General features: G+C 47.1%; 49 protein-coding genes and 2 tRNA genes. 36 read left to right on the forward strand and 15 right to left on the reverse strand.

Annotated elements, in window-relative coordinates; genetic code table 11:
• The 6 genes from HKN88_03845 to HKN88_03870 all read left to right on the forward strand — a co-directional run.
• The coding region (locus HKN88_03845; protein ID NNC97186.1) for an ATP-binding cassette domain-containing protein at window positions 1–350 on the forward strand (350 nt) is incomplete at its 5' end.
• A 189-nt stretch (window positions 351–539) separates the two neighbouring features.
• Window positions 540–995: a hypothetical protein gene (locus HKN88_03850; protein ID NNC97187.1), complete on the forward strand. Its 456-nt coding sequence runs from the start codon at window positions 540–542 to the stop codon at window positions 993–995.
• A 28-nt stretch (window positions 996–1,023) separates the two neighbouring features.
• The gene (locus HKN88_03855; GenBank protein NNC97188.1) at window positions 1,024–1,389 is read left to right on the forward strand and encodes a DUF2200 domain-containing protein; all 366 of its coding nucleotides are present in this window, start codon (window positions 1,024–1,026) and stop codon (window positions 1,387–1,389) included.
• Between the two features lie 138 nt (window positions 1,390–1,527).
• Window positions 1,528–1,872, forward strand: coding sequence for a hypothetical protein (locus HKN88_03860; GenBank protein ID NNC97189.1), 345 nt, complete (start codon window positions 1,528–1,530; stop codon window positions 1,870–1,872).
• 178 nt (window positions 1,873–2,050) lie between these two features.
• Window positions 2,051–2,698 carry a thiopurine S-methyltransferase gene (gene tmpT / locus HKN88_03865; GenBank protein NNC97190.1) on the forward strand — a complete coding sequence of 216 codons (648 nt, stop codon included), beginning with the start codon at window positions 2,051–2,053 and terminating at the stop codon, window positions 2,696–2,698.
• Window positions 2,699–2,820: 122 nt separating this feature from the next.
• On the forward strand, window positions 2,821–3,201 hold the full coding sequence (locus HKN88_03870) for an MAPEG family protein (GenBank protein ID NNC97191.1): 381 nt from the start codon (window positions 2,821–2,823) through the stop codon (window positions 3,199–3,201).
• Between the two features lie 8 nt (window positions 3,202–3,209).
• Here the strand turns inward: HKN88_03870 and HKN88_03875 are convergent, their stop codons facing one another.
• The 5 genes from HKN88_03875 to HKN88_03895 all read right to left on the reverse strand — a co-directional run bounded on the left by HKN88_03875 (window position 3,210) and on the right by HKN88_03895 (window position 8,169).
• Window positions 3,210–4,436 (reverse strand): FtsX-like permease family protein, encoded by a 1,227-nt coding sequence (locus HKN88_03875; GenBank protein ID NNC97192.1) that lies wholly within the window; start codon window positions 4,434–4,436, stop codon window positions 3,210–3,212.
• A gap of 17 nt (window positions 4,437–4,453) precedes the next feature.
• Entirely contained in the window at window positions 4,454–5,140 is a 687-nt protein-coding gene (locus HKN88_03880) for an ABC transporter ATP-binding protein (GenBank protein ID NNC97193.1), read from the reverse strand.
• An 11-nt stretch (window positions 5,141–5,151) separates the two neighbouring features.
• On the reverse strand, window positions 5,152–6,642 hold the full coding sequence (locus HKN88_03885) for an HlyD family efflux transporter periplasmic adaptor subunit (protein NNC97194.1): 1,491 nt from the start codon (window positions 6,640–6,642) through the stop codon (window positions 5,152–5,154).
• Window positions 6,643–6,806: 164 nt separating this feature from the next.
• Window positions 6,807–6,882 (reverse strand) — tRNA-Asn (locus HKN88_03890).
• Between the two features lie 99 nt (window positions 6,883–6,981).
• Entirely contained in the window at window positions 6,982–8,169 is a 1,188-nt protein-coding gene (locus HKN88_03895; protein NNC97195.1) for a pyridoxal phosphate-dependent aminotransferase, read from the reverse strand.
• Between the two features lie 171 nt (window positions 8,170–8,340).
• Between HKN88_03895 and uvrB the strand changes: the two genes are divergently transcribed.
• From uvrB to yghU, 3 genes are all read left to right on the forward strand, one after another.
• Entirely contained in the window at window positions 8,341–10,404 is a 2,064-nt protein-coding gene (gene uvrB / locus HKN88_03900) for an excinuclease ABC subunit UvrB (protein NNC97196.1), read from the forward strand.
• 136 nt (window positions 10,405–10,540) lie between these two features.
• Window positions 10,541–11,101 (forward strand): hypothetical protein, encoded by a 561-nt coding sequence (locus HKN88_03905; protein ID NNC97197.1) that lies wholly within the window; start codon window positions 10,541–10,543, stop codon window positions 11,099–11,101.
• 157 nt (window positions 11,102–11,258) lie between these two features.
• Complete coding sequence (gene yghU, locus HKN88_03910; GenBank protein NNC97198.1) at window positions 11,259–12,152, forward strand: glutathione-dependent disulfide-bond oxidoreductase; 894 nt, start codon at window positions 11,259–11,261, stop codon at window positions 12,150–12,152.
• Window positions 12,153–12,179: 27 nt separating this feature from the next.
• Here yghU and HKN88_03915 read toward each other — a convergent pair whose 3' ends face one another.
• A complete protein-coding gene (locus HKN88_03915; protein ID NNC97199.1) occupies window positions 12,180–12,839 on the reverse strand; it encodes a hypothetical protein in 660 nt (219 codons plus the stop codon).
• 330 nt (window positions 12,840–13,169) lie between these two features.
• Here HKN88_03915 and HKN88_03920 point away from each other — a divergent pair, with 330 nt between their 5' ends.
• From HKN88_03920 to HKN88_03970, 11 genes are all read left to right on the forward strand, one after another.
• Window positions 13,170–13,439 (forward strand): glutaredoxin, encoded by a 270-nt coding sequence (locus HKN88_03920; protein ID NNC97200.1) that lies wholly within the window; start codon window positions 13,170–13,172, stop codon window positions 13,437–13,439.
• A 96-nt stretch (window positions 13,440–13,535) separates the two neighbouring features.
• On the forward strand, window positions 13,536–13,730 hold the full coding sequence (locus HKN88_03925) for a hypothetical protein (protein ID NNC97201.1): 195 nt from the start codon (window positions 13,536–13,538) through the stop codon (window positions 13,728–13,730).
• A gap of 139 nt (window positions 13,731–13,869) precedes the next feature.
• Window positions 13,870–14,184: a DNA-binding transcriptional regulator gene (locus HKN88_03930; GenBank protein ID NNC97202.1), complete on the forward strand. Its 315-nt coding sequence runs from the start codon at window positions 13,870–13,872 to the stop codon at window positions 14,182–14,184.
• A 4-nt stretch (window positions 14,185–14,188) separates the two neighbouring features.
• Window positions 14,189–15,082, forward strand: a complete 894-nt coding sequence (locus tag HKN88_03935) for an ATP phosphoribosyltransferase (protein NNC97203.1) — start codon at window positions 14,189–14,191, stop codon at window positions 15,080–15,082.
• Between the two features lie 2 nt (window positions 15,083–15,084).
• On the forward strand, window positions 15,085–16,401 hold the full coding sequence (gene hisD, locus HKN88_03940) for a histidinol dehydrogenase (protein NNC97204.1): 1,317 nt from the start codon (window positions 15,085–15,087) through the stop codon (window positions 16,399–16,401).
• On the forward strand, window positions 16,398–17,486 hold the full coding sequence (gene hisC, locus HKN88_03945) for a histidinol-phosphate transaminase (GenBank protein ID NNC97205.1): 1,089 nt from the start codon (window positions 16,398–16,400) through the stop codon (window positions 17,484–17,486). Before hisD ends, hisC begins: the two co-directional genes overlap by 4 nt.
• Window positions 17,487–18,572, forward strand: coding sequence for a bifunctional histidinol-phosphatase/imidazoleglycerol-phosphate dehydratase HisB (gene hisB, locus HKN88_03950; protein ID NNC97206.1), 1,086 nt, complete (start codon window positions 17,487–17,489; stop codon window positions 18,570–18,572).
• 4 nt (window positions 18,573–18,576) lie between these two features.
• Window positions 18,577–19,173: an imidazole glycerol phosphate synthase subunit HisH gene (hisH, locus tag HKN88_03955; protein NNC97207.1), complete on the forward strand. Its 597-nt coding sequence runs from the start codon at window positions 18,577–18,579 to the stop codon at window positions 19,171–19,173.
• The gene (gene hisA, locus HKN88_03960) at window positions 19,170–19,907 is read left to right on the forward strand and encodes a 1-(5-phosphoribosyl)-5-[(5-phosphoribosylamino)methylideneamino]imidazole-4-carboxamide isomerase (GenBank protein ID NNC97208.1); all 738 of its coding nucleotides are present in this window, start codon (window positions 19,170–19,172) and stop codon (window positions 19,905–19,907) included. The genes hisH and hisA overlap by 4 nt, the downstream gene beginning before the upstream one ends.
• The gene (hisF, locus tag HKN88_03965) at window positions 19,904–20,737 is read left to right on the forward strand and encodes an imidazole glycerol phosphate synthase subunit HisF (protein ID NNC97209.1); all 834 of its coding nucleotides are present in this window, start codon (window positions 19,904–19,906) and stop codon (window positions 20,735–20,737) included. Before hisA ends, hisF begins: the two co-directional genes overlap by 4 nt.
• A 41-nt stretch (window positions 20,738–20,778) precedes the next feature.
• Window positions 20,779–21,405 carry a bifunctional phosphoribosyl-AMP cyclohydrolase/phosphoribosyl-ATP diphosphatase HisIE gene (locus HKN88_03970; protein ID NNC97210.1) on the forward strand — a complete coding sequence of 209 codons (627 nt, stop codon included), beginning with the start codon at window positions 20,779–20,781 and terminating at the stop codon, window positions 21,403–21,405.
• A 68-nt stretch (window positions 21,406–21,473) separates the two neighbouring features.
• Here the strand turns inward: HKN88_03970 and HKN88_03975 are convergent, their stop codons facing one another.
• The gene (locus HKN88_03975) at window positions 21,474–22,484 is read right to left on the reverse strand and encodes a 2-dehydropantoate 2-reductase (protein NNC97211.1); all 1,011 of its coding nucleotides are present in this window, start codon (window positions 22,482–22,484) and stop codon (window positions 21,474–21,476) included.
• Window positions 22,481–23,887, reverse strand: coding sequence for an FAD-binding oxidoreductase (locus tag HKN88_03980; GenBank protein ID NNC97212.1), 1,407 nt, complete (start codon window positions 23,885–23,887; stop codon window positions 22,481–22,483). The genes HKN88_03975 and HKN88_03980 overlap by 4 nt, the downstream gene beginning before the upstream one ends.
• A gap of 101 nt (window positions 23,888–23,988) precedes the next feature.
• On the opposite strand from HKN88_03980, the gene HKN88_03985 reads away from it, so the two are divergent.
• The 3 genes from HKN88_03985 (at window position 23,989) to HKN88_03995 (ending at window position 25,041) form a co-directional block, all read left to right on the forward strand.
• The gene (locus HKN88_03985) at window positions 23,989–24,225 is read left to right on the forward strand and encodes a hypothetical protein (protein ID NNC97213.1); all 237 of its coding nucleotides are present in this window, start codon (window positions 23,989–23,991) and stop codon (window positions 24,223–24,225) included.
• Entirely contained in the window at window positions 24,219–24,422 is a 204-nt protein-coding gene (locus HKN88_03990; protein ID NNC97214.1) for a hypothetical protein, read from the forward strand. Before HKN88_03985 ends, HKN88_03990 begins: the two co-directional genes overlap by 7 nt.
• Before the next feature lie 142 nt (window positions 24,423–24,564).
• Window positions 24,565–25,041 carry a hypothetical protein gene (locus HKN88_03995; GenBank protein NNC97215.1) on the forward strand — a complete coding sequence of 159 codons (477 nt, stop codon included), beginning with the start codon at window positions 24,565–24,567 and terminating at the stop codon, window positions 25,039–25,041.
• Window positions 25,042–25,078: 37 nt separating this feature from the next.
• On the opposite strand, the gene HKN88_04000 is transcribed toward HKN88_03995, so the two are convergent.
• On the reverse strand, window positions 25,079–25,369 hold the full coding sequence (locus HKN88_04000) for a winged helix-turn-helix transcriptional regulator (protein NNC97216.1): 291 nt from the start codon (window positions 25,367–25,369) through the stop codon (window positions 25,079–25,081).
• Window positions 25,370–25,888: 519 nt separating this feature from the next.
• On the opposite strand from HKN88_04000, the gene HKN88_04005 reads away from it, so the two are divergent.
• A complete protein-coding gene (locus HKN88_04005; GenBank protein ID NNC97217.1) occupies window positions 25,889–29,956 on the forward strand; it encodes a prealbumin-like fold domain-containing protein in 4,068 nt (1,355 codons plus the stop codon).
• Between the two features lie 267 nt (window positions 29,957–30,223).
• Window positions 30,224–31,114 carry an alpha/beta hydrolase gene (locus tag HKN88_04010; protein NNC97218.1) on the forward strand — a complete coding sequence of 297 codons (891 nt, stop codon included), beginning with the start codon at window positions 30,224–30,226 and terminating at the stop codon, window positions 31,112–31,114.
• Window positions 31,115–31,119: 5 nt separating this feature from the next.
• Here HKN88_04010 and HKN88_04015 read toward each other — a convergent pair whose 3' ends face one another.
• The 6 genes from HKN88_04015 to HKN88_04040 all read right to left on the reverse strand — a co-directional run bounded on the left by HKN88_04015 (window position 31,120) and on the right by HKN88_04040 (window position 35,365).
• Window positions 31,120–32,001: a crotonase/enoyl-CoA hydratase family protein gene (locus tag HKN88_04015; GenBank protein ID NNC97219.1), complete on the reverse strand. Its 882-nt coding sequence runs from the start codon at window positions 31,999–32,001 to the stop codon at window positions 31,120–31,122.
• A 50-nt stretch (window positions 32,002–32,051) separates the two neighbouring features.
• Window positions 32,052–32,234: a hypothetical protein gene (locus HKN88_04020; protein ID NNC97220.1), complete on the reverse strand. Its 183-nt coding sequence runs from the start codon at window positions 32,232–32,234 to the stop codon at window positions 32,052–32,054.
• Window positions 32,235–32,272: 38 nt separating this feature from the next.
• Entirely contained in the window at window positions 32,273–33,679 is a 1,407-nt protein-coding gene (locus tag HKN88_04025; protein NNC97221.1) for an MFS transporter, read from the reverse strand.
• A 92-nt stretch (window positions 33,680–33,771) separates the two neighbouring features.
• Window positions 33,772–33,912 carry a hypothetical protein gene (locus HKN88_04030; protein ID NNC97222.1) on the reverse strand — a complete coding sequence of 47 codons (141 nt, stop codon included), beginning with the start codon at window positions 33,910–33,912 and terminating at the stop codon, window positions 33,772–33,774.
• 16 nt (window positions 33,913–33,928) lie between these two features.
• On the reverse strand, window positions 33,929–34,840 hold the full coding sequence (locus tag HKN88_04035; protein NNC97223.1) for an SDR family NAD(P)-dependent oxidoreductase: 912 nt from the start codon (window positions 34,838–34,840) through the stop codon (window positions 33,929–33,931).
• A 66-nt stretch (window positions 34,841–34,906) separates the two neighbouring features.
• Window positions 34,907–35,365: a MaoC family dehydratase gene (locus HKN88_04040; GenBank protein ID NNC97224.1), complete on the reverse strand. Its 459-nt coding sequence runs from the start codon at window positions 35,363–35,365 to the stop codon at window positions 34,907–34,909.
• A 105-nt stretch (window positions 35,366–35,470) separates the two neighbouring features.
• Here HKN88_04040 and HKN88_04045 point away from each other — a divergent pair, with 105 nt between their 5' ends.
• The 11 genes from HKN88_04045 to HKN88_04095 form a co-directional block, all read left to right on the forward strand.
• Window positions 35,471–36,541 carry an SMP-30/gluconolactonase/LRE family protein gene (locus HKN88_04045; GenBank protein ID NNC97225.1) on the forward strand — a complete coding sequence of 357 codons (1,071 nt, stop codon included), beginning with the start codon at window positions 35,471–35,473 and terminating at the stop codon, window positions 36,539–36,541.
• A gap of 10 nt (window positions 36,542–36,551) precedes the next feature.
• Entirely contained in the window at window positions 36,552–37,712 is a 1,161-nt protein-coding gene (locus HKN88_04050) for an iron-containing alcohol dehydrogenase (protein ID NNC97226.1), read from the forward strand.
• 19 nt (window positions 37,713–37,731) lie between these two features.
• Entirely contained in the window at window positions 37,732–38,163 is a 432-nt protein-coding gene (locus HKN88_04055; GenBank protein NNC97227.1) for an acyl-CoA thioesterase, read from the forward strand.
• A 382-nt stretch (window positions 38,164–38,545) separates the two neighbouring features.
• Window positions 38,546–41,203, forward strand: coding sequence for an EAL domain-containing protein (locus tag HKN88_04060; protein ID NNC97228.1), 2,658 nt, complete (start codon window positions 38,546–38,548; stop codon window positions 41,201–41,203).
• Window positions 41,204–41,382: 179 nt separating this feature from the next.
• A tRNA-Val gene (locus HKN88_04065) sits at window positions 41,383–41,459 on the forward strand.
• 229 nt (window positions 41,460–41,688) lie between these two features.
• Entirely contained in the window at window positions 41,689–43,611 is a 1,923-nt protein-coding gene (gene thrS, locus HKN88_04070; GenBank protein ID NNC97229.1) for a threonine--tRNA ligase, read from the forward strand.
• Between the two features lie 51 nt (window positions 43,612–43,662).
• The gene (gene infC, locus HKN88_04075; protein NNC97230.1) at window positions 43,663–44,178 is read left to right on the forward strand and encodes a translation initiation factor IF-3; all 516 of its coding nucleotides are present in this window, start codon (window positions 43,663–43,665) and stop codon (window positions 44,176–44,178) included.
• 221 nt (window positions 44,179–44,399) lie between these two features.
• Complete coding sequence (gene rpmI / locus HKN88_04080) at window positions 44,400–44,597, forward strand: 50S ribosomal protein L35 (protein NNC97231.1); 198 nt, start codon at window positions 44,400–44,402, stop codon at window positions 44,595–44,597.
• 16 nt (window positions 44,598–44,613) lie between these two features.
• Window positions 44,614–44,970 carry a 50S ribosomal protein L20 gene (gene rplT / locus HKN88_04085; GenBank protein ID NNC97232.1) on the forward strand — a complete coding sequence of 119 codons (357 nt, stop codon included), beginning with the start codon at window positions 44,614–44,616 and terminating at the stop codon, window positions 44,968–44,970.
• 140 nt (window positions 44,971–45,110) lie between these two features.
• Entirely contained in the window at window positions 45,111–46,166 is a 1,056-nt protein-coding gene (gene pheS, locus HKN88_04090) for a phenylalanine--tRNA ligase subunit alpha (GenBank protein NNC97233.1), read from the forward strand.
• 26 nt (window positions 46,167–46,192) lie between these two features.
• Window positions 46,193–46,782: phenylalanine--tRNA ligase subunit beta (locus tag HKN88_04095; protein NNC97234.1), on the forward strand; the 590-nt coding region annotated here is incomplete at its 3' end.

The raw sequence follows: 46,782 nt of genomic DNA on the forward strand, positions 1-46,782 counted from the left end.
CTTTGTTGATACGGCGCGAGAAATCCGAGGTAGCGTTTGCGGCAGCCAAAGACATTTTGGAGCAGGTTGGATTGGGTCATCGATTAACGCATAAACCCGGGATGTTGTCGGGCGGCGAACGCCAACGCGCGGCAATTGCCAGAGCATTGGTCACCAAGCCGGCCTTATTGTTGGCCGATGAGCCCACTGGCAATCTGGATTCGGATACCGGTGAAGCGGTGATGCAATTATTGCTGGATCTGAAAAACACCATAGGTACCAGTATGGTGATCGTTACCCATGACATGCAAGTAGCCAGTAAAATGGATAACACTCTAAAGCTTGATCATGGGAAGCTTGAAAGTTTGTAAACGATTAACCGGCATCAAAACAACCGACATCAGGTGATTTTTGTAAGTTTAAACGCAATCACTATTTATTATGGACTATTGTTTTGCATCAACAATTTCATGGTTTTACGATTTTGACTAATGCTAAGACCTTAAATTAAACAACCGACCTCATGTCGGTGAATAAAACTGTTAGCTACACTTACTGATATGGAATATTTTAAAGTCAGAAAAATACATTCGATTCCTGCTTTCGCTGGAGCGTTATTTGCTGGTGCATTTTCAATGGGTTTAATAGTAGTTTTAACTGCATCGGACTCTACATTTGGCGAGAAAATAATTTTAGTCTTAACATTTCCTTTGTTCTCTATATTGCTTGCTCACATAGTTGCCTTGCTTTTTTTTCCAACCTTTTTCGTTCTAAATAAATTTAGTAAATTGTCAGGGCTATCGTTAAGTTTTTTTGGCTTGATAGCTGGTTTTGTTTTAAGTTACTTAGTGGTAAAAAATGGTGCACCATATTCTGATTGGCCAGTATATTCATATGCATTTGGTGGATTATTTGGTGGTTATGCAGCATTTAGAATTTTGAAAGCCAATTATCGGCGTGATATTGGTATAGCTAACAAGTCACTTAAATCGGACGCCGCACGCGGCGCCGTTTAGTTCAAACGTTAAAAGGTATACAAATATCATGACCGACACCAGCCACCACGACGAACGTATTGCAAAAATGACTTTTTCATCCGTGTACCTGCACTATGTTACTAAAGTGGAAAAAAAGGGTAAAACTAAAAAAGAATTACATCAGGTCATTAAATGGTTAACGGGCTATACTGAAAAAAAACTGGAAAAGCTCATTAAAGATGAAGTGACTTTTGAAGAATTCTTCAAAAAAGCCAAACTCAATTCGAATGCCAAACTCATCAAAGGTGTGATCTGCGGTTATCGGGTTGAGGAGATCACCAATAAACTCACTCAGCAAGTGAGGTACCTCGATAAACTTGTGGATGAGCTGGCGCGTGGCAAAAAGATGGAGAATATTTTAAGAAGCAAGTGAGTGCTCTCCGTTGGGTCCATAATTTTCCCTTGTCAGAATAATCCGACAAACTCTTAAGCGACGCCTACAAATCGCTTTCGCTATAGTACACCCATCGACAAGAAGTCGATTGCAATATTCACTTACAAGGAGACAGGTATGTCACGTAAAAAACTTTTGGTACTAGCCACTTTATTTTTCTCAATGTTCGGTTTTGGTAGCCTGCAGGCTGCACCCGTCGATATCAATTCAGCGGATGCGCCAACCCTGGCGGCTTCATTGAACGGTGTTGGACTTAAAAAAGCCGCTGCGATTGTGGATTTCCGCGATCAGAACGGTGATTTTAAAGCTATTAATGACCTTGCCCGGGTTAAAGGCATTGGTGAACGCACGGTCATGAAAAACCGTGAAGACATCGCTTTGAACGCCGAGCAATTGAAAAAAATGCGTACTGCTACACCAGCACTCAAGGTCACCAAAACGCAAAAGACCGCTGGAAAGTAATCGCTACATTAAAAGCTATCACAATACTGCTTACGGATAAGCAGGGTGATACCCATCAAGGACGATGCACCATGGACGGTTTGCTCAGGACGAGCGCGCAAGACAGCCCACTTCGGTGGGCTTTTTGCATTTATTCTTATCACTATCTTGAACATTGAAATTGCAGTATGCTGGATCCATGCAAGCGTCTTTCTGGCTCAACAAGTGGCAACAACATGAGATCGGTTTTCACCAGGATGACTATCATCCGGCGCTAGTAAAGCATTTTCCGAAACTGGAATCCGGGGCCAAGATACTCGTGCCCTTGTGCGGCAAATCCAAAGACATGCTGTGGCTGGAAGCGCAAGGCTATCAGGTGGTCGGGATTGAATTGGCAGAATCCGCGGTATGCGATTTTTTTAGTGAGCACGGGTTGAATTTCACCCGCACCGAGCAGGGTGAGACCATTCATTATCAATGCACTGAAAAAAACATTTTGCTTATCGTGGGTGACTTTCTTGCACTGGATGAGAGCATATTGTCAGCCAATTCCTTTGACGCCTTATACGATCGTGCGGCCCTGGTTGCCTTACCCGCCGAGATGCGTACAGCCTATGCACAACAATGTCATGCCCTGCTTAAACACGAAGCAAAGATCATGTTGATCAATTTCAATTATGACCAGTCGGCCATGCAGGGCCCGCCGTTCTCGATCGATAGGGCGGAGATCGAAGCACTCTGGCATGGCCGGCTTAGCTTAATTGAGTCGTTCAGTATGTTGCGCGAGCGCTCAAAATTCATGGATAAGGGGCTGGCGTACATGAATGAAGAAACCTGGCTGACCTGACGTCAGCATGCTGTACTGAGCATCGCGTTCTTGTTAATAGTGCGTAGAGCCAGTAAGGTGTTGAACAATAATTTTTACTGAAATTACTAAAATTACTGATTGGGGAGTTTGCGATGGAAAATATTAATTTGGCTTTTTTACTGGTACTGATCGCTTTATTACAGTATTTGTGGTTTTCTTCCAAGGTGGGTTTAAAACGCGGTGAATACGGCGTTAAAGCGCCCGCCACCATTGGCAACGAAAGTTGGGAGCGCTTGTACCGGGTTCAACAAAACACACTGGAACAAATGATCATTTTTATTCCGGCGGTTTTGGCCTTTGCCTTTTATTCTGGCATTTGGGCCATGATCCCGGGCGGTTTGTATTTGATCGGCCGTCAGGTGTATTCCATGGGGTATCTGAAAGACCCGTCTAAACGCGGACCCGGCATGCTGATGACCTTGATCGCGAATGTGGTCCTGATCCTTGGCGCTTTGGTTGGAGTGATCAAGGCACTGGTTTAGCCAAACAGTTACTCAGAACGCAAGGCGTCGATGGGATTCAATTGCGCCGCGCGTCTGGCCGGGAAAAATCCAAAAAAGATTCCAATTATCGCGGCGGCGCTGAGTGAGACCAGAGCGATACTGCTGGTAATGGTGACCGGAAAGTCACCGAGTTCCGCGGCCAGGTTGGCGGCTCCAACCCCCAATACCGAACCGATCAATCCCCCGATCAAACACAAGGCGATGGCCTCGGTCAGAAACTGGCCGAGGATGTCATTCTTTCTGGCCCCTACGGCCATGCGTAAGCCAATTTCGCGGGTTCTTTCGGTCACGGATACCAGCATGATATTCATCACACCCACACCACCCACGATCAAAGAGACCGCCGCGGTAAAGGCCAACAAGATGCCCATGGTCGCCTGGGTACTGGAACGCGCGCGAATAAAATCGGCCACGTTATACACCCGAAAATTGTCACTGCCACCTGGTTTGATCCGGCGTAATTCACGTAAACGTTCTTCGAGTATATTTTGGGTTTCAGCCATGTCATAACCCGAGCGTACCGAAACCTCGATACGTTCAATGTGTTTTGGTGTGGTCGGGTGCGCCCCGATCACACGATTACGCGCGGTGTTAAGCGGGATAATAACAATGTCATCACGATCGCCGCCCCAACTGGATTGACCTTTTTTATTCAAGACGCCAATAACCCGTAACGGTACATTGTTTGCGCGTAAAGATTGCCCAATCGGATTCGTGCCTTCAAACAGGGTGTCGGCCGTGGTTTGCCCAATCACCGCGACTGCCGCACCGGAGCGTACATCTTTGGCATTGAATATCTCGCCTTGCGATACCCCCCAGGCCTGAGCGATAAAATAGTCGGTGTTCACGCCATAGATCGAACTTGTCCAGTTCACGTCACCGGCGACCAGGGTGCCAGAGCCACTGTTTCTTGCCCCGACGGCGTTGGCATAAGGCTCATTCTTTAAGGCCTCGAGCAGTTTGTCGTTAAAAGGCGGAGCACTGTTGGCGGTAGAACGACCACCCCGACGGGAAGCACCCGGGCGTGCGGTGAGGATCGATGCCCCAAGTGCAGAGATCTGTTCGTCCACCTGTTTGGCCGCGCCCTGACTGATCGACATCATGGCCATAACCGATGCAACCCCGATCATGATCCCCAGCATGGTCAAGAATGAGCGCAGGGGATTGGCCAGAAGCGCTTCAAGAGCCGAACTTAGAGCTACACCTAATTTCATGCGATTACCTCTGTGGTTTATCGATTATCCAATTCAATTTGGCCGTCACGAAAATGCAATTGGCGTTGTGCATAGGCGGCCACTTCATCTTCGTGGGTGACAATAATGACTGTGGTGCCTTGCGAATTGAGGTCAACGAGTAAGTTCATGATCTCTACCGAGGTCTTGGTGTCTAAAGCACCGGTCGGTTCGTCCGCTAAAATGATCGAGGGCTTGCAAGCCAGGGCGCGTGCAATAGCCACACGCTGTTGTTGGCCACCGGATAATTGCGTGGGTTTGTGATCCATGCGGTCGCCAAGGCCAACCAGCTGCAAACACTCTTGGGCTCTGGCATTGTGGTCACTGGAATTATGCCGCGAATAGCGTAATGGCAGTTTGACATTTTTCAATGCCGTTGCTCGCGAGAGCAGATTGAATTGTTGAAACACAAACCCGATGGTTTCATTGCGAAGGTCAGCCAGCTGGTCACCACTCAAAGAAGAAACGTTCTGCTCCTTAAAGTAGATCTCGCCATTACTGGGTGTGTCCAGAGCGCCCAATAAATTCATCAAGGTGGATTTGCCAGAACCGGAAGGACCCATGATGGCGGTCATTTCACCTTGTTTAAACTCCACACTGACATTGTTGAGTGCATGAACCTGTTGTTCACCCATTTGGTAAATTTTACTGACCTTGTCACAACGAATTAACGAAGAAGCGCTCATAGAATTAGTTTCTACTCTCCTGTAACTGCTTTGATCACACGAGAAACAAACACATCGCCTTCTTCGGCACCTCGGCGAATCTCGACATAGCTGCCATCCGATAATCCGATGGCAATGGATCTTTTGCTCAGCGTGCCATCCGGGTTCTCGCTGTACACCTCAATCCGCCGCACACTGCTTCGGGCATTTTGCAGTTTTTCGAATAGTTTGAATTCTTCGGGGCTTAGGCTCTTTTTCAGTATTTTATTCGTTCGCGCACGCATCATTTGTCGCATGCGGTTGCGATCAAAAGTTGCCATAGCATTGCCCGACATCGACGACCAAAACTCGCGCATGTCATCACTGAGCTCATGTTCGATGGCGGCCTGACGTTCCGGGTCCAGGTTCATGCCTTCAAACATCTGGCTAAAGTTACGTCCGGCATTAGGACCTTGCCGGCCAGCTCCTGGCCCGCCACGATCTTCAGTGTTGCCGTCTATGACCTGTGGTCCATTGCTGGTGGGTTTAAAGCGTACGGCGGTATCGGCGATGCGTAATACGTCTTGGCGTTTTTCCGCAGTAATCTCGACATTGGCGGTCATGCCCGGGAGTAAGCGACTACGCCGGTTCTCTGCCGCGATGACAACCGTGTAAGTCACCACGTTTTGCAATTCTTTCGCCGCAAGGCGTACTTGTTCGACCACGCCGCTGAATTTGTCATCCGGGTAGGCATCCACATCAAAAGTTACCGTGTCACCTTCATCAATACCGCCAATATCGGCCTCCACCACATCGGCATCAATGCGGATCTCTTGCAAGTCTTTGGCAATGCGAAACAAGACCGGGGCTGACAAAGACGCTGCAACGGTTTGTCCAACGTCCACATTACGTTCGATGACCACGCCATCGATCGGCGAGCGGATGATGGTGCGTTCCAGATCCACCTTGGCAGATTCCAAAGATGCCAGGCGCTGTGCCAAACTGGCTTGCACGGTGCGTAACTGTGCCTTGCTGACATTGAGATCAGATTGCCCGACGGTTAATTGTCTTTCCGCATCTTCCAGCGCCGAGCTTGGAATGAGTTTTTGTGCATAAAGTTCTTGTTGGCGAGCGTACTCTTTTCTGTACAAAGCAAGATTTGCTTCAGCACGTTCGATCTGGGCTTTTTGCACGTCAATATTGGCCCGTGCACTACGCACGTCGGCTTCGGCCGATGTAACGCGTGACTCAAAGGATTGCGGGTCCAGTCTTGCAATGATCTGGTTCTTGCTGACAACCGAATTAAAGTCGGCATTCAATTCAGTGATCTGGCCGGATACCTGTGAGCCGACTTCAACTGTGGTCAAGGCGCGTACCGTACCGGATGCCGATACCAGTCTTGCCACATCTCCCCGTTCAACTTTGACGGTTTCAATGCTGTAGGCAGATGCGTCTGCTTGCGTGCTGGCGTCACGCAATGCAAAAAACCAGACTGATGCGGCAATAGCTGCAATTAATAATATGACTTTAATGGTTTTGTTCATGGGTAATCGGTTTTGGTCCATTACGTGAATGTAATCCTTGGGTAGCGGCAAATTATACTCGTAAGTGCTTATGACTTAACAAGTCTAAACAAGACTTAATAAAACTATTCAGATTTCAGACACAAAAAAGCCCACGAAACTTGCGTAACGCGGGCTTATCAATTTGGCTCCCCGGGCCGGACTCGAACCAGCGACCAAGAGATTAACAGTCTCCTGCTCTACCAACTGAGCTACCGAGGAATTGAGGGGCGAGATTTTGGACTATAGGCTGTCTGTCGTCAAGCATTGTTTACTGATATTTCAGGTTTTTTTGCGAATTGAGCGAATATGCCGCAATAATCAGGCTGCAAAAGCCTTGGCCATCCTGTCCAGCGCTTTTTCCAAAAGTTCGTCACTGGTGGCGTAAGACATTCTGAAGTGACCGGGTGCGCCAAACGCCGTGCCCGGAACCACCGCGACACCGGCCTTATCGAGCATGTGATCCGCCAGTTCCAGGTCATCTTTAAGCCCGAGCTTTTGAATCACGCCGTCCACATTCGGAAACGCGTAAAAAGTCCCTTGGGTGCTCAGACAATCAACCCCGTCCATGGCTTTCAAACCCGCGTAGACCAGTTCGTAACGACGCTTAAAATGGGTGACCATTTCACGCACCGGATCCTGACTACCGCTTAAAGCTTGCAAGGCGGCGTATTGCGCCACGGCTGCCGGGTTGGACGTGCTTTGACTCTGGATCTTTTTCATCGCATTGACCAAAGGTCGGCTACCGGCCAAATACCCGATGCGCCAGCCGGTCATGGCGTAGGCTTTGGAGACACCATTGACCACGATTACGCGGTCTTTCAGGTCAGGTGCGACCATTGCGATATTACTAAAAGCCGCTTCACTCCAGCTGATGTGTTCGTAAATATCGTCCGAGACAATGATTACTTGAGGGTGTTGGCGCAACACCACTGCCAGGGCGCGTAATTCATCTGCGCTGTAACTGACCGCGCAGGGATTGGACGGACTGTTGAGTATCAATAAGCGGGTTTTGTCGGTGATGGCAGCGGCAAGTTGCTCGGGAGTAATTTTGAATTCATCCGCCTGGGTGGTTTTAACGATCACCGGTGTGGCATCGGCCAATAACACCATGGCGGGGTAGGAAACCCAGTAGGGCGCTGGAATAATGACTTCATCACCACTGTTCAACAAGGCCTGACAAATGTTGTAGAGCGAATGCTTGGCCCCGGACGAGACCAGAATGTCATCCGCTTCATAAGACAAGCCATTATCGCTTTTGAATTTCTGCACAATCGCTTCACGCAATTCCAGAATGCCGTTTACGGCGGTGTATTTGCTCGCCCCAGTATGAATCGCATCAATCGCCGCGTTTTTGATGTGTTCGGGGGTGTCAAAATCGGGTTCACCGGTGCTCAGGGAGATAATGTCCTGACCAGCCTGTGACAGGCGGCGGGCTTTGTCGGCAATGGCAAGGGTGGCGGAGGGTTGTACGCGCTGTACGCGTTCAGACAGGTGTGGCTGGCTCATGAGTGTGTTTTTGATTATTGGGTTGCGTGGTTCTAATGGGTCGATTGGTTAAAACGGGATGGAATTATGGGTTTGCAAAAAGAGGTCTGACCTCGAATTTCGAGGGGTAGTATAATGGTCTATTGGCCTGAAATCAGGGAAATATGCAATCAGTGACGGATGTTTGACAGCATGAGCGAAATTTTACAATTCAATCCGAAAAAAACCTTCGAACTGGTCAGCAATTACCAGCCGGCCGGTGATCAGCCTAATGCGATCGCGGGCTTGATCGACGGGCTGGTATCGGGATTGGCCAAACAGACACTGCTTGGCGTGACCGGGTCGGGTAAGACTTTCACCATTGCCAATGTGATCCAGAAATTGCAACGCCCGACTCTGATCATGGCGCATAACAAAACCCTGGCGGCGCAATTGTATGGTGAGATGCGCGAGTATTTCCCGAATAATGCGGTGGAATATTTTGTGTCCTACTACGACTATTATCAACCCGAGGCCTATGTGGTTTCATCCGATACCTATATCGAAAAAGACGCGTCGGTGAATGCGCACATTGAACGCATGCGTTTATCGGCCACCAAGGCACTGATGCAACGGGAAGACGCCATTATCGTCGCGACCGTGTCGGCAATTTACGGTTTGGGTGATCCGGAACAATATTTAAAAATGGTCTTGCACCTCGATCGTGGAGAGCCCATCGAACAACGCGAGGTGTTGCGACGCCTGACCACTATGCAATACCGTCGCAATGAAGTGGAATTGGCTCCGGGTAATTTTCGCGTACGCGGCGATGTCATCGATGTATTCCCGGCGGAATCCGAACGCGAGGCGGTGCGGATAGAATTATTCGACGGCGAGATCGAGAATTTGAATGTGTTTGACCCCTTGACCGGCGAGATCCTTAAAAAGCTGCCACGCTACACCATCTTCCCCAAAACCCATTATGTGACACCCAAAGAGACCATGCAGAATGCGGTTAAACAGATCATGGCCGAATTGCGTGAGCGACTGAAGGAGTTACGCGAACAAAAAAAACTGGTGGAAGCGCAGCGTCTTGAGCAACGTACCTTGTTCGATATTGAAATGATCAATGAGCTGGGCTATTGCACCGGCATCGAAAACTATTCGCGGTATTTATCCGGGCGAAATCCGGGTGAACCTCCACCAACCCTGATCGACTATTTGCCGCAGGACGCGCTATTGGTCATTGATGAAAGCCATGTGTCGGTGCCGCAATTTGGTGGCATGTACAAAGGCGATCGCTCGCGAAAAGAGAATCTGGTCAATTTCGGTTTTCGCTTACCCTCGGCTCTGGACAATCGTCCTTTACGATTTGATGAGTTCGAACGTATCACGCCGCAAACCATCTATGTCTCGGCGACGCCACGGCAATACGAACTCGAAGGATCCGGTCAGGTGGTGGAGCAAGTGGTGAGGCCAACCGGTCTGGTCGATCCCGAGATCGAAGTACGGCCAGCTGGCAGCCAGGTGGATGACTGTTTGTCCGAGATCCGCAAACGCGTAGCTGCGAATGAGCGGGTCTTGATCACCACTTTGACCAAACGCATGTCAGAAGATCTGACCGAGTATTTGCACGAACACAATGTGCGGGTGCGGTATTTGCATTCGGACATTGTGACCGTGGAACGCTCGGAAATAATTCGCGACCTGCGGCTGGGTAAATTTGACGTGCTGGTCGGTATCAACCTGTTGCGCGAAGGCCTGGACATGCCCGAAGTCTCACTGGTGGCTATTTTTGACGCCGACAAAGAAGGTTTTTTGCGTTCCGAAGGCGCATTGATCCAGACCATTGGCCGCGCTGCCAGAAATCTTAATGGAAAAGCCATTTTGTACGCCGACAAGATCACCAAGTCGATGAAAAAAGCCATGGATGAAACCCTGCGGCGTCGGGAAAAACAATTGGCCTTCAATCTGGAAAACAATATCATTCCACAAAGTATTAACAAGCAGGTCACCGATATCATGGAAGGGGCGTATGACGACGGTGAAGACGAGTTCTTACAGGTCGCGGAAGGCGGTGAATCTTACGACGCCAATGATCCGAAAAAAGTCGTCAAACTGATCCACAAGCTAGAAAAAGACATGCACGAGCACGCTAAAAACCTGGAGTTTGAACACGCCGCCAAACTTCGTGACAAGATCCAGCGCTTGCGCCAGCAAAGCTTTGGTATTGAGTCGGTGCCGTTTCGACACAAGACCGCGCGTAAAAAGCGTTGAATATACCTGGCTTGTCTGAACGTTAGCCAGACACCTGTTCAGAGAAAATTCAGGCAGAGTATGTAACAATTGCGAGCGAAACCTGGTCGATGTAGATATAGTATTAACCTGTCAATGCACATAGCGAGGTACTGCCATGCATATATTGAAAACCTTGAGTAAATCTCTAATAACCGGAATATTCACGCTCACGGCGCTGTCAATTTTTGCCGGTGATGAAACCATGCCGGTAGTACAGGCAGATGCCCAAACCCGGGCGGTGTGGCAGGAGCATCAGGAAAAATTCCACTTTACTTCATTTTATAATTTGCACTCCTGTAACGGCATCGAATCAAAAGTCGAAACCATTTTGAGTGAACTAGGTGCGAAAGACGTGAAAGCGCGAGCCAGTGGATGTTTTGAGGCTAATGGTAATCTGGGCAAATCCTTGCGAGTGCGGGTTAGTTTTAAAACCTTGAGCACTTCCCCCGAAGCTGAAGGCGAAGCAGTTGCGGCAAGTTTCAGTGAAGTGCACATACGTCCTCGACATCCGCGCGGCACAGCTTTAGGCGACTGCCAGCTCATTACCGAAATTCAAGATGAATTGTTGCAATATTTCGAGCACGAGGTGATCAAGGAAAATCGTAAGTGTTTCCCTGGACAGCAATCCTTGGGCGATGTGGATTGGAAGCTCAAAGTATTAAAAGCCAAAGTGTGAAAAATCAAAACATAATAATCCAAAACATACTCCCTCTAAAACCCTGCATAAATTGCGGGGTTTTTTATTCGTAATATCTGGTTTTGCATGAGATACTTTGACTATATTGAACTCAAAGTATTTTAGCTAAAAATTTAAACCCGTATAGGCTCAAAAAATGACAGACAAAAGCGATACAGAACAAGAATACATTCCACCTAAAGTCTGGACCTGGGATACAGGAAGTGGTGGACGCTTTGCCAGTATAAATCGACCCGTTGCCGGAGCCACTCACAAGAAAGGGTTACCTGTTGGCAAACATCACTTGCAGCTTTATTCACTAGCAACCCCCAACGGGGTTAAAGTCACCATCATGCTGGAAGAGTTATTGGAAAAGGGCATAGAGGATGCTGAATACGATGCCTGGTTGATCAACATCATGGAAGGTGATCAGTTTGGCAGCGGGTTTGTTGAAATTAACCCGAACTCCAAAATTCCGGCACTCATGGATCATAGTTCAATTAAGCCAACCAGAGTCTTCGAATCCGGGTCCATTCTTTTATACCTGGCTGAAAAATTTGATGCCTTCCTGCCAAACGATCATCACGCCAGAACCGAATGTCTGTCCTGGTTATTTTGGCAAATGGGCAGTGGGCCCTTTCTGGGTGGAGGTTTTGGTCATTTTTATGCCTACGCACCTACAAAAATGCAGTATCCGATCGATCGGTTTGCCATGGAAGTCAAACGGCAATTGGATGTACTGGAGCAACATCTGGATAAAAATCAGTTTATGGCCGGTGATGAATACAGTATTGCCGATATGGCGATCTGGCCTTGGTACGGCGCGCTGGTTTTGGGATTGCTTTATGAGGCTGGTGAATTTCTGGATGTTGGATCGTATCAGCAGGTTAACCGCTGGACTGCCGAGATCAAAGCGCGTCCGGCAGTAAAACGCGGGGTAATGGTTAACAAGGCCTGGGGAGACAAGAGCACACAGTTACGTGAACGACACGCTGCCAATGATTTTAAAACCCGCACACAGGACAAGCTCGACCCCGACGAAAGTATTTAACGATTAACTCGGTAACAAAAAAGCCGATTAAAGTGTGCGTTGCTTTAATTCCCTCACCGTCTGGATAGCAATGTTTTGCAAGAATGCCGCATCTTTTTTATTGATCTTGCCAAAGTAGTCATAATCACTCCCAACCGGACTTTGTTGGTAAACGCTGGCGTAAACAACACAGGCTGCCAGATAAGTGCCTAGCAAGCTTGGGTGTGTTCCGTCAAAGATTTTATGCAGTTGTATATCAGGACGTTCGGCATAGGCGCGTTCGAAAGCGAGTCCAACCGGAATAAGCAGGGCGTTAATGTCCTTAGCGGTTTCAACATAAAGTTTTTCCACTTTACGGATCATTTCGGGATCGTAGCGTTTGTGGGGTTTCACATAAGCGTGGATCATGTATAAAGCCGTTTCACCACCTTTGGCGCGAATTTTCTGATCAAATTCCACGGCTTTTGCTTGAAATAAAGCCCTGCGCTCACTGGATAATGCATCCGAACTGCCACCTTGCAAAATAACTAGCTCGAACGGTTCCTGAATACCCAATTTTCCCGGTTCCAGATGACTGTCCAAGTTGTGATGGGACAAATTCGAACCACCGATGGTTGCCGATTTATATTTAAGTGTTTTACCCAACTCGGGATTCAAGTCACTGACAAGACGTTTGACATGATTGTGCAGGCTATCGTTGTAATACAAATAACTGTTTCCAAGAAAAAGAACCCGCCTTGGTGTGGTGTTGTTAAGTTTTTTTTTAATCTGCGGCTTGTTTGTAACAGACGAATCTGTTGCATTCACTTGGTAAGTTGCACATGCCGACGATCAGGCAAGTAATAGGAAAGTGATTAAGCCGATAAATGTACGTAGAAGTTCTTTTGTTGAGTTAATATAATTTTGCTCAGACCTTGAAGATGATATGGATATTTGTCAGGATCATTATGTTATTCTCATTCACTACGAGCATCATGTTTTACAGACTAATCCAGAAACATATTGTACAGTAGACCTATGCAGAATCTGAAAAATGACATGGACAGTAATACTTTACCCGGGCACCAATTGTATTATTTTGCCTCTTGTCCGTTTTGTATCAAAACATTGGTGGCCATGAAATGGATGGGGATTAAATTACCCTTGAAAAATATCAAGCGTGAACCGGCCATACGTGAAGAACTTATTGCCGGTGGCGGCAAAAAACAAGTCCCGTGTTTGCGTATTGAAGATACCGATGGTGTGCAGTGGATGTATGAGTCGAGTGATATTATCCGCTACCTGAAAAACGCTATTTCTGAAAACTAGGCTGCATGTTTCGGGGTGAATTCACTTAAAGCGGTACAAACTTATTCGCAGAGCACCAGTCTAAGCTATACATCTTCCATGCAAAAGGTGAATGCTATGACTCAACATAATTATCTGGTGGTTTCAGCCATTGTTTTTCTAAGTGTTGCCATTATCCATTTGGTTCGTATTTTGCAAAGCTTGCCGGTTATGGTCTCCGACTGGAGCTTGCCAATGGCTGTGTCTTGGTGCGGATTGGCAATTACGGGCTTTATGGCATATTGGGCGTATAGCTTATTAAGAAAGTCCTGAGGCCAGGTTCTGTTCCGGCAGAGAATCCTGCGCACATACTAATAACAACAATAAATTAATTACCGAAATGTTCTGCATGGCGGAGGCTTTCTGTGTATTATAGTGTACTAACACGTTAATACATTACATCAGAAAGCCGATGAAAAACCATTCCGATATTGAAGCCAAGCGACAGAGAAAAGCCACTAAAAGCATGTGTGATGCCTTTTTGATCATGCAGGAAAGAAAAGAAATTATGAGTCTTCTCAATGACTTATGCACACCTGCTGAACTCGAAGCCATTACCGATCGCTGGTGGGTGTTGCAATTATTACAAGAAAAAATGCCCTATCGCCAGATCAGTGAGCGTACGGGCGTGAGTGTCACAACCATTGGTCGGGTGGCACGTTATTGGCGCGAAGGTGCCGGTGGCTATCGCCTGGCTCTAAGCCGTCTCCAATCCAAAACGACATAAAACTATGACTAAACGACTCAAAATCGCCATTCAAAGCAAAGGCCGTCTGGCCGAAGAATCGCACAAATTACTCGAACAATGCGGCATCCGTTTTCGTCGCAGTAAAGACAAACTCTTTTGGTATGGAGAGAACTTTCCTCTGGATGTGATACGTCTGCGTGATGATGACATTCCCCAGGTTTTGAACGCTGGCGTGTGTGAGATTGGCATTGTGGGCGAGAATGTGGCTGCGGAAAATCGTCTGGAGCTGCAGAATCTGAATAAAACGGTAGCCTTTGAGTTATTACAAGGACTCGAATTTGGCCAATGCCGTTTATCCGTCGCCGCACCCGAAGGTGGAGAGATTCAAACGCTGTCAGACTTGGCCGGCAAAACCATAGCCACCTCGTATCCGTATATCCTGAACGACTTTTTAAAGCGTAATCAAGTGAACGCCAATGTGGTGGAACTCAAAGGCTCGGTGGAAATAGCCCCAAGTCTTGGCATCGCTGATGCCATCGCCGATCTGGTGTCCACCGGCAGTACTCTGGTTGCACACCGCTTGTCAGAACTTGACGTCATGTTGCAAAGTGAAGCGGGCTTGTATCAATCGAATTGTGAAAAAAGCGCAGAACAGCAAGAATTGATCGACCGCCTGTTGTTGCGTATCCGCAGTTATCAAAGCGCTAAAGCCAGTAAGTATGTGATGCTGCACGCCCCAAAAAGCAAAGTGGAAGAGATTACCGAGATCCTGCCGGGGGTGGAAACCCCGACCCTGATGGAACTCGAACACGATTCCGAACGGGTTGCTTTACACGCCGTGTGTAAAGAGGGCGTTTTTTGGAGTCACCTCGAAGAACTCAAACAAGCGGGTGCCAGCGCAATTCTGGTCTTGCCAGTCGAGAAAATGTTGGGCTGAGTATGGCATTTTCAATTTCAAACTGGAACACACTCGCGGCAGCCGATCAGAGAGCACTGTTGCAACGGCCAGTCAGCAAACAAAGCGACTTGCAAGCATCAGTCGCAGCGATCATCCGCGACGTGCGTGAGCAGGGCGATAAGGCCTTACTCGCTTACGCCAAACGCCTGGACGGTTTGCGATCGGCGACATTTACACTAGACACAAAACTCGTCAATTCGATTGCACAACAGATCGACCCGTCATTACGGCAGGCCATTGATGAGGCTTATGTGCGTATTCGCAGTTTCCACGAGCTGGCAAAACCGCAAGACTTTAGTCTTGAGACAGCGCCCGGCGTGACATGCGCAAGCCGTTATCGTGGCTACGAACAAATTGGCCTATACATACCAGGTGGCTCGGCTCCGTTAATATCGACGGTGTTGATGTTGGGTGTGCCGGCACAAATATCCGGTGTGGATAATATTTCACTTTGCACACCCTTGCAACAACACAATGAACTGCATCCCGGAATTGCGTATGCGGCCAGTAAATGCGGCGTAACTGCAATCTTTGCTCTGGGTGGTGCGCAGGCGATTGCTGCTATGGCTTATGGCACTGAGACAGTTCCGGGTTCGCAAAAGATCTTTGGTCCCGGAAATTCCTGGGTCACTGAAGCGAAACAACAAATTGCCTTTGATCCCCGGGGCGCGGCCATCGATATGCCGGCCGGACCCTCAGAAGTGCTGGTGATTGCCGATGCTCGGGCCAACCCGGATTTTGTGGCCATTGATCTGTTGTCTCAAGCGGAACACGGACCGGATTCTCAGGCGATCGTAATTTCAGACAGTCAAGCCTTACTCAACAATATCGACAAGGCGCTGGATAATGAAATAAAAATTTTAACCCGACAAGATATTCTGTCTGAATCCAAAAACAATATCCGCCTGATCCTGGTAGATAGCTTGCAACAAGCCTTAACAATTTCCAACGACTACGCTCCGGAACACCTGATCTTGCAATCTGAGAACGCCGAGACTTTAGCAGACAATGTAAAAAATGCCGGGTCGGTGTTTATCGGCGCCTGGGCGCCGGAATCTCTGGGGGATTACTGCAGTGGCACCAATCATGTGTTGCCCACCTACGGATTTGCGCGCTCGTATAATGGTTTGTCAACCATCGACTTTATGCAAAAGATCACTTTCCAGAAAGTCTCCCCACAAGGCATACAGAACATTGGCCCGTGCGCAATGAAACTGGCGCACGCGGAAGGCCTGGACGCGCACAAACGTGCGGTAGAAATTCGATTGAATGCACTTGCTGCAAAAACAGCCTCATGAATATTCAAAGCGTGATCAACATGGCACGCCCCGAGATTCGTGCCCTGAAATCTTACGACAATCTGCGCGGAACGTCGTCGGTCGAGGCCATCATTCTGGATTCAAACGAGAACATCGCGTCACCCGATGCAACACTCACAAAAGAGAAGCGTTTTCGTTACCCAGAGATACGGGCGCAACAATTGATCGAACGTCTGGCAGGTATCTATCAAGTTCGCGCCGAGCAGATCATGCTGGGGCGGGGCAGTGACGATGTGATCGACTCCCTGTGCCGGGTCTTTCTGCGCGCCGGGCAAGACGCGATATTGCAAACCACTCCGTGTTTTTCAATGTATTCGATCTCGGCGCAAATACAGGGCGCTGTAAGTAAAAGTGTCGCGCTCGATAGTGCAAACGACTTTGCCTACGACGTTGATGCTATCCTTAATGCCATTCGGCCTGAGGTCAAACTGATTTTTCTGGCCACCCCGCAAAGCCCCACGGGCAACAGTCTGGCGAAAAACGATGTCTTGAGATTACTTGACGCGAGTCAGGATCGTTGCGTGGTGGTGATCGATGAGGCCTATATTGAGTTCAGTCCTCATGCTTCGATGGCGAGTTTGCTGGACAAATATCCCAATCTGATTATCATGCGCACCTTGTCCAAAGCCTATGGTCTGGCTAACCTGCGTTGTGGTGCGATGCTCGCACACCCTGATGTGGTCAAGTTGGTGCGTAAAGTGGTCACTCCGTATGCGCTACCGGGCATTGTGGTCGATACGACGTACGCTGCCTTGGAACCGGAAAATCTCGAGGCAATCCGGCAGATCAACGCCAGTATGCCGAAAAGAAAACAGGCATTGCAGGCACTGGTGTATAAGCAAGCGTGGTGTCAGGGCATTGTGTCCGGAGACACTAATTTTATTTTAGTAAAAACCGATAAGGCCCAAGCATTGAATGAGTTTTTAGAAACTCAACAGATTTACATTCGTTCGTTTTCACCAAGCTCTGAACTGGGTGATTATTTGCGCTTTTCCGTCGGCAATTTTGCCGAGATTGATACTTTACAACAGGCATTCGAGCAATTTGCCAACAGGAATTTTTGAATGGCCAGGAAAAAATATTTATTTGTGGATCGCGACGGTACCTTGATCACAGAACCGGAAGATTATCAGGTCGATAGTCTCGCCAAGTTGCGCATCGAGCCGGGAGCAATTTCGGCCATGCGTGTCTTTAAACAAGCCGGTTTTGAACTGGTTATGGTCACCAACCAGGACGGTCTGGGAACTGATGCTTTTCCGCAAGCCGATTTTGATGCCCCGCATAATATGATGTTGCAAATTTTCGCAACCGAAGGCGTACACTTTGATGCGATCCATATTGATCCGCACACGGCAGATTCCAATGCCTTCACCCGCAAACCCAATCCCGGCATGTTAATGGCGTATTTGCAATCCGGTGACATGGATATGCAAAACTCTTATGTGATTGGCGACCGCGATTCCGACATCGAGCTGGCAAAGCGCATGGGGATCAGCGGTATTTTGTACGGCCAATTCAATCCCGAAGTGAAGGGCTTATCCTGGTCAGAGATCGTTGCGACATTGCTGACCAAGCCACGTGTGGCCAGCATTGAACGCAAGACTAACGAGACCTTGATCTCGGCAACCGTCAATCTGGACAGTTCGGGTAACAATTCCATTCAGACCGGAATCGGGTTTTTTGATCACATGCTTGATCAACTGGCCTTACACGGCGGTTTTCAACTGGATCTGAAAGCCGAGGGCGATCTTTACATCGATGAGCATCACACCGTCGAAGATTGTGCGATCGTCATCGGTCAGGCCATGCGTCAGGCGCTTGGCAACAAGCGCAGTATCGGACGTTACGGTTTTGTCTTACCCATGGATGAGTCTCTTGCCACAACCGCCATCGATCTGTCGGGACGGCCGGTGTGTGTGATCAAGGATGCCTTTACCCTGGATAAAGTGGGTGAACTGTCTATTGAGATGGTGCGTCATTTTGTGCAAACCCTGGCGGTTAATCTGGCCGCGGCCATCCACGTGGAGGTTGAGGGCGAGAATCACCATCACATGGTGGAGGGAATATTCAAATCACTGGGGCGGTCGCTGCGACAGGCGATCAGCAAGCAACAACAAAGCGTGACCTCGTCAAAAGGCTTATTGGAATAATCCCATGCAAGTGGCTTTGGTTAAATGCGGCGGGGCAAATTTCGGATCGGTGCAATACGCGCTTGAACGTCTGGGTGTGAATCCGGTAACCACCGACGACGCAACTGTCATCCGTCAGGCCGACAAGGTCATTTTGCCGGGCGTGGGTTCGGCCCAGGCGGCCATGCAACGCATTGCCCAACACGATCTCGCCGAGACTCTTAAAAATCTGCAACAACCCACATTGGCCATTTGCCTGGGCATGCAGATCCTGTGCGAAGCGTCCGAGGAAGGCGATACCAGTTGTTTGGGGATTATTCCGGTCCCGGTGCAAGCGATGCAGGCCCAAGCCGGCCTGCGTATCCCGCACATGGGCTGGAATCAGGTGAGTTATCAAACGGCGCATCCCCTGTTCAAGCAAATTCCCGAGAATGATTACGCTTATTTTGTGCACGCCTACGCGGTTCCGGTCAGCCCATACACTATTGCAACCAGCACTCATGGAGAGCGTTTCAGTGCCGCGTTGGCTTACAAGAACTTTTATGCGGTGCAGTATCATCCTGAACGCTCCGGCAAACACGGTCAACAGTTATTGAAAAATTTTATCGAGATGCAAGCATGAGATTAATTCCAGCGATCGATATTCTGGACGGCAAAGTAGTGCGCTTGCATCAGGGCGATTACGCCGACTCAGTGCAATACAGCAACTCGCCATTGCAGCAGTTGCAGGCTTATGAACAGGCCGGCGCCAAATTGGTGCACATCGTCGATCTGGACGCGGCTAAACAGGGTCGCTTTGTGAATGCACCGGTCATCGGTGAGCTACTCGCTAAGGCGAATGTGCAACTTCAAGTAGCCGGTGGCATTCGTTCACAGACCGACTTTGAACATCGCATGACTCTGGGTATCCAGCGTATTGTGGTGGGAAGTTACGTGGTTACTCACAGCGATGATTTTTGTCGCTGGTTACGCCAATACGACGCCGACAGAATTGTGGCCGCTGTTGATGTGCAAAAAAACCCGCAGGGCGAATACATTCCACGTATCAAAGGCTGGACGGAAGCGGCCAGGATGAGTTTGTTTGAATTACTGGTCAAACTTAGCGCCCACGGCTTACGGCATTTGTTGTGCACCGACATCAGTAAAGACGGGATGTTGAGCGGGCCAAATTTTGACCTGTACGCTGAAATTCAACAACGCCATCCCAATCTGATCGTGCAGGCCTCGGGCGGAGTCTCCAGTCTGCACGACTTGGAACGCTTGCACGACATGGGCATGCACGAATGCATTTCCGGCAAGGCCTTACTCGATGGGCGCATCGATATGCCCACCGCTTTGGCACGCTTTGCAACATGAATACCGCAACTCGACTGGTGTCGCAAACCACCTTGGCCAGACGCATCATTCCGTGTCTGGATGTGGCCGATGGTAAGGTCATCAAGGGTCAGCAGTTTCGCGGTCACAATGTGGTTGGCGAGATTACCGATCTGGCTTTGCGCTACCGCGACGAAGGCGCCGATGAACTGGTGTTCTACGACATCACCGCCAGCCCGCAGCAACGCAGTGTGGACATCAGCTGGGTGGAGAGTGTGGCACGCCTGATCGATATCCCTTTCACGGTGGCGGGTGGCATTCGCAGTGTCGATAAAGCCGAAGCCGTACTCGCTGCCGGCGCCGACAAGATCTCGGTGAATACACCCGTACTGGAAAACCCCGACCTCATCAATGCCCTGGTCGATCGCTTGGGCACACAATGCGTGGTGGTTGGGGTCGACAGTATTGAAGTGACGTCAGAATCCGAGACGGGGCGTGGGCTCATACGTGATTGGTATATCAAGAAGTATACCGGCGACCCGGCCAAAACCGCGGACGCCGGGCGCAAAACCCTGAACTGGGTGCGTGAGGTTGAAGCCCGCGGTGCCGGTGAGATCGTACTGAATTGCATGTCATCAGATGGTATGAAAAATGGCTATGATATCAAACAGTTATCAGAAGTACGTAAAGTAACTTCTCTGCCATTGATCGCCTCGGGTGGTGCCGGCACAATGGCGCATTTCAGTGCGGTGGCCAAGCTCGCCGACGTCGATGGTATGCTTGCGGCCAGTGTATTCCATAACGGAATCATTCCAATCCCCGAATTAAAATCCTATCTGCTTTCGCAAGGTGTGAGTGTACGCCCGGCCTGAGTCTTGAAGTTTTAAACACTTACTAAAACAAGAGAAAAACTATGTCTCAACAAACGCTTCACTCACGCATTGACTGGGATAAAAATGCCGGGTTGGTGCCGGCTATTGTTCAGGATGCGGGCAGTGGTGATGTCTTGATGCTTGGCTATATGAACGCGGATGCTCTGGCCCAAACGCAGGCCAGTGGCATGGTGACTTTCTACAGTCGTAGCAAACAACGCCTGTGGCAAAAAGGCGAAAGCTCCGGGCATGTACTTGAGCTGGTGTCTATTGACCTGGATTGCGATCAAGACACCTTACTGGTCAAGGCACGCCCACAAGGGCCGACCTGTCATACCGGCAACGATACCTGTTTTGGTGAAAAACAGGGATTTTCCAAAGCGGCCGATATCAATCTACTGCTCGAACTGGAAAGTCTGATAAAAAGTCGCAAACAACAACCCGCTACCGGCGGTTATACCTCGAGTTTGTTTGATGCCGGCATAAACCGCATTGCGCAAAAAGTTGGCGAAGAGGGCGTCGAAACTGTGATTGCCGCTTTGGCTGAGGACGATGTGGCCTTCATCAGTGAAGCGTCAGACCTGGTGTATCATTTGATCGTGTTATTGGTTGAAAAAGGTCTGTCCTTGAGTGACGTGTTGCAAGAGCTTAAGCATAGACGCCATTAAAAAATAGACACCATTAAATTGGAGTCAGCTGCAATCAGTCTAAAATAGCTTGTTAAACGTCTATTGCCTCACTTTTTAATGGGTAACAATTCGAGTAATTCCTCGCCGCTATAGGCGGGTGATTTTCCATGTGCAAAAGCTTCTTTGACCAGTTCAACCACGCGTTGATTAACCGGGGCTTTCTTTTTATGTGTTTTGGCTAATTTGATAATGGCGCCATTGATATAGTCTATTTCAGTGCCACGTCCGGCTTGCAGGTCTTCCCACATGGAAGAACGCGCCAAAGGATCGATCTTGATGCGGGTGTTGGCCACCGGAGTAAACAGGAAATTGGGTAAGCGCAATATTTTCAACATTTGTTGCGGTTTGGTTTTACCGATCTTTTCGGGTTTGATATTGGCCACTTTCAGTACAGACATTGCTTCCTCAATGCATGTGGCAAGAATTAGGCGGTAAGTTTTATTGGCTAATTGTTCTTTCAAGGGTCTGCCAGACAAGACATTCAAGGCATTATTCAGGTTGAGTAAAAGCTTGCCCCACAACACGCCGCTGATATTGTCGCTTTGCAGGGTAGGCAAGCCGGCCTGCTTGCATTGTTGTGCAAGCAAACCGGTTTCATAGCTGCGCTCAAAGACCAATTCACCTTCTGTGCCACAATGAAAGTGTCCATTGCCTTTATTGATCACGTTATAGGGAACCATGCCGCATGCTGTTTTCCAGCCGGGCAAATGTATTTTTAACAGATCCGGGTTTTGCACCCCATTTTGTAAACTGACCACAGTGGTTTTTGGGTTCGCTTCCTGCTTGATCTGCAAAATGGCGGTTAGCGTATCCTGACTTTTTACACACAGCAAGATCAGATCGGCTTCACGTAAACATCCCAGGTCGGTGGTGTAGTTAATATCCTCCGCCTTGATCTTGACCTCGGGCAGTTCATAATGACTCAGGGTCAATCCATTGGTCTGGATAACTTTTTGAATGCGTTCCCGACCCAGAAAAGTTACATCTGGATTATGAACCGAAAGTTTGCCACCGACATAACAACCAATGGAGCCGGCTCCGAAAATAACGATTTTCATAAAAATAATACTCGTGGGTTCATGATGTTCTGCGGGTCCAGAGCTTGCTTGAGTTTTCGCATGGTTGCAAGCTTAATCGGGTTGGCGCGTTCGGCCAATTCTTGTTTTTTTAGAATCCCGATACCGTGTTCGGCCGAGATGGAGCCACCCATGTCGCTAACAATGTCATGCACCACACGATTCATACGCTGGGTATTCGAAAGATAAATAGCTTTGTCCATGCCAGGGGGTTGTGAAACATTAAAGTGAATATTGCCATCACCAATATGTCCAAACGGAACCGGTCGGCAGCCGGGCTCCAGGCTAGTGACCGCAATGCTGGCTTTGTGAATGAATTCCGGAATTTTTTCCAGCGGTACACATATATCGTGCTTGATCGAGCCGCCCTCGGGTTTTTGGGCCTCGGATATATGCTCACGTAATTCCAGCAGGGCCTGGGTTTGGGCAAGAGATTCCGCACGGATGGCGTCGACGATCAATTTATTCTGGATCAGATTGGCGATAAAATTTTCAACTTGGGTGGTGGTACCCGCGGTGTGATGAAATTCAAAATGAATCAATAAATACCACGGGTGTTTCTCTGCAAACGGGTTTTTACTTCTGGGAATGTGTCGAGTCACAAAATCCAGGGCGATCTGTGGCAATAACTCGATCATTGATAAGCTTTGACCAAAATTATCCTCACAGGCATGCAGTACTGCAATCGCTTTTTTTACATCAGTGATCGCAAGCAACAGGGTTTCGATATGCTTGGCTTTGGGTATTAATTGTAAACTCGCTGCAGTGATAACACCCAAAGTACCTTCCGCACCAATAAATGTGGAGGTCATATTGTAACCGGTGTTGTCTTTTTTCACCGGCTCCAGTGAGTTGAAAACTGAGCCATCGGCCAATACCACTTCCAGTCCGGTCACCAGATTACGCATACTGCCATAACGGACCACATGCACGCCACCGGCGTTGGTCGAGCACAAGCCGCCGATCGTGGCACTACCTTGTGATGCCAGGGATAAGGGAAATATGGTGTTTTTGGATTCGGCTTTTGCGAGTACGTGTTGCAGTATGCAACCGGATTCAACGGTCATGGATCTGGCAGAGATACTGCGAAATTTATTCAGGCGTTTGCTCGAGAGTAAAACTTCACCCTGGGGGATTTGACCACCCACTAATCCGGTATTGCCTCCTTGTGGCACAATACCCAGACCAAACTCAGAGCAGATCTTTACCGCCTTAACCACTTCTGCGGTGCTGTGGGGAGTCAGCATCAAGGGCGTATGACCTTGCCAGCGATCCCGCCATTCGTGTAAATGCGGGGCAATAAGCTCGGGGTCCTCGGACCAGGATTCAGCCGGAAGTGAGTCTTTCAGTTGTTGAATGCCGGTATTTTTATGGGTGTCGTGCATGAGCTTTTTGGCTTGTGTTTAGTGAATTCTACGCGTACTCTGGATTGACTGATTATAAATGACAATGCATTATTAAAAATGCTTTAAACCGGAGGGAAGATATGACTGAAACGAATAAATTACCAATGTGGTTCTGGGTGGTCGCGGTTTTGGCCTTGATCTGGAATCTGTTAGGTCTTGGCGCATTTCTGTCAACGGCTGTATTGATGTCACCGGAAACCCTAGCAAGCATGTCTCCGGCCGAGCAAGAGCTGTACGCAAACACCCCCAGTTGGGCCAATGTGGCTTTCGGCGTTGCGGTTATTTTGGTGTGCTTGGCAGTATTGGTTTATTGCTGAAACAAGACTGGGCAACACCAGTGTTTGCGATCTCCTTATTAGGCTTGATCGTGCAAATGTTTTACGCCTTTGTATTGAGTAACTCATTCGAGGTTTATGGTGCCCAAGCCGCCGCCATGCCGGGCATGATCTTTGTGGTGTGCGTTTTTCTGATCTATCACTCGCATAAGTCCACCATGAAGGGTTGGTTGACTTGAGCCATATTTTGAGACGAGTTTTGCAACGCGGAGGTTTGTTTGTTTTTTTTTGGCTCTGCTCGGCAGTGCGTGTGCAATGCATTCGAGCGAGCATCAGATTGAACAAACAGCGGACCGAACGGTTTCTGATAAGCCGATTACGTTGAACGATCAGCAACCGAACTGGTATGCATCTTATCTGGAGTTTTTCACACACAATAATGGCTGTTGGAAAACCAGTAATGCAAAATTCCAGAATGAGAATGAAAAAGCCGAGGCTTATGGAAACACTTGGGAATACGCAATTGGCAAAAATGGCAAACGCGGTCGCTTATTTGGCTGGGAGCAAGGAGTGCAAACCCCGGACTTTTGGGAATTCCGTTTGTTTTGGGACGGCGCAAGCGGCCAGGTTGTCACCCAGCAATTTGGACACAATGGAATTGTGGGGCAGGGCAGCTTGATTCAGACTGACATGGGCGTGTATCAACAAGAGCAAACCTTTAGTCTGCCCGACGGGCGTCAATGGCAAGATCGCCATCGTATCGAGATGCTGGATCAGGCCTATCGCACCACGTCGTTTGAGCTGATGAACCAGCAATGGGTCGAGAAGCGTTCTTACCTCTGGAAGCCGTGTCAGTAGGAACGTGTCAGTCGAGATATAAAATTAGAAATTTAAGTTAACTAATTTCAGGGTTGCAGAAAATATCGTACAAAGTTGCGATGATGCGAGACGCTTCCGGGCTGTCGATGGAGTAATAAATAGTCTGGGCCACACGCCGGGTTTTCACGAGACCTTCTTTGCGCATCCGCGCCAGATGCTGTGACAAGGGAGATTGTTGAATGTCCAGCATTTCAGCCAACTGACTGACCGAGTGCTCGCCATCATTTAATTGACACAAGATCATTAAGCGATCTCTATGCGATAGAGTTTTTAATAATCGAGATGCTGTGTCGGCCGCTTTCAGCATTACATCAGGGCTGACCAATGTTTCAGTTGTCATGGTGTCTTGCTTCTTTATCTATAAGTAATATTAAACGAGAATTAACACTTCTGATTTACAAAACCGAAGAGTGTTGGTTCTCTTATACGCGTACTTTCAGTATAACAAAAAAGTGTATGTAACAATAATGTGTCATGCATAAGTCTCTGTAAATTAAAAACAATTCTAGGTAATTTAGTAGCTCTATCCGCAATTACGTAAGTTTAATAAAAAGACACAAAGCACTCATAAGTTATTGAAATAATTGGCTTATACAATTTAATTGTCTCGGGTATTGTTCTAAAAGCGAAACACATTTTTGTCAATTTCCTATATCTGGATCGGGTCACTCTGGCATCGCATTAATATATTCCATTAATTCATAGACCTACGCTAAAACATTTTTTTTGGCATGAAAGTTGCATTGATTTTAGTGATGCTGGAGTTTATTAATTACGAATTTATTGTAAATATGCACTTACGCAAAAACTGACAGAGGACAAGTCAATGAAAGATTCTATGCGGGAAGGTCACATGGGTCAGACTGGGCAAATCATTCTCAATCTATTTTTTACAATTTTATTTACAACCCTGTTCATGGGGTTCAGCCAGATCAGTTTGGCAACCGATGACATCGTATTCAATTTAGACGCACAAGGGCCAGACGATGTGCCGAATCAATCCGATATCTCACAGAGCGGCTTCTCGGACACTCATTTGGTAGCTCCGTTCGATCCATATGATTCTGCATACTACGATGTCTCTTGGACATTTGATGATACCGACAGAACCGGTGCAAATTCGGCCGATGCCTGTGCATTTTTCGATTCCGATGATGCCGGCGGATTTGCTGATTTTGCCATGTGTGCATCCTTTCAGGAAAATGATGCTCAAACCGGCCTGGAGCTGGTCGAAGTTAAGCTCTTTGATTGTAAAAACAGTGAGCCAAAACCCGACGAAGGGGCACGATGCCCGTTTACTGGTGGAGGCGGTGATGGTTCTAATGGAGTGATCGCAAGTGGAACAGCACCTTTTGCTGACCCTAATATAGGAACATTGAACAATAATCCCAATTACGACTCTTTTTGTGTTTTAAATGTCAATGTGCCCGATCCGTTTGCAGGTGTACCAGGTCGTGAAGGCGAGCAAAATCCATTCTTAGATGACGAAGTTGAATGCATTGTTTTTGTGGACGAGATGGTCGAACTAGATACTGATATGCCAAGTGGTATTGAACTCAGCAATGTCTGCAGCTTTACCTCTCTGGATCCCAACTCCGAGCGTAAAGACTGTATTGATATTCCTTCTACCTTGACCATCGTTAAGCAATTGGACAATGGAGCTGATGATATCTTTAATTTTAATTTATCTGAACAACCAGACCCAATTACAATAACTACGGTAAATGGTGAGGGTACGAGTGGTGTACTTACCTTATCGGAAGGTGCCTACAACCTGACTGAAGATTTAACCGGCAATGATGAATGGGAACTTTTGAGTGCTGTGTGTGTAAATGATGATGATGAAGTAACTGATTTATTGTCAACAAATGGCGAATTAACGCTAGACAGTAAAGAGAGTGAGGTGTGTACATTCACCAATTCGTTAATTCCGGATCCTATGATCAAGATTGTAAAAACCGGCATTAAACTGGATGCTGGCGATGGTGATGATGCAGGTGACAGGTTCAAATATGACTTTACGGTCACTAATATCGGTAACGTGACATTGAATCCGGTGTCAGTTGCTGACCCATTAATTAACAATCAATCGGATCAGAATGTTGTTAGCATTGATTGTTTTACAGATCCCGCGACAGATCCCGTAATGTTAGCCCCCAATCCCGATAATCCGAATACGCCCCCTTATCTGGATGGCGATTCAGCAAATTGCACTGCGACTTATCTTTTGACTCAAACTGATCTAGACGATAATGGTAATGGAGTCCCTCCTGACGGTAAAATTTATAATACGGCGACAGCAAGTGGTACGGATCCTGACAATACAGTTGTAACAGACATGGATGATCACATGATCCCGATCGAGCAAACTCCTCTAATGTCCGTGGTGAAATTGTCTGTAACCAAAAGCTTAAATGATGTTGTACCTAAAATAGTGACTTATGATTACACGGTAAGTAATGACGGTAATGTGACCCTGACCGGTGTGGGTATCGATGACGATAATGATAATGATGATGCAAGTTGTACGTCAAACACGATCGCGGTGGGTGGCAGCACAAGTTGTACGGCAACACATACCTTCACTCAAGCCGAATTAGATGCCAACGGTTCACCAACAGCTGACAGTGGTGTCTTATTTAATAAAGTGACCGCATTCAGTAATGAAGCACCCGATGCATTTGATGATTTGAGCATTCCGATCATTTCAATTTTCCTCACCAAGGAACTTAAAAACTTCACTAATGTGGATGGAAGCGTTGATACCAATAACGATCCAACCATCACATTGGGTGATATTTTGTTCTATAAATTTACCGTCACCAATACCGGTAATTTGGAATTGACTCCTAGTGGTACGGTTTTTGTTGAAGACCTGACTTTTGCATTAACCGTTACATGTAATGCTGCAGTCTTGGCACCGGGAGCAAGCACTGATTGTGAAACCACTAACGGGCATGAAGTGACACTCGCTGAAGCCAATGCCGGGCAGGTATTTAATGAAGCCATTGCACGTGGTAAAGATGAATTCGGTCTGATTGTTACTCACACAACACCAGTAGTCATTACCCCGGTTGATGCCGATCCATCAATTGAAATTGTAAAATCGACTAACGGTGTCAGCGCCAGTGATCCTACTGCCGGTGATGCTCCTATTATTGCCATTGGAGGCCAGGTTAACTGGACCTATAAGGTGACCAATACGGGTAATGTGACCATTTCAGATATAGACGTTACTGATGACCAGGGTGTGAGTGTTACCTGTCCAGGAACAACTTTAGAGCCCGATGAAATGATGACCTGCATCGCATCTGGAACGGCTGACAACCTGTTGACTACATCGTTCACAACTATGCAAGGATTATGTGGAATTCATCCAATGACACCATTGTACGAAAATACGGGTACCGCTACGGGAACTGTTACAAACGGTACATTAGAACCAGACAGTGATCTGAGTCATTACTGTAATCCACAAATCGCCGAATTGACGTTGCTGAAAACGGTGATTAAGGATAATGGTGGTATAGCTTTGGATACTGACTTCACTTTAACAGCCACTGGACCGACTATAAGCTCAGGTGTTGAGGGTGATTCGTCTATTACAGATGCAACTGTAGTTATAGGTAACTATGTATTGAGTGAAAGCAGTGTGTCTAACTACACCTATGAGAGTCTGTCTTGTGCCAATGCAACAGCTGGTGGTACGGATGTCAGTGGTGTAAGCAAAGCGAGTCCAGATCTCTTGTTATATACAACTGATGATGTGACCTGTACCTTCACCAACAGCGACGATGCACCGAAATTGACCTTAGTCAAAGTAGTTGAAAATGGCGCTAATCCTGGTGGAACTGCTCTTGCAAACGACTGGACGCTGACGGCAACCGGCCCAACCGGATTCTCGGGTATGACCGGCGTCATGAGTAATGCGAGCTTCGACCAAGGCAGCTACGATCTGTCCGAGTCCGGTCCCGATGGCTATGTGGCCAGTGACTGGGTCTGCTCGGGTGGTCAGGTCGACGGCGACACGGTCAGTGTCGGATTAGGAGATGACATCACCTGTACTATCACGAATACGGCCAAAGGCATGGTGATGGTCAATAAAACTTCATCAGGTCAACCTGCTGCAGGATTTAACTTCGAGATCAGACAGGGCGCGTCGATATCAGCTGAGGGTAACGTTCTCGCCAGTGACACGACTGATGCAAATGGCGAGGCCGACTTTGGTGGTCTGAAACTAGTACCGGGAACCTACCAATTATGCGAAACCGGCATGATGCCTGGCTGGAGCAATACGATCGACGGCTTCACGCCACTCGGCGCAACGCCGGAGGGTGGTGATAACAGTACCGAGTGCATCGACTTTGAGTTAAGCGTCGGTGAGACTGAGGTGTTTAATGTCAATAACATACCGCCACCTGAAGGTGACGCACGCACGATTGGTTTCTGGAAAAACTGGACTTCGTGTGACGGTAATGGCAATCAGGATGCCGTTCTCGATGCCAACCTTTCAGTAACACTAGGGCTTGGCATTCAGAACTCGATTTATGTTGTTGACACTTGCCCGATTGCGGTCGATCTTCTCGATAAACGTAAAGTCAAAAATGAGGATGTGGTTAGGGATGGCAAGAAATCAGCAGGTGATCCGATCTACAACATGGTCGCTCAGCTGGTAGCGGCGAAGCTCAATATCAATGCTACGGCAGGCACCTGTCAGGCGCTAATAGATGCGATCGATGCAGCTGATGCGCTCTTGGATGAAGTTGGATTTGATGGCAATCAAACCTACAAACCCAAAGGGAAAAATAAGGGCGCTATGGTCGCCGGCATTGAAGAGGCTAATTACTTAGGAGGTATACTCGACGCATACAACAACAATGTGTTGTGTAATTAGCGCATTCGATTATTTAATTGATAAATATAGGCGAGCCCTAGATTCTTAGGGCTCGTTTTTTATTTTGTTAAACATTTATATCAGAATTATGAAAAGAGCAATGACTGCTTAATCAGCGAAATAAATTTCAGAAATTTATATTTGTGATTTTTTATGAGTATTTTCTGATCTGGAAAATTCCTAAATAATAAATTACTATGTCATCATTCTTTAATAAGAGTTTTTTCAGTTACAATGCACGCTCTTTTAGAAATGAATTGAAAACCAATGCCTACAGCCACAATAAATAACATCGAGCTAGCCTATGAGGTCAAAGGCGACCTGAATAAGCCGGTCATACTCTTGATCCACGGCCTGAGTATGTCCATCCCGGCCTGGCCGCCGGCCTTTTTACGCGCTTTGCGCGATGCCGGTTTCACATTGCTTTTGTTTGATAATCGCGACATGGGGCATTCGCAAAAATTCACTGCAGCGGGGGTGCCCAATTTCGCCTGGCAGTTATTGAAAAGTAAAATGGGACTACCGGTCAAAACGGTGTATTCCCTCAAGGATATGTCGGATGATGCCTGTGCCTTGCTGGAACATTTGCAGATTGACAAAGCGCATGTGCTGGGGGTGTCCATGGGCGGCATGATCGCACAACAAATGGCCATCGATCATCCAGAGAAACTCTTGAGTCTGACCTCGATCATGTCAACCACGGGTAAGCGCGGTTTGCCCGGTCCGAAAAAAGAAGTCGTCACCCATTTTATGAGTAGGCCCGAATCCAGTTCGTTTGCAGACAGACTGAAATTCTCGATTCGTACCTGGGAATTAATAGGTAGTCCGGATTACCCGATTGACCCCGAGGTTACCGAGATGTTTGTGAAAAATTTACTCGAGCGCGGCATGCCACGTGACGGAACCGCCCGACAAATGCTGGCCATCGCGGCCTCCACCAAACGCCGTAAAGGCCTGGAGCAAGTGGATATTCCCAGTCTGGTTATTCATGGCAAAGATGATCCGCTGGTGCGGGTTGAGTGCGGCATCGATACCGCCGATGCCATTCCGAATGCCCGCTTGGAGCTTGTTGACGGCATGGGACACGACCTGCCACAGGAATTGATCCCGCGTATCTCAAACCTGATTGTCGAGCATGTGACAAACGTATCGGTCTGAATAGGCTATTTGGTGTCCCACCAGGGGTAAAATTCGGGCATGTCGGTTGAGGCTTTGGAAGTGTATTGCGGTTTGCGTTTTTCCAGAAAAGCCGCCACACCTTCTTTGCCATCCTCCAGACTTTGATAAAAAATTGCCAATGAGTCCACTTTGTGCGCGTCTAGCGGGTGGGGCTGGGCGGCATTGCGATACATCATTTGGCGGGTCAGGGCGATGGCCACCGGTGAGTGATCACTAATGCGTCGCGCAATCTTATACGCGGCTTCAAGCAAATCTTGCGGTGCGTGCACCGATTTGACAAAACGGCACTCTTTTAATTCGTCGGCGCCAATAATGTCACCGCTGTAACACCATTCCAGCGCTTGCGAGACACCCACAATACGCGGCAAGAACCAGCTGGAAGCCGCTTCGGGTGTGATGCCGATCTTGTTGAACACAAAACCGACCTTGGCTTTTTCCGAGGCCAGTCGAATGTCCATGGCACAGGCCATGGTGGCCCCGATGCCGACGGCGGCACCATTGATGGCGGCAATTACCGGCTTTTTGCACTCGTAAATTGCCAGGGTCACTTTACCGCCGGTGTCACGCACCCCGTTCTCGATCTCCGGTTCGTGCAATCTAAAATCCATGTCGGCCATACTCGGCTTGAGGTCTTCATTCAAACCAAAAACATTTCCGTCTACGGAAAGATCCATGCCAGCACAAAATGCCTTGCCCGATCCGGTCACCACAATGGCACGTACCTCGTCATCGTCACTGGCACGCTCAAATGCATGAATCAATTCCTGCGACATCTCCACGGTAAAGGCATTCATATTATCCGGACGATGCAGGCTTAAAGTGAGAATGTGTTCATTCACGTCGTACTTAAGTGTGTTGTAGTTCATACAAGGTCCAGGGTTGTAAATTTCTATTTAATTTTATATTTAGTTAAGTTTTAGTGACACGATAGCAATGCGATTCCTATGGCTTGCTCACCGGAACTGCTGTAAAACAAGTATAGCTCACCAACAGAGTCCTCGAACACGTAGGGATCGCGCAGTTCGTGCACGGCTTCACCACTTTCGCCACTTTCACACTCTTCGCCACGCAAGGAAGACTTAATACTAATAACAGTCACTTAAGAAAAGTTTTGCATAGTAACTTTAACATCAGTTGTTAGGCGCGCGCGGCAATCTGAGTCACGATCTCTTGATGCCGCTGTTGGGTTAGTCCATAGCGGTTCGAGATCAATATAGTTGCGAGAAACATCAGTAAGCACACGGGTCCCGCCAGTATGGCCAGATCGGTAATGGTGCCGGGATCGACATCTCTGGGATCGGCCTGTTTCGGGAATTTAATGATGTCGAGGGACAGACCGGCAAAAAAGGCACCCAAACCGTAACTGGCTTTGGTGCAGAAGGCCCGGGCCGCAAAAAACAATCCTTCTTCACGTCGACCCGTGAGTAACTCGTTCTCGTCAATGGTATCGGTGATCATGGAATCGATCATGATCACATAGGCGATAAAAAAGGCATTACCAAAACCGTTACACACAAACACAAAAATCAGTTTTTGATCCAGGTTCATAAAATCCAACCCAAACAGCAAATACACAATTAATGGTGCGAAGGCGATGGATGCGCCCAGAAAAATTGATACCGCCAGGGTGTTTTTTTTGCCAATGCGTTTGGAAACCAGTTGTGCGATCCAGGGCGCACAAATAACACTAATGACCAGGGCCAGGGTCAGAAAAGCAAAATATTTGGAGTCGAAGCCATACACGTAGGTTGCCACATAGATCAGCAAGGCCTGTATCACGCCCGCCATGATATTAAACAACAGATTGGCCGAAAAGATCACACGAAATGAATCCAGTTTCAAGGCCTTGAACACATCGATCACGGCAAATAGCGGATTGCGTTTGTCGCTTGTTGCTGCGGGCTGTTTGAGTAAGGGGATGGTGCTGCGGGTTGTGAAGGCCGACAGTAACATCGCTAAACCACCGACCACGCCACATAATAATCCCAGCATTGGGTAACCGTCGGGATTGAGCATGCCGTTGGGATAGGCTTCTGTGTTTTTCAAAAATGTCATCAATACAATGATGGATAAACTCAGGATTGCGGTGTAGGTAAAAAATACCCGGTATCCGATCAGTGAGGTGCGTTCGTGGTAATCGTCACTTAGCTCGGCACCCAGGGCAAGATGCGGCACAAAAAACACCGTCAACATCAAACGCAGTGTCACTGCCCAGAAAACCATCCAGGCAAATAATGCATAGGTCGAAAGTCCGGAAACCGGCGTGAACAAGGCGTACATCGCGATTGCGAAAGGCAGGGCACCGGCGAACATGAAAGGATGACGACGACCCCATTTGGATCGGAAGCGGTCTGAGATCTGGCCCATCATTGGATCGGTGATGGCATCCACCGCCAGAGCGATCAGGGCAGCAAGGCCTGCCAGGGTGGCCGGCAAACCCAAGACCTGATTGTAATAAAACAACAAAAAGGTATTAAATGCGGCTTGTTTGGCGCCGTCCGCGGCTTGCCCGATGCCATATCCCAGTTTGATGCCTACACGCATATTAAGCCCGAAAAGTTGTTGTTAAGTCATTTAAGATTTTACACCCAATACCCGATTGTACGTGTCGGACACGTGAATGGTGATTCCATATTTTATTTACAGGAGTCGTTGTATTTTAACTGTTGAATGCGAGTCACTGCAGCCAGCGTCTGAATTGCATCTTCCGGACGATCCACATACCAGGGTGATGCCGAGGTCAGGGACAGATTATCTGCTTGAAACAGTGACAGCATTCTTTTGTGTCATTTATCAGACTTGTAAGGCAGCCATGGCTTTCATAATGAATTTTTCGGTTTGCTTGCCACCGTGGGCCAATTCCGCTTGATTGCTGATGTCGCAAATGCCATCCATGTTTTTCACAATATTTTCCGGCGTTTGCTGGTCGGGTTTGAGGTAAATGCCGTCGGTCTCGAACAAACGGGTACTGGCATAGCCTCCGGCACCGGCACACAGGATCATGCGATTCGGTGCCTGATCATGACACAAGGTCAGCAAGCCGGCGGTGACCGATTCAATGGTCATTAATTTAAAGGCTTCTTCCGGGATCAGGCCTTCAGTCATGCGGGTGGCGGCAGTTGGGGAAAGCGCATTGACTTTGATATTGTTTTTCGCGCCTTCCAGAACTAATGTATTCATGAGACCGAGCACCGCCATTTTTGCCGCACCGTAATTGCTTTGTCCAAAATTACCGTACATGCCACTGGAGGATGTGGTTACAACAATACGGCCGTAATTCTGGTCACGCATGATTTGCCACACGGCCTTGCAGCAGTTAACCGTTCCCATCAAATGCACATCCATAACCAGTTTGAAGTCATCCAGCTCCATTTTGGCAAAAGTCTTGTCTCGCAAGATCCCGGCGTTATTCACCAGAATGTCTACGCGGCCCCATTTTTGCATGGCTTGTGCAACCATATCTTGCACTTGCTCGAAATCGGCAACATTAGCGGGATGCGCAAAGGCTTGACCGCCATTTTGTTTGATCAGGGCGACCACTTCTTCTGCTGCGGTACTATTCGAACCCGCACCGGTGACATCACCGCCGAGGTCGTTTACCACGACTTTCGCGCCACGCTCGGCCAGTGCCAAAGCGTGTGAACGTCCCAGACCATTTCCGGCGCCGGTAACAATGGCAACTTGATCTTTAAAATCTATTTTCATAATATTTTCTTTCGTGTGTTTAGGGTTTTGTGTATTTTGAATTTCGTGTTTTTGGGCTAATAATATTTATTTCACCATTTGCATGGTTAACCACTCGGCCATGAGTGCCGGTTTGTCTTCGCCTTCGATCTCAATGGTCACTTCCATGCGAAAAGCAAAAGTTCCGGGCTTTTTCTCTTTGATCTCGATGACTTTGCCATGCCCGCGAATGCGTTTGCCGCTGCGGACCGGGGCGATAAAGCGTACTTTGTCAAAACCGTAATTTACCCCCATGTAACAGCCGTCGATCAACAAGGCAAAGGACTCGGAAAAATACGACAACATGGATAAACTTAAAAAGCCGTGAGCGATGGTGCCGCCGAACGGGGTTTGAGCGGCTTTTTCCGGGTCTACATGAATGAATTGCTCATCCAGAGTACATTTTGCAAATGTGTCTATCTGATCCTGCGTCACGGTAAACCAGTCGCTTGGCAGTGTTTCAATTTCAGAGTAATTCTGTGCTTGTTCTTTTGTAATGGTTTTCATGCTAGTGTTCCGATAGACTTGGCGAGCAATGCATCATAACCGCTCAGTGACTGACTGTCATTCTGATAAGCGCTAATTAAGCCAGAGACCCAATATAGGAAAAATATGAAAGTTCTATTTAAATTACTTATTGGTCTACTCGGCTTGTTTGCTTTTTTATTGCTCAGTCTTTATTTCCTTGGTTCGAGCAGAGTCAGTCCTGTTGCATGGGAACCTGCACCTCTACCAGGATTGAAGGGTGATTTTGCCCCGAACGAAAAACTACGCAAAGCAAAACATATCCTAAAAAATATCGGTATAGGTCCCGAAGATATCACTCGCGGATCAGACGGGTTTTTCTTTACAGGCTTGGAGGACGGGCGCATTGTGCGTTTTAAGCCAGATGGAATATATGAAGAATTTGTCAATACCGGAGGGCGTCCACTGGGCATGCACTTTGACCGTGTTGGGAACCTGATCGTTGCCGATGCCGATAAAGGCTTGTTGTCGATCTCGCCAAACAAAACCATAACAGTGTTAACCGATTCAGTGGCCGGTGAAAAAATGATCTTTGTAGATGATCTGGATATTGCCTCCGATGGCACCATCTGGTTCTCCGACGCCAGTACAATTTTTAATTTTCAAACAACTTTTTATAATTTTATCGAAGGCAGTCATACGGGACGCTTGTTAAGTTATTCGCCAGCGACTCAAAAGACCACGGTACACATGGACAATCTGTTTTTTGCCAATGGTGTTGCGCTTTCTGCAAACGAAGAATTTGTACTGGTTAACGAGACGGGCACGGGGCGGATCCATCGTTTATGGCTCAAAGGGAATAAAAAAGGCACAAAGGATCAGTTTCACCCGGGATTGGCTGGAAATCCGGATAATATTTCGTTTAATGGCAAGGATACATTTTGGGTCGCTTTGCCAGCCGTTCGCATGAAGATAAATGACGCTATGGCTGACAAACCCTTTGTACGCACTATTTTGGCCGGACTGCCATTGAGTTGGATTCAAGCCGATACGCATTACGGTTTTATCGTTGGATTGGACATGCAAGGCAATGTCACCCACAATTTTCAGGACCCCGATGGCAAATGCAGCAGTATCACCAGCGTGAATCAGTTCGGTAACACGCTTTATCTGGGCAGTTTGAACATGCAAGCGGCCTGTACGCTGGAGTTAAACTAGTACATAAATTATGAAATCATTTTTATTCAGTACAGTGCCAGACACACATGTTGGGCCAGGCTCAGTTTCTAAATTGGGCGACATTGCCGATGAATTGAATTTAAAGAATTTGTTATTGGTCTCGGACCCCGGCATACAAAAAGCCGGACTATTGGAGGTCGCATTAACTAGCCTAGCCAGTAAAAATATCACAGTATCCTTGTTTGTGGATGTAGAGGCGGATCCGTCTGACAAGATCATCCAACAAGGCTTTGAGCAACTTAAACGGGACAATTGTGATGGCGTGATCGGTTTGGGTGGTGGCAGCTCCATGGATGTTGCCAAAGTTATCGCCGTGCTGGCCAAAGAGCAACAAGTACTTGCCGAAATTTACGGCGTAGACAACATCCGCAGTGGCCGTCTTCCACTCATACAAATACCGACCACTGCAGGAACCGGATCGGAGGCGACCATGGTATCGGTTGTGACTACCGGTGAGACCACCAAATCGGGCGTGGTCAGTCGCAGCTTATTAGGGGATGCGATAATTCTGGATCCCGAACTCACCTTGGGTTTGCCTGCACACATAACGGCAGCCACCGGTATCGATGCCATGGTGCACGCGATCGAGTCTTTTACCAGTGTGCGCCTGAAGAATCCTATTTCCGATATGTTGGCAAAAGAAGCCTTGCGCTTGTTGTCGGGCTCAATACGAGTCGCCGTTAAAGACGGCAGTAATGTAAAAGCTCGTAGCGATATGTTGTTAGGTGCAATGTACGCCGGGCAAGCTTTCGCCAATGCCCCGGTAGCTGCGGTACATGCTTTGGCGTATCCATTGGGCGGCTATTATCACATCCCTCACGGTCTGAGCAACTCTTTGGTGCTGCCACACGTGTTGCGCTTTAATGGTCGCGATGCCGATGATCTGTACGCTGAACTGGTGCCATGTATTTCCGATTGCCAACCAAATTCGGCTGAACATGTGTCGCAGCCGGCTGAAATGATGGCTGAGTATTTTCTTGAATTAGCCAAAGACCTTGGCATTCCTACAACTTTACAAGCCATGAATATTGAAAAGGGCGATCTCGACATGTTAGCTGAAGCGGGTATGCAACAACAAAGATTGCTCATTAATAACCCGCGTGAAGTGAGCTATGCTGACGCTCAAGCAATTTATAACGCCGCTTACTGAATTGTCGTGAATAAATAATATGAAAAATATTCCAAAAAAACAAGACTATCGTTATTTTGTGGATGTCACTACACGTTGGATGGATAACGATATTTACGGCCATGTAAATAATGCTACTTATTATTCGTATTTTGATACAGCTGCCAACAAATATTTGATCGATAAATGTGAATTGGATATTCAAAACTCCGATACCGTCGGATTCGTTGTTGCATCCTCGTGCGAGTATCATGCACCGATCGCGTACCCGGATAAACTTGCTGTAGGAGTCCGGGTAGGAAAGCTGGGAAATTCTTCGGTGACTTACGCAATCGGGATTTTTAAACAGAATTCAGATCAGGCTGTCGCACATGGCAATTTTACCCACGTGTTCGTGGATCGCGCGAGTGGGCAATCCACTCCGATTCCTGAAAATATTCGTAATGCATTGATTGCGATCTTGGAGAAATAATTCAAATTAAATTTTTTTGGGATGAAAATTATTCACAAGTTGAACAGCTGCATTTGCTCATTAAGTTCAATCAATCACCACAATTGGCGCAAATTTCCTATAAACAATCAATGAAGAGCGATACTTGCTTATATATTTTACAAATACTGTATTCAATGAAGAATTGAATTATGAAACATCTATAAATGGTTTAAATATCACCATATATATTATAAAATACTGGTATAAGTCAAAAAGTTGTGCAAATATGACACTTGATAGCAATTTATATGACATTATCAGAAATAACGAAGCCAGAAATTTGTTCATGATTTCATAGAACGATTTTCATTACACAGGGCAGGGGCGTTAAGTGTACGAAAGCAAACAAATCAAATCGACCATGCAGACATCTACTACTGGTGGTTCAATTATTGAAAATGCGATGTACATCAATTCGAGATTTTCAATTATTGCTACCGATCTGAAAGGTCATGTCTCATTCTTGAATAAATCAGCACTAAAATTACTTAACTGTGATAAATCTGCAGTTAAAGGCAAGCAATTTTCGAATTTGATTTATTCAGTAGACAGCCCAGATTATCTGATGCAAGATTTTACTTCAGATAATGAGGTACTAAGAAAGATCGATTTTGAACAAATAGTTATGCATAAGGACCAGTTAAAAGGCAGTGGATACGAGTGTTTGCTTTACCGTGAAAATAAAAGTCTATTGCCAATTCGCCTGACCATTAGTGAATTAAAAGACAAAGACAAGCAGTCAATTGGCTACCTTTGCACACTGATTGATATCGGGCCGGTATTGAACATACGCAAATCTCTTAAACAAAAAGATTTAAAGTTCAGACATCTGTTTGAAAGTTCCGGCGACGGAATATTTTTGCTTAAGGATTTCAGGGTAATTGACTGTAATGCAGAAGCGGCAAGGTTATTCGGGAGTGATCGTGAAAATTTAATTGGCAGTCATGTAGCACGCTATTCACCTGCTGTGCAACACGATGGGGTGAATTCCAATGACAAGGCTAATGCTATTATCAGTAAAATCGTCCAATACAATAAACATCAGACTGAGTGGGAGCTTTTGAAATATGATGGAACACCGTTTATTGCAGAAGTTACCCTGAGTGTTGTTGAGCCAATGGAAGACGATGAAATGACCGTCATGGCTTGCATGCGTGACATCAGTGATCGAAAACAGTCTGAACGTGAATTAATGAAAACCCGGGAACAATTGCTTAGTCATAACCTGGAACTTGCATTAATTAACGATTTGTCCAATAAATTACATGCGACTACTGCAAAAGAAGATATTTACAAAATAACCATGCAGGCAATGCTTGATTACCCGGGAAATCCTCGTGTTGCCATTTACGAGGTGGACGAATCAAACACCGTTTTGAATCTTGTTGATGAGCACGGGAGTAATCCCGGCGAATCAGAAAAAGTCAGTGTGTTACCGATTAATCCGGATTTTATCGGCAATGCACTGGAGACCGGAGAAATGTTGTATTCCGGCGATATTCTGCATGATGACCGTATTCTGCCAAAATACAGGGATTTGATCGCTCAAGCCGGATTGCACTCTGTAGCAATCATTCCCCTGACATATCTCGATGAAAAAGTTGCAGTAATAATATTGTCTTATGCGAGTGCTCACGTGCTCGACGAACAAAATCTCGACATTCTACGTTCGATCGGTAAAGCAGTATCGCTGGCGTTGATTAATGCGGAAAAACATCGTGAATTGAATTTTATAGCAAAGCATGACGATTTGACGGGGCTGCCCAATCGCTCTAATTTTCATGAGTTTTTCGAAAATGCCATGGAAAATAACCGTATGCATAATGCGGCATTGTTTTTATTCGATCTTGACCGGTTCAAGGAAATTAACGATACCCTCGGTCATTTTACTGGCGACTTGATCCTTAAGGAAATTGGACCTCGCCTGCAAGCCATGGATATTGATAAAGAGTTTGATGTTTGCCGGCTTGGTGGCGATGAATTTATATTGTTTGCCAATGATGTTAGTAGTAAAGAAGAAGCAAAATCCATAGTCAAAAAAATACTCGCTGCATTGAATGAGCCATTCTCGATCAAGGACCTGAATCTTAGTATTGAGGCGAGTGTCGGGATTGCATTGTTTCCACATGACGGGCTGGATAATCATGCTTTATTACGTTCCGCTGATGTTGCCATGTATAACGCCAAAACATCCGCCCGCAGTTATATGTTTTACGAAACCTCGGATGATAAATATTCCCCGGAACGTTTGACCATGATCGCCGAGCTCAGCTCATCGATAAAAAGCGGTCAATTATTTTTGCATTATCAACCAAAAATGGACCTTATCACCAAGGACATCAAAGGCTTTGAAGTTCTGGCAAGATGGGAGCATCCCAAACTCGGTATGTTGAGTCCGGCTATGTTCATTCCACTGATTGAAATGTCTAATTCCATTTTTGAGTTCACAGAAGAAATACTGAATCAGGCACTTGCACAACAACAACAATGGATCAAGAACGGGCAAGATTACACAATTGCAGTGAATATTTCAGCGCGTAACCTTATAGATAATCGACTGGTAAAATTGTTAAAAGTGTTGCTGGAAAAATTTGATGCGGACCCGTCCAAAATTGAACTTGAGATCACTGAAACGGCCATTATGCATGACGCTTACAAGTCAACAGAATATCTCACCCAGATCTCAGACCTGGGAATAAAATTGTCAATAGATGATTTTGGAACAGGATATTCTTCATTGGCATATTTGAGAAATCTCCCGATCAATAAATTAAAACTGGATCGTTCATTCATAATGGACATGTTGAAAAGCGCCGATCGCGCATACATTGTCGAGACCATTATCAAATTGGCAAAAGCACTTGAGCTCGAGGTGATCGCCGAAGGTGTAGAAGACGAGGTCACTTTGAATAATCTGAAAAAAATGCAATGCGATACGGCACAAGGCTATTTTATTTGCAAGCCGAATAATTGGGATGAGATCGAACACTGGCTTAAGCGTCGTACAAAAATGGTGTAAAACCAGCCACTGTGGTAACGGGTACTTTTGCTGTACATGATACGAGTTGTTGACAATTTCGTGCTGAGAACCGCCAAATCACGGATTTATACAGCTTCAGTGTCGCTTTTAATTGACAGCCTCCTTAAACCCAGTAAAATTCCCGACCCTGCAGAACAATTTGCACAGAAAACACCCACAGGACTATAGCTCAGTTGGTTAGAGCGCTACCTTGACATGGTAGAGGTCAGCAGTTCGAATCTGCTTAGTCCTACCAAGCTGCCTAAGGCAGCTTAAAAAATAATCCCATCCCTGCTAGCAGGGATTAAAAGCCTTTTAGCTAAGCTTTCGGAGATTTAAAGAATAATCCTATCTCAGCTATGCTGAGATCTAAAATCAATTAAGTTTGTCCCGCAGGGACTAAAACAAACCTCAGGCAGAGGTTCATAGTATCAACAAACATTAATCACGCGATCTTTTGTAAGGATCGCCACTGGAGAAAAACAATGCCTGTAATCACACTTCCCGACGGTTCTCAACGCGTATTCGACAAGCCTGTGACTTTGGCTGAAGTTGCCGCTGATATTGGTCCTGGTTTAGCCAAAGCGACCATTGCCGGTAGTGTGAACGGTTACCAGATCGATGCCAGCGATCTTATCGAGCAAGACGCCGATGTGGTTATCTACACGAGCAAAAGTGACGAAGGTCTGGAGATCATTCGCCATTCCTGTGCGCATTTGATCGGACATGCCGTTAAACAATTGTATCCGGATGCCAAAATGGCTATCGGCCCGGTAATCGATGAAGGCTTTTATTACGACATCGAATACGAACGTGCGTTTACACCCGATGACATCGAAAAAATTGAAGCCCGTATGCACGAGTTGATTAAGACTGAATACGATGTGGTCAAACAATGGGCCACACGGGATGAGGCGATCAATACCTTCGAGAATCGTGGCGAACCCTACAAAATAGAAATTATTCAACAAGACATTCCCGAGAGCCAGGAACGCATTGGCTTGTATCACCATGAAGAATACACCGACATGTGTCGCGGGCCACACGTCCCCAATACCCGGTTTTTGAAAAACTTTAAACTGACCAAAGTATCGGGTTCCTATTGGCGCGGTGATGCTACCAAACAAACGCTGCAACGAATTTATGGCACCGCATGGGCCAGTAAAAAAGATCTGAAAGCTTACATGCATCGCATGGAAGAAGCGGCCAAACGTGATCACCGTAAATTTGGTAAAAAATTCGACCTGTTTCATTTGCAGGAAGAAGCACCTGGCATGGTGTTCTGGCACGACAAAGGCTGGACCATTTATCAAACGATTGAAAAATACATGCGTGGCAAATTAAAAGACCACGATTACCAAGAGGTCAAAACGCCACAAATTCTGGACAGATCGCTATGGGAAAAATCTGGTCACTGGGACAAGTACGCGGAACACATGTTTACTACCGGTTCTGAAGATCGCACTTACGCCATCAAACCGATGAACTGTCCCTGCCATGTGCAGATCTATAATCACGGCCTGCACAGCTATCGCGAATTGCCATTACGCATGGCTGAATTTGGTTCCTGTCATCGCAATGAGATCAGTGGCGCCTTACATGGCCTCATGCGGGTGCGCAATTTTGTACAAGATGATGCGCATATCTTCTGTACCGAAGACCAGATTCAAGCGGAAGTCGCCTCTTTTGTGGGTTTTTTACAGGAAGTCTATGCCGATTTCGGCTTTAGTGACATTGAGGTCTTTCTGTCCACTCGACCCGAGAAGCGGGTAGGGGATGAAGCCCTTTGGGATAAGGCGGAAGAGAGCTTGCAAGCGGCCTTGGAAGCCACTGGATTGAAGTGGACTTTGAATGCCGGCGATGGTGCTTTTTATGGTCCCAAGATCGATTTTTCCTTACGCGACAGCATTGGCCGAAGTTGGCAATTAGGCACTATGCAGCTGGATTTCTCCATGCCGGAGCGCTTGGGGGCAGTTTATGTGGCGGAAGACAACAGCAAAAAAACACCCGTGATGCTGCATCGAGCCATTCTCGGATCGCTGGAAAGATTCATTGGTGTGGTACTTGAACATTACGCCGGAAACCTGCCAACCTGGCTGTCACCAACCCAGATTACGGTCATGAGTCTCACAGACAGAACCAAGGAATACGCCAAAACTGTGTCCCAGGCCTTGAAAAAACAGGGGTTTAGAGTAGAAACAGACTTGAGAAACGAGAAGATCGGCTTTAAAATTCGCACCCACACTTTGCAGCGGGTGCCATATATGTTGGTACTTGGAGACCGCGAAGCCGAACAAGAGAGCGTGGCCGTACGTACCCGTAACGGGGAAGACCTCGGCGCCATGCCACTTGCAGAGCTGGTCGCATTGGTGGCCCAAGATGTACAGTCTAAAGGTCGGGACGCCTAGTCCTGGCTTTTTTATTCTGCACAAAGATTTTAATTAACTGGAGTAGTTACAATTAGTAAAAAACGTTCAAGACGCAATAAAGAAATAACCAATCATGAAGTTCGGGTCATAGACCAAAATGGAGAACAGATTGGTGTCTTACCAACCGAAGAAGCACTTAGTCTCGCCGCCGGAGCTAGCCTGGATTTAGTCGAAGTGTCACCCAACGCCGAGCCGCCTGTGTGCCGGATAATGGATTTTGGTAAGTATCTTTTTGAACAAAAGAAAAAACAACACTCCAACAAGAAAAAACAAAAGATTATCCACGTTAAAGAGATCAAGTTCCGACCAGGTACAGACGAGGGTGATTACCAGATCAAACTAAAACGTTTGATCAAGTTTTTGGAAAAAGGCGATAAGGTTAAAATTACCTTGCGCTTCAGAGGAAGAGAGATGGCGCACAAGGAATTGGGTGCACAAATGCTGGAACGCATCAAAGGTGACCTGGATGAGCTGGCTGCGGTTGAGCAGTTTCCTAAGCTTGAAGGTCGCCAAATGGTGATGATCATGGCGCCCCGTGCCAGTTAATTAACGGTTTCGGGATCAAAACGAATTTTGTGTTGCTGGTTGAGAGTTTGACCGGCAATCAAATAAAAAAGAACAGACTATTAATGGTCTGATTAAGAAGCGAACGTAGTCGACCGCTTATTCGGTCAATGACGTTACACCTTCAACCGTTGGCTGATACAGCAACTGGGAAAAGGTCATAACAGTGGTAACGCCTCAATAATAGAGGCAGGAGATAAACCATGCCAAAAATGAAAAGCAATAGTGGTGCAGCCAAACGCTTTAAGCGTACCGGCAAAGGCGGCTTTAAACGTCGTCAGTCGCACCTTCGACACATTCTTACCAAGAAAAGCTCCAAGCGTAAACGCCAGCTCGGTCTTACTCAGCAAGTTGCTGAGTGTGACAAAAAGTCGGTTACACGCATGTTGCCTTACTCATAATTAAAGGAGCAGAATCATGGCAAGAGTTAAACGAGGCGTAACCGCCAGAGCAAGACATAAAAAAGTTCTCAAACGTGCGAAAGGCTATTACGGCGCGCGTCGCAAGATCTATCGCGTCGCAGTCCAGGCGGTAACCAAAGCCGGTCAATACGCGTATCGCGATCGTCGCCAAAGAAAACGTCAATTCCGTCGTTTGTGGATTGCGCGTATCAATGCCGCAGCCCGTCTTTCGGGTTTGTCGTATAGCCGTTTCATAAACGGTTTGAGCAAAGCCGGTATTGAAGTGGATCGTAAAGTATTAGCGGATATCGCTGTGCATGACGCGGCAGGTTTTAGTGCCTTAGTTGAAAAAGCCAAGGCCAGCCTGTCTTAATTGCAGATACTTATGATTTACCGCCGTTAGAATATTAACGGACACACAAAAAAGCATTAAGATAACGGGGAAAGCCGAGGCTGACCCCGTTTTTTTATGTAATTTTTAAAACCTTTAGATACACAATATTTGGATCAAACATGTCGGAACAAACTTTCGATCTAGAAAAAATACTGCAGGAGTCTCTCACTCGGATCAAAGCTGCGGAGAGTCTGGATTCTGTTGAGCAATTACGCGTTGAGTTGTTGGGCAAAAAAGGGCAACTTACCGCACAATTGAAACAGCTGGGCAGTTTGCCGCATGAAGAGCGTAAGTCAGTTGGGCAGGGCATTAATGTTGCCAAGCAGACATTGCAAGCCTCGCTTAAAGCGCGTAAAGATGATTTACAACTTCAGGCTTTAGCCAAGCAACTCGAATCCGAGCGTGTGGATATCACTTTGTCCGGGCGTGGTTCAGCCGCCGGCAACCTTCACCCGATCACCAGAACCATGGAGAGGATTGAAGAAATGTTTCACTACGCCGGGTTTTTCGTGGCCGAAGGACCGGAAATTGAAGACGAGTTCCATAATTTTACCGCTTTGAATATTCCCGAAACTCATCCGGCTCGTGCCATGCACGATACATTCTATTTAGAAGAAAGTGTCGCTGGTCCAGGCAAATTGTTGCGCACCCATACTTCTCCGGTGCAAATTCGGACCATGGAGCAGGCTGTTAAAAACAATAAATTGCCATTGCGCTTGATTGCGCCAGGTCGCGTTTACCGTTGTGACTCGGACCTAACACATACCCCAATGTTTCATCAGGTTGAGGGCTTGGTCATTGATAAAAATGTAAGTTTTGCCAACCTGCGCTCGGTGCTGGAAGATTTTGTGCATGAGTTTTTTGAAGCGGATCTACCCGTGCGATTTCGACCATCGTATTTTCCATTTACTGAACCTTCGGCAGAAGTAGACATGGGATGTGTGATGTGTGACGGAGCCGGTTGCCGAGTCTGTTCGCATACCGGATGGTTGGAAATTTTGGGTTGCGGTATGGTGCACCCCAATGTGCTCAAGCATGTTGGTATTGATCCGGATGAATATTCCGGGTATGCCTTTGGGATGGGTGTGGAGCGACTCACGATGTTACGCTATGGCGTGAACGATCTGCGCTTGTTTTTTGAAAATGATCTGCGATTTTTGCAACAGTTTGCCTGAAAATTTAACCAGCAAAAGAAAATACTATGAAATTCAGTGAAGCATGGCTACGTGAATGGGTTAACCCGGACATAGATACAAGCACCTTGTGTCAGCAATTGACTATGGCAGGACTTGAGGTTGGTAGCGTGGAAAATGCTGCACCAAATTTTGAATCTGTTGTTGTTTCTGAAGTAATCAGTGTAGATAATCATCCGGACGCCGATAAACTCAGCGTGTGCAAAGTGAATGATGGTAATGAAACTTTGCAAATAGTGTGTGGAGCAAAAAATGTCCGCCCAGGATTAAAGGTTCCTCTGATCAAAGTAGGTGGCTTTCTCACTAATCCTGAAGGCAAGCAATTTAAGATCAAAAAATCCAAATTGCGCGGCGTAGAGTCAAACGGAATGTTGTGCTCGGCAGTTGAACTCGGTCTTGCGGAAAGCTCGGAAGGTTTGTATGAGCTGCCAAATGATGCACCTGTAGGAAAAAATATACGCGAATATTTGCAGCTGGATGACAAAATTATCGAGGTCGATCTTACTCCCAACCGGGGTGATTGTTTGAGTTTGCGTGGAATTGCACGTGAAGTCGCGACACTCAATCATGTTGAATTCAATGACCTTTGTTTCTCGGA

This window comes from Gammaproteobacteria bacterium (genome assembly GCA_013001575.1).
GTDB lineage: Bacteria > Pseudomonadota > Gammaproteobacteria > Steroidobacterales > JABDMI01 > JABDMI01.

What these genes read in the sequence shown, in the direction of transcription:
- HKN88_03850 (NNC97187.1), top strand. Translation starts at nt 540, where the DNA reads ATGGAATATTTTAAAGTCAGAAAAATACATTCGATTCCTGCTTTCGCT.
- HKN88_03855 (NNC97188.1), top strand. Translation starts at nt 1,024, where the DNA reads ATGACCGACACCAGCCACCACGACGAACGTATTGCAAAAATGACTTTT.
- HKN88_03860 (NNC97189.1), top strand. Translation starts at nt 1,528, where the DNA reads ATGTCACGTAAAAAACTTTTGGTACTAGCCACTTTATTTTTCTCAATG.
- tmpT (NNC97190.1), top strand. Translation starts at nt 2,051, where the DNA reads ATGCAAGCGTCTTTCTGGCTCAACAAGTGGCAACAACATGAGATCGGT.
- HKN88_03875 (NNC97192.1), bottom strand. Translation starts at nt 4,436, where the DNA reads ATGAAATTAGGTGTAGCTCTAAGTTCGGCTCTTGAAGCGCTTCTGGCC.
- HKN88_03880 (NNC97193.1), bottom strand. Translation starts at nt 5,140, where the DNA reads ATGAGCGCTTCTTCGTTAATTCGTTGTGACAAGGTCAGTAAAATTTAC.
- HKN88_03885 (NNC97194.1), bottom strand. Translation starts at nt 6,642, where the DNA reads ATGAACAAAACCATTAAAGTCATATTATTAATTGCAGCTATTGCCGCA.
- HKN88_03895 (NNC97195.1), bottom strand. Translation starts at nt 8,169, where the DNA reads ATGAGCCAGCCACACCTGTCTGAACGCGTACAGCGCGTACAACCCTCC.
- uvrB (NNC97196.1), top strand. Translation starts at nt 8,341, where the DNA reads ATGAGCGAAATTTTACAATTCAATCCGAAAAAAACCTTCGAACTGGTC.
- HKN88_03905 (NNC97197.1), top strand. Translation starts at nt 10,541, where the DNA reads ATGCATATATTGAAAACCTTGAGTAAATCTCTAATAACCGGAATATTC.
- yghU (NNC97198.1), top strand. Translation starts at nt 11,259, where the DNA reads ATGACAGACAAAAGCGATACAGAACAAGAATACATTCCACCTAAAGTC.
- HKN88_03920 (NNC97200.1), top strand. Translation starts at nt 13,170, where the DNA reads ATGGACAGTAATACTTTACCCGGGCACCAATTGTATTATTTTGCCTCT.
- HKN88_03925 (NNC97201.1), top strand. Translation starts at nt 13,536, where the DNA reads ATGACTCAACATAATTATCTGGTGGTTTCAGCCATTGTTTTTCTAAGT.
- HKN88_03930 (NNC97202.1), top strand. Translation starts at nt 13,870, where the DNA reads ATGAAAAACCATTCCGATATTGAAGCCAAGCGACAGAGAAAAGCCACT.
- HKN88_03935 (NNC97203.1), top strand. Translation starts at nt 14,189, where the DNA reads ATGACTAAACGACTCAAAATCGCCATTCAAAGCAAAGGCCGTCTGGCC.
- hisD (NNC97204.1), top strand. Translation starts at nt 15,085, where the DNA reads ATGGCATTTTCAATTTCAAACTGGAACACACTCGCGGCAGCCGATCAG.
- hisC (NNC97205.1), top strand. Translation starts at nt 16,398, where the DNA reads ATGAATATTCAAAGCGTGATCAACATGGCACGCCCCGAGATTCGTGCC.
- hisB (NNC97206.1), top strand. Translation starts at nt 17,487, where the DNA reads ATGGCCAGGAAAAAATATTTATTTGTGGATCGCGACGGTACCTTGATC.
- hisH (NNC97207.1), top strand. Translation starts at nt 18,577, where the DNA reads ATGCAAGTGGCTTTGGTTAAATGCGGCGGGGCAAATTTCGGATCGGTG.
- hisA (NNC97208.1), top strand. Translation starts at nt 19,170, where the DNA reads ATGAGATTAATTCCAGCGATCGATATTCTGGACGGCAAAGTAGTGCGC.
- hisF (NNC97209.1), top strand. Translation starts at nt 19,904, where the DNA reads ATGAATACCGCAACTCGACTGGTGTCGCAAACCACCTTGGCCAGACGC.
- HKN88_03970 (NNC97210.1), top strand. Translation starts at nt 20,779, where the DNA reads ATGTCTCAACAAACGCTTCACTCACGCATTGACTGGGATAAAAATGCC.
- HKN88_03975 (NNC97211.1), bottom strand. Translation starts at nt 22,484, where the DNA reads ATGAAAATCGTTATTTTCGGAGCCGGCTCCATTGGTTGTTATGTCGGT.
- HKN88_03980 (NNC97212.1), bottom strand. Translation starts at nt 23,887, where the DNA reads ATGCACGACACCCATAAAAATACCGGCATTCAACAACTGAAAGACTCA.
- HKN88_03985 (NNC97213.1), top strand. Translation starts at nt 23,989, where the DNA reads ATGACTGAAACGAATAAATTACCAATGTGGTTCTGGGTGGTCGCGGTT.
- HKN88_04000 (NNC97216.1), bottom strand. Translation starts at nt 25,369, where the DNA reads ATGCTGAAAGCGGCCGACACAGCATCTCGATTATTAAAAACTCTATCG.
- HKN88_04005 (NNC97217.1), top strand. Translation starts at nt 25,889, where the DNA reads ATGAAAGATTCTATGCGGGAAGGTCACATGGGTCAGACTGGGCAAATC.
- HKN88_04010 (NNC97218.1), top strand. Translation starts at nt 30,224, where the DNA reads ATGCCTACAGCCACAATAAATAACATCGAGCTAGCCTATGAGGTCAAA.
- HKN88_04015 (NNC97219.1), bottom strand. Translation starts at nt 32,001, where the DNA reads ATGAACTACAACACACTTAAGTACGACGTGAATGAACACATTCTCACT.
- HKN88_04025 (NNC97221.1), bottom strand. Translation starts at nt 33,679, where the DNA reads ATGCGTGTAGGCATCAAACTGGGATATGGCATCGGGCAAGCCGCGGAC.
- HKN88_04030 (NNC97222.1), bottom strand. Translation starts at nt 33,912, where the DNA reads ATGCTGTCACTGTTTCAAGCAGATAATCTGTCCCTGACCTCGGCATCA.
- HKN88_04035 (NNC97223.1), bottom strand. Translation starts at nt 34,840, where the DNA reads ATGAAAATAGATTTTAAAGATCAAGTTGCCATTGTTACCGGCGCCGGA.
- HKN88_04040 (NNC97224.1), bottom strand. Translation starts at nt 35,365, where the DNA reads ATGAAAACCATTACAAAAGAACAAGCACAGAATTACTCTGAAATTGAA.
- HKN88_04045 (NNC97225.1), top strand. Translation starts at nt 35,471, where the DNA reads ATGAAAGTTCTATTTAAATTACTTATTGGTCTACTCGGCTTGTTTGCT.
- HKN88_04050 (NNC97226.1), top strand. Translation starts at nt 36,552, where the DNA reads ATGAAATCATTTTTATTCAGTACAGTGCCAGACACACATGTTGGGCCA.
- HKN88_04055 (NNC97227.1), top strand. Translation starts at nt 37,732, where the DNA reads ATGAAAAATATTCCAAAAAAACAAGACTATCGTTATTTTGTGGATGTC.
- HKN88_04060 (NNC97228.1), top strand. Translation starts at nt 38,546, where the DNA reads ATGCAGACATCTACTACTGGTGGTTCAATTATTGAAAATGCGATGTAC.
- thrS (NNC97229.1), top strand. Translation starts at nt 41,689, where the DNA reads ATGCCTGTAATCACACTTCCCGACGGTTCTCAACGCGTATTCGACAAG.
- rpmI (NNC97231.1), top strand. Translation starts at nt 44,400, where the DNA reads ATGCCAAAAATGAAAAGCAATAGTGGTGCAGCCAAACGCTTTAAGCGT.
- rplT (NNC97232.1), top strand. Translation starts at nt 44,614, where the DNA reads ATGGCAAGAGTTAAACGAGGCGTAACCGCCAGAGCAAGACATAAAAAA.
- pheS (NNC97233.1), top strand. Translation starts at nt 45,111, where the DNA reads ATGTCGGAACAAACTTTCGATCTAGAAAAAATACTGCAGGAGTCTCTC.